59 protein-coding genes, 1 tRNA gene and 2 pseudogenes are annotated in these 49,175 nt (G+C 65.6%); 15 read left to right on the top strand and 47 right to left on the bottom strand.

The window, feature by feature from the left end:
- From ABEJ63_RS11595 to ABEJ63_RS11580, 4 genes and pseudogenes are all read left to right on the top strand, one after another.
- Positions 1 to 2,463, top strand: a 2,463-nt coding sequence (locus tag ABEJ63_RS11595) for a DNA topoisomerase I (RefSeq protein ID WP_375796533.1), incomplete at its 5' end; no start/stop codon positions are given.
- A gap of 46 nt (positions 2,464 to 2,509) precedes the next feature.
- Positions 2,510 to 3,286 (top strand): SDR family oxidoreductase, encoded by a 777-nt coding sequence (locus ABEJ63_RS11590; protein ID WP_375796532.1) that lies wholly within the window; start codon positions 2,510 to 2,512, stop codon positions 3,284 to 3,286.
- Positions 3,287 to 3,335: 49 nt separating this feature from the next.
- Positions 3,336 to 4,959, top strand: a pseudogene (locus ABEJ63_RS11585) (long-chain fatty acid--CoA ligase).
- Positions 4,956 to 6,131: pseudogene (locus tag ABEJ63_RS11580) on the top strand (acyl-CoA dehydrogenase family protein); the annotation flags it as partial. The pseudogenes ABEJ63_RS11585 and ABEJ63_RS11580, both read left to right, overlap by 4 nt.
- Before the next feature lie 10 nt (positions 6,132 to 6,141).
- On the opposite strand, the gene ABEJ63_RS11575 reads toward ABEJ63_RS11580, so the two are convergent.
- The 8 genes from ABEJ63_RS11575 to ABEJ63_RS11540 all read right to left on the bottom strand — a co-directional run bounded on the left by ABEJ63_RS11575 (position 6,142) and on the right by ABEJ63_RS11540 (position 11,798).
- Positions 6,142 to 7,308 carry a thiolase C-terminal domain-containing protein gene (locus ABEJ63_RS11575; RefSeq protein ID WP_375796531.1) on the bottom strand — a complete coding sequence of 389 codons (1,167 nt, stop codon included), beginning with the start codon at positions 7,306 to 7,308 and terminating at the stop codon, positions 6,142 to 6,144.
- The gene (locus ABEJ63_RS11570) at positions 7,305 to 7,718 is read right to left on the bottom strand and encodes a Zn-ribbon domain-containing OB-fold protein (protein WP_375796530.1); all 414 of its coding nucleotides are present in this window, start codon (positions 7,716 to 7,718) and stop codon (positions 7,305 to 7,307) included. Before ABEJ63_RS11570 ends, ABEJ63_RS11575 begins: the two co-directional genes overlap by 4 nt.
- Positions 7,718 to 8,683, bottom strand: coding sequence for a hypothetical protein (locus tag ABEJ63_RS11565; protein ID WP_375796529.1), 966 nt, complete (start codon positions 8,681 to 8,683; stop codon positions 7,718 to 7,720). The genes ABEJ63_RS11570 and ABEJ63_RS11565 overlap by 1 nt, the downstream gene beginning before the upstream one ends.
- A gap of 126 nt (positions 8,684 to 8,809) precedes the next feature.
- Positions 8,810 to 8,884, bottom strand: a tRNA-Ile gene (locus ABEJ63_RS11560).
- 55 nt (positions 8,885 to 8,939) lie between these two features.
- Complete coding sequence (locus ABEJ63_RS11555) at positions 8,940 to 9,479, bottom strand: FxsA family protein (RefSeq protein ID WP_375796528.1); 540 nt, start codon at positions 9,477 to 9,479, stop codon at positions 8,940 to 8,942.
- A gap of 44 nt (positions 9,480 to 9,523) precedes the next feature.
- Positions 9,524 to 10,093 carry a peptidylprolyl isomerase gene (locus tag ABEJ63_RS11550; protein ID WP_375796527.1) on the bottom strand — a complete coding sequence of 190 codons (570 nt, stop codon included), beginning with the start codon at positions 10,091 to 10,093 and terminating at the stop codon, positions 9,524 to 9,526.
- 37 nt (positions 10,094 to 10,130) lie between these two features.
- Positions 10,131 to 10,694: a dolichol kinase gene (locus ABEJ63_RS11545; protein ID WP_375796526.1), complete on the bottom strand. Its 564-nt coding sequence runs from the start codon at positions 10,692 to 10,694 to the stop codon at positions 10,131 to 10,133.
- Positions 10,695 to 10,733: 39 nt separating this feature from the next.
- Positions 10,734 to 11,798, bottom strand: coding sequence for an anthranilate phosphoribosyltransferase (locus ABEJ63_RS11540; RefSeq protein WP_375796525.1), 1,065 nt, complete (start codon positions 11,796 to 11,798; stop codon positions 10,734 to 10,736).
- 81 nt (positions 11,799 to 11,879) lie between these two features.
- Here ABEJ63_RS11540 and ABEJ63_RS11535 point away from each other — a divergent pair, with 81 nt between their 5' ends.
- Both ABEJ63_RS11535 and ABEJ63_RS11530 read left to right on the top strand, forming a co-directional pair.
- Positions 11,880 to 12,380, top strand: a complete 501-nt coding sequence (locus tag ABEJ63_RS11535) for a GNAT family N-acetyltransferase (protein ID WP_375796524.1) — start codon at positions 11,880 to 11,882, stop codon at positions 12,378 to 12,380.
- Positions 12,381 to 12,512: 132 nt separating this feature from the next.
- Entirely contained in the window at positions 12,513 to 13,544 is a 1,032-nt protein-coding gene (locus tag ABEJ63_RS11530) for an Lrp/AsnC family transcriptional regulator (protein ID WP_375796523.1), read from the top strand.
- On the opposite strand, the gene ABEJ63_RS11525 is transcribed toward ABEJ63_RS11530, so the two are convergent.
- Positions 13,541 to 14,494, bottom strand: coding sequence for a phosphotransferase family protein (locus ABEJ63_RS11525; RefSeq protein ID WP_375796522.1), 954 nt, complete (start codon positions 14,492 to 14,494; stop codon positions 13,541 to 13,543). The genes ABEJ63_RS11530 and ABEJ63_RS11525 overlap by 4 nt on opposite strands.
- Positions 14,495 to 14,572: 78 nt before the next feature.
- Between ABEJ63_RS11525 and ABEJ63_RS11520 the strand changes: the two genes are divergently transcribed.
- Both ABEJ63_RS11520 and ABEJ63_RS11515 read left to right on the top strand, forming a co-directional pair.
- Entirely contained in the window at positions 14,573 to 15,733 is a 1,161-nt protein-coding gene (locus ABEJ63_RS11520) for an acyl-CoA dehydrogenase family protein (protein WP_375796521.1), read from the top strand.
- A gap of 25 nt (positions 15,734 to 15,758) precedes the next feature.
- Entirely contained in the window at positions 15,759 to 16,037 is a 279-nt protein-coding gene (locus ABEJ63_RS11515) for a ubiquitin-like small modifier protein 1 (protein ID WP_375796520.1), read from the top strand.
- 8 nt (positions 16,038 to 16,045) lie between these two features.
- On the opposite strand, the gene ABEJ63_RS11510 is transcribed toward ABEJ63_RS11515, so the two are convergent.
- Both ABEJ63_RS11510 and gatD read right to left on the bottom strand, forming a co-directional pair.
- Entirely contained in the window at positions 16,046 to 16,930 is an 885-nt protein-coding gene (locus ABEJ63_RS11510) for a GNAT family N-acetyltransferase (protein WP_375796519.1), read from the bottom strand.
- Positions 16,927 to 18,186, bottom strand: a complete 1,260-nt coding sequence (gene gatD / locus ABEJ63_RS11505; protein WP_375796518.1) for a Glu-tRNA(Gln) amidotransferase subunit GatD — start codon at positions 18,184 to 18,186, stop codon at positions 16,927 to 16,929. The genes ABEJ63_RS11510 and gatD overlap by 4 nt, the downstream gene beginning before the upstream one ends.
- 98 nt (positions 18,187 to 18,284) lie before the next feature.
- On the opposite strand from gatD, the gene ABEJ63_RS11500 reads away from it, so the two are divergent.
- The gene (locus ABEJ63_RS11500) at positions 18,285 to 18,464 is read left to right on the top strand and encodes a hypothetical protein (RefSeq protein ID WP_375796517.1); all 180 of its coding nucleotides are present in this window, start codon (positions 18,285 to 18,287) and stop codon (positions 18,462 to 18,464) included.
- Between the two features lie 37 nt (positions 18,465 to 18,501).
- Positions 18,502 to 18,939, top strand: coding sequence for a hypothetical protein (locus ABEJ63_RS11495; RefSeq protein ID WP_375796516.1), 438 nt, complete (start codon positions 18,502 to 18,504; stop codon positions 18,937 to 18,939).
- Here the strand turns inward: ABEJ63_RS11495 and ABEJ63_RS11490 are convergent.
- The 5 genes from ABEJ63_RS11490 to ABEJ63_RS11470 all read right to left on the bottom strand — a co-directional run bounded on the left by ABEJ63_RS11490 (position 18,936) and on the right by ABEJ63_RS11470 (position 23,094).
- Complete coding sequence (locus tag ABEJ63_RS11490) at positions 18,936 to 19,646, bottom strand: metalloregulator ArsR/SmtB family transcription factor (RefSeq protein WP_375796515.1); 711 nt, start codon at positions 19,644 to 19,646, stop codon at positions 18,936 to 18,938. The genes ABEJ63_RS11495 and ABEJ63_RS11490 overlap by 4 nt on opposite strands.
- 50 nt (positions 19,647 to 19,696) lie before the next feature.
- Entirely contained in the window at positions 19,697 to 20,569 is an 873-nt protein-coding gene (locus ABEJ63_RS11485; RefSeq protein ID WP_375796514.1) for a hypothetical protein, read from the bottom strand.
- A gap of 107 nt (positions 20,570 to 20,676) precedes the next feature.
- Positions 20,677 to 21,324: a hypothetical protein gene (locus tag ABEJ63_RS11480; protein WP_375796513.1), complete on the bottom strand. Its 648-nt coding sequence runs from the start codon at positions 21,322 to 21,324 to the stop codon at positions 20,677 to 20,679.
- Entirely contained in the window at positions 21,321 to 21,905 is a 585-nt protein-coding gene (locus ABEJ63_RS11475) for a response regulator (protein WP_375796512.1), read from the bottom strand. The genes ABEJ63_RS11480 and ABEJ63_RS11475 overlap by 4 nt, the downstream gene beginning before the upstream one ends.
- Before the next feature lie 46 nt (positions 21,906 to 21,951).
- Positions 21,952 to 23,094, bottom strand: coding sequence for a sensor histidine kinase (locus ABEJ63_RS11470; RefSeq protein ID WP_375796511.1), 1,143 nt, complete (start codon positions 23,092 to 23,094; stop codon positions 21,952 to 21,954).
- A gap of 154 nt (positions 23,095 to 23,248) precedes the next feature.
- On the opposite strand from ABEJ63_RS11470, the gene ABEJ63_RS11465 reads away from it, so the two are divergent.
- Positions 23,249 to 23,593 carry a DUF5802 family protein gene (locus ABEJ63_RS11465; protein ID WP_375796510.1) on the top strand — a complete coding sequence of 115 codons (345 nt, stop codon included), beginning with the start codon at positions 23,249 to 23,251 and terminating at the stop codon, positions 23,591 to 23,593.
- 74 nt (positions 23,594 to 23,667) lie between these two features.
- Here ABEJ63_RS11465 and ABEJ63_RS11460 read toward each other — a convergent pair whose 3' ends face one another.
- On the bottom strand, positions 23,668 to 24,549 hold the full coding sequence (locus tag ABEJ63_RS11460) for a Vms1/Ankzf1 family peptidyl-tRNA hydrolase (RefSeq protein WP_375796509.1): 882 nt from the start codon (positions 24,547 to 24,549) through the stop codon (positions 23,668 to 23,670).
- Positions 24,550 to 24,631: 82 nt separating this feature from the next.
- Between ABEJ63_RS11460 and ABEJ63_RS11455 the strand changes: the two genes are divergently transcribed.
- Genes ABEJ63_RS11455 through thrS form a run of 3 tightly spaced genes read left to right on the top strand, consistent with a single transcriptional unit; the run spans position 24,632 to position 28,635 of the window.
- Positions 24,632 to 25,657 carry a DUF1611 domain-containing protein gene (locus tag ABEJ63_RS11455; RefSeq protein ID WP_375796508.1) on the top strand — a complete coding sequence of 342 codons (1,026 nt, stop codon included), beginning with the start codon at positions 24,632 to 24,634 and terminating at the stop codon, positions 25,655 to 25,657.
- Positions 25,651 to 26,661 carry a dipeptide epimerase gene (locus ABEJ63_RS11450; RefSeq protein WP_375796535.1) on the top strand — a complete coding sequence of 337 codons (1,011 nt, stop codon included), beginning with the start codon at positions 25,651 to 25,653 and terminating at the stop codon, positions 26,659 to 26,661. The genes ABEJ63_RS11455 and ABEJ63_RS11450 overlap by 7 nt, the downstream gene beginning before the upstream one ends.
- Before the next feature lie 48 nt (positions 26,662 to 26,709).
- Positions 26,710 to 28,635 (top strand): threonine--tRNA ligase, encoded by a 1,926-nt coding sequence (gene thrS / locus ABEJ63_RS11445; protein WP_375796507.1) that lies wholly within the window; start codon positions 26,710 to 26,712, stop codon positions 28,633 to 28,635.
- Positions 28,636 to 28,703: 68 nt separating this feature from the next.
- On the opposite strand, the gene ABEJ63_RS11440 is transcribed toward thrS, so the two are convergent.
- From ABEJ63_RS11440 to trkA, 5 genes are read right to left on the bottom strand one after another with little or no spacing between them, the layout of a single operon-like run.
- Positions 28,704 to 29,687, bottom strand: coding sequence for a sensor histidine kinase (locus ABEJ63_RS11440; protein ID WP_375796506.1), 984 nt, complete (start codon positions 29,685 to 29,687; stop codon positions 28,704 to 28,706).
- On the bottom strand, positions 29,603 to 30,142 hold the full coding sequence (locus tag ABEJ63_RS11435) for a hypothetical protein (RefSeq protein WP_375796505.1): 540 nt from the start codon (positions 30,140 to 30,142) through the stop codon (positions 29,603 to 29,605). Before ABEJ63_RS11435 ends, ABEJ63_RS11440 begins: the two co-directional genes overlap by 85 nt.
- A 38-nt stretch (positions 30,143 to 30,180) precedes the next feature.
- A complete protein-coding gene (locus tag ABEJ63_RS11430; protein ID WP_375796504.1) occupies positions 30,181 to 31,212 on the bottom strand; it encodes a hypothetical protein in 1,032 nt (343 codons plus the stop codon).
- Positions 31,213 to 31,252: 40 nt separating this feature from the next.
- Positions 31,253 to 32,053 carry a PspA/IM30 family protein gene (locus ABEJ63_RS11425; protein ID WP_375796503.1) on the bottom strand — a complete coding sequence of 267 codons (801 nt, stop codon included), beginning with the start codon at positions 32,051 to 32,053 and terminating at the stop codon, positions 31,253 to 31,255.
- 47 nt (positions 32,054 to 32,100) lie between these two features.
- A complete protein-coding gene (trkA, locus tag ABEJ63_RS11420) occupies positions 32,101 to 33,432 on the bottom strand; it encodes a Trk system potassium transporter TrkA (protein WP_375796502.1) in 1,332 nt (443 codons plus the stop codon).
- Between the two features lie 250 nt (positions 33,433 to 33,682).
- Between trkA and ABEJ63_RS11415 the strand changes: the two genes are divergently transcribed.
- The gene (locus ABEJ63_RS11415; RefSeq protein WP_375796501.1) at positions 33,683 to 34,624 is read left to right on the top strand and encodes a transcription initiation factor IIB family protein; all 942 of its coding nucleotides are present in this window, start codon (positions 33,683 to 33,685) and stop codon (positions 34,622 to 34,624) included.
- Positions 34,625 to 34,631: 7 nt separating this feature from the next.
- Here the strand turns inward: ABEJ63_RS11415 and secY are convergent, their stop codons facing one another.
- The 25 genes from secY to ABEJ63_RS11290 form a co-directional block, all read right to left on the bottom strand.
- Complete coding sequence (gene secY / locus ABEJ63_RS11410) at positions 34,632 to 36,101, bottom strand: preprotein translocase subunit SecY (RefSeq protein ID WP_375796500.1); 1,470 nt, start codon at positions 36,099 to 36,101, stop codon at positions 34,632 to 34,634.
- Position 36,102: 1 nt separating this feature from the next.
- Positions 36,103 to 36,603: an uL15m family ribosomal protein gene (locus tag ABEJ63_RS11405; RefSeq protein ID WP_375796499.1), complete on the bottom strand. Its 501-nt coding sequence runs from the start codon at positions 36,601 to 36,603 to the stop codon at positions 36,103 to 36,105.
- Positions 36,603 to 37,067, bottom strand: a complete 465-nt coding sequence (locus tag ABEJ63_RS11400; RefSeq protein ID WP_375796498.1) for a 50S ribosomal protein L30 — start codon at positions 37,065 to 37,067, stop codon at positions 36,603 to 36,605. The genes ABEJ63_RS11405 and ABEJ63_RS11400 overlap by 1 nt, the downstream gene beginning before the upstream one ends.
- Positions 37,067 to 37,699, bottom strand: a complete 633-nt coding sequence (locus ABEJ63_RS11395; RefSeq protein WP_375796497.1) for a 30S ribosomal protein S5 — start codon at positions 37,697 to 37,699, stop codon at positions 37,067 to 37,069. Before ABEJ63_RS11395 ends, ABEJ63_RS11400 begins: the two co-directional genes overlap by 1 nt.
- Positions 37,696 to 38,238, bottom strand: a complete 543-nt coding sequence (locus ABEJ63_RS11390; protein ID WP_375796496.1) for a 50S ribosomal protein L18 — start codon at positions 38,236 to 38,238, stop codon at positions 37,696 to 37,698. The genes ABEJ63_RS11395 and ABEJ63_RS11390 overlap by 4 nt, the downstream gene beginning before the upstream one ends.
- A gap of 2 nt (positions 38,239 to 38,240) precedes the next feature.
- Positions 38,241 to 38,681, bottom strand: coding sequence for a 50S ribosomal protein L19e (locus ABEJ63_RS11385; RefSeq protein ID WP_375796495.1), 441 nt, complete (start codon positions 38,679 to 38,681; stop codon positions 38,241 to 38,243).
- Positions 38,674 to 39,360: a 50S ribosomal protein L32e gene (locus ABEJ63_RS11380; protein ID WP_375796534.1), complete on the bottom strand. Its 687-nt coding sequence runs from the start codon at positions 39,358 to 39,360 to the stop codon at positions 38,674 to 38,676. The genes ABEJ63_RS11385 and ABEJ63_RS11380 overlap by 8 nt, the downstream gene beginning before the upstream one ends.
- Before the next feature lie 158 nt (positions 39,361 to 39,518).
- Positions 39,519 to 40,058, bottom strand: coding sequence for a 50S ribosomal protein L6 (locus ABEJ63_RS11375; protein WP_375796494.1), 540 nt, complete (start codon positions 40,056 to 40,058; stop codon positions 39,519 to 39,521).
- A complete protein-coding gene (locus ABEJ63_RS11370) occupies positions 40,048 to 40,440 on the bottom strand; it encodes a 30S ribosomal protein S8 (RefSeq protein ID WP_375796493.1) in 393 nt (130 codons plus the stop codon). Before ABEJ63_RS11370 ends, ABEJ63_RS11375 begins: the two co-directional genes overlap by 11 nt.
- Before the next feature lie 2 nt (positions 40,441 to 40,442).
- Complete coding sequence (locus ABEJ63_RS11365) at positions 40,443 to 40,613, bottom strand: 30S ribosomal protein S14 (protein WP_375796492.1); 171 nt, start codon at positions 40,611 to 40,613, stop codon at positions 40,443 to 40,445.
- The gene (locus ABEJ63_RS11360) at positions 40,610 to 41,143 is read right to left on the bottom strand and encodes a 50S ribosomal protein L5 (RefSeq protein WP_375796491.1); all 534 of its coding nucleotides are present in this window, start codon (positions 41,141 to 41,143) and stop codon (positions 40,610 to 40,612) included. Before ABEJ63_RS11360 ends, ABEJ63_RS11365 begins: the two co-directional genes overlap by 4 nt.
- Positions 41,140 to 41,853, bottom strand: coding sequence for a 30S ribosomal protein S4e (locus tag ABEJ63_RS11355; RefSeq protein WP_375796490.1), 714 nt, complete (start codon positions 41,851 to 41,853; stop codon positions 41,140 to 41,142). Before ABEJ63_RS11355 ends, ABEJ63_RS11360 begins: the two co-directional genes overlap by 4 nt.
- A complete protein-coding gene (rplX, locus tag ABEJ63_RS11350; protein ID WP_375796489.1) occupies positions 41,850 to 42,206 on the bottom strand; it encodes a 50S ribosomal protein L24 in 357 nt (118 codons plus the stop codon). The genes ABEJ63_RS11355 and rplX overlap by 4 nt, the downstream gene beginning before the upstream one ends.
- Positions 42,203 to 42,601 carry a 50S ribosomal protein L14 gene (locus ABEJ63_RS11345; RefSeq protein WP_375796488.1) on the bottom strand — a complete coding sequence of 133 codons (399 nt, stop codon included), beginning with the start codon at positions 42,599 to 42,601 and terminating at the stop codon, positions 42,203 to 42,205. The genes rplX and ABEJ63_RS11345 overlap by 4 nt, the downstream gene beginning before the upstream one ends.
- Positions 42,601 to 42,957 carry a 30S ribosomal protein S17 gene (locus ABEJ63_RS11340; protein ID WP_375796487.1) on the bottom strand — a complete coding sequence of 119 codons (357 nt, stop codon included), beginning with the start codon at positions 42,955 to 42,957 and terminating at the stop codon, positions 42,601 to 42,603. Before ABEJ63_RS11340 ends, ABEJ63_RS11345 begins: the two co-directional genes overlap by 1 nt.
- On the bottom strand, positions 42,948 to 43,229 hold the full coding sequence (locus ABEJ63_RS11335; protein WP_375796486.1) for a ribonuclease P protein component 1: 282 nt from the start codon (positions 43,227 to 43,229) through the stop codon (positions 42,948 to 42,950). The genes ABEJ63_RS11340 and ABEJ63_RS11335 overlap by 10 nt, the downstream gene beginning before the upstream one ends.
- A gap of 6 nt (positions 43,230 to 43,235) precedes the next feature.
- Positions 43,236 to 43,457: a 50S ribosomal protein L29 gene (gene rpmC, locus ABEJ63_RS11330; protein WP_375796485.1), complete on the bottom strand. Its 222-nt coding sequence runs from the start codon at positions 43,455 to 43,457 to the stop codon at positions 43,236 to 43,238.
- 1 nt (position 43,458) lies between these two features.
- On the bottom strand, positions 43,459 to 44,397 hold the full coding sequence (locus ABEJ63_RS11325; protein WP_375796484.1) for a 30S ribosomal protein S3: 939 nt from the start codon (positions 44,395 to 44,397) through the stop codon (positions 43,459 to 43,461).
- Positions 44,397 to 44,864, bottom strand: coding sequence for a 50S ribosomal protein L22 (locus tag ABEJ63_RS11320; protein ID WP_375796483.1), 468 nt, complete (start codon positions 44,862 to 44,864; stop codon positions 44,397 to 44,399). The genes ABEJ63_RS11325 and ABEJ63_RS11320 overlap by 1 nt, the downstream gene beginning before the upstream one ends.
- On the bottom strand, positions 44,864 to 45,286 hold the full coding sequence (locus tag ABEJ63_RS11315) for a 30S ribosomal protein S19 (protein ID WP_375796482.1): 423 nt from the start codon (positions 45,284 to 45,286) through the stop codon (positions 44,864 to 44,866). The genes ABEJ63_RS11320 and ABEJ63_RS11315 overlap by 1 nt, the downstream gene beginning before the upstream one ends.
- Positions 45,279 to 46,013: a 50S ribosomal protein L2 gene (locus ABEJ63_RS11310; protein WP_375796481.1), complete on the bottom strand. Its 735-nt coding sequence runs from the start codon at positions 46,011 to 46,013 to the stop codon at positions 45,279 to 45,281. Before ABEJ63_RS11310 ends, ABEJ63_RS11315 begins: the two co-directional genes overlap by 8 nt.
- 1 nt (position 46,014) lies before the next feature.
- Entirely contained in the window at positions 46,015 to 46,263 is a 249-nt protein-coding gene (locus ABEJ63_RS11305) for a 50S ribosomal protein L23 (protein WP_375796480.1), read from the bottom strand.
- Complete coding sequence (rpl4p, locus tag ABEJ63_RS11300; protein ID WP_375796479.1) at positions 46,260 to 47,006, bottom strand: 50S ribosomal protein L4; 747 nt, start codon at positions 47,004 to 47,006, stop codon at positions 46,260 to 46,262. Before rpl4p ends, ABEJ63_RS11305 begins: the two co-directional genes overlap by 4 nt.
- Positions 47,006 to 48,010: a 50S ribosomal protein L3 gene (locus ABEJ63_RS11295; RefSeq protein WP_375796478.1), complete on the bottom strand. Its 1,005-nt coding sequence runs from the start codon at positions 48,008 to 48,010 to the stop codon at positions 47,006 to 47,008. The genes rpl4p and ABEJ63_RS11295 overlap by 1 nt, the downstream gene beginning before the upstream one ends.
- A 7-nt stretch (positions 48,011 to 48,017) precedes the next feature.
- A complete protein-coding gene (locus ABEJ63_RS11290) occupies positions 48,018 to 48,896 on the bottom strand; it encodes a putative RNA uridine N3 methyltransferase (protein WP_375796477.1) in 879 nt (292 codons plus the stop codon).
- Positions 48,897 to 49,175: the final 279 nt, after the last annotated feature.

Genomic DNA, 49,175 nt, shown 5'->3' with positions numbered 1-49,175 from the left:
ACCGAGAAGGACAACGCGGCCCGCCGCATCGCGGACATCCTCTCGGAGGGCGGCGCGGGTGTCGACCGCCGCAACGGCGTCAACGTCTATCGGTGGGGCGACACCCGGTGTATCGGACTGTCGGGCCATGTTGTCGGAGTCGACTTTCCGCCGGAGTACAACGACTGGCGCGACGTCCAGCCCGTCGAACTGACTGACGCCGAGGTGGTTAAACAGCCCACCAAGAAGAACATCGTCGCGACGCTGCAAGCGCTCGCCCGTGAGGCCAACCGCGCAGTCATCGCCACCGACTACGACCGTGAGGGCGAACTCATCGGCAAAGAGGCGTACGAACTCATCGACGAGGTAGCCGATATCCCCGTTGACCGGGTGCGATTCTCCTCTATCACGGACCGCGAGGTGCGCGAGGCGTTTGCCGACCCGGACGAACTTGACTTCGAACTCGCAGCCGCCGGTGAGGCGCGTCAAATAATCGATTTGATGTGGGGGGCTGCGCTGACGCGGTTCCTCTCGCTGTCAGCCGGCCAGCTGGGGGACGATTTTATCTCCGTCGGCCGGGTGCAGTCGCCGACGCTGAAGCTCATTGTCGACCGTGAGCGGGAAATTCAGGCGTTCGAGCCCGACAACTACTGGGAGCTATTCGCCGACTTGCGCCACGATGGCGAGACGTTCGAGGCACAGTATTTCACCGACGACGACGGCAGCGAGCAGGAGCGCCTCTGGGACGAGACGGCCGCCACCCAGGCCCACGAGCGGCTCGCGGGGGCAGCGACGGCAACCGTCGAGTCCGTCCGCCGGCGCACTCGGACGGACGAACCGCCGGCGCCGTTCAATACGACGCAGTTTATCCGCGCGGCCGGCTCGCTGGGCCACTCTGCACAGCGGGCGATGTCTATCGCCGAGGAACTGTACACCGCTGGCTGGATAACATACCCACGGACAGACAACACCGTCTATCCAGAGGATCTCGACCCCGAGGCGCTGTTAGCGACGTTCGCCGACACCGGGGCATTTGGCGAAGACGCCGCAAGCCTGCTCGAGGGAGACGTGGAGCCGACGGCGGGCGACGAGGAGACGACCGACCACCCGCCAATCCATCCCACTGGCGAGATACCCGGCCGACAAGAGTTGGGCGAGGACGAGTGGGAGGTGTACGAACTCGTCGTGCGCCGGTTCCTCGCTACCTGCGCAGACCCGGCGACGTGGGCACACCTCCGGGTCGTCGCCGACGCCGATGGCGCCGCGCTGAAGGCGAATGGCAAGCGGCTCGTCGAACCGGGCTACCATGCCGTCTACCCGTACTCATCGGCCTCTGAGAGCCACGTCCCCGCGGTTGAGGAAGGTGACGAGTTGGCAGTGAGCGAGGTCCGGCTCGAGGCAAAACAGACCCAACCACCCCGGCGGCGAGGCCAGTCCCGGCTCATCGAGCAGATGGAGTCGATGGGCATAGGGACGAAGGCGACCCGCCACGAGACGCTCCAGAAGCTGTACGACCGCGGCTATATCGAGGGAGACCCGCCCCGACCGACAGGGCTGGCGATGGCCGTTGTTGAGGCCGCAGAGCAGTTCGCCGACCACGTCACCGATGAGGCGATGACCGCACAGCTCGAGCGAGATATGGACGCCATTGCTGCCGGCGAGAAGCACCTCGAGGAGGTGACCGACGAATCTCGCGAGATGCTCCGGCGCGTCTTCGACGAACTCCACGACCACCGCGAGGAGGTGGGAGAGTTCCTCCGTGAGTCACTAAAGGCCGACAAGACGCTTGGCCCCTGTCCAGAGTGTGGCGAGAATCTGCTCGTTCGCCGGTCGCGCCAGGGGTCGTACTTCGTCGGCTGTGACGGCTACCCGGACTGCGAGTACACGCTCCCGCTTCCGAGCCAAGGGGAGCCGACGGTCACCGACGACGTCTGCGAAGAGCACGGACTCGGCCACGTGAAGATGCTCGCTGGCCGGTCAACGTTCGTCCACGGGTGTCCGCGCTGTCGGGCCGCGGAGGCCGACGAGACGGACGACGAGATTATCGGCGCGTGCCCAGACTGTGGGGCCGATCAGGGCGGCGAACTCGCAGTCAAGCAGCTCCGGTCCGGCTCGCGGCTCGTCGGCTGCACGCGCTACCCGGACTGTGAGTACTCGCTGCCGCTCCCTCGGCGGGGCGACATCGAGGTGACCGACGACTACTGCGACGAGCACGACCTGCCGGCGCTCCGGGTCCAGGAGGACGGCGACGAACCGTGGGAGCTGGGTTGTCCCATCTGCAACTACACGGAGTACCAGCAGCGACAGGCCGCGAGCGAGGTAGAGGACCTCGACGGTGTGGGCGCCAAGACGGCCGAGAAGCTGGCGCGGGCTGGCATTGAGAGCCTCGAGGACCTGACGGACGCGGACGCCGAGGCTGTCGCCGGCGAACTGCAGGGCGTCTCGGCCGACCGGCTACGCGACTGGCAGGCACAGGTCGGCTGACGCTCCCCGGAACAAGCGTTAACCCGTCGGGCGTCGGGCGAGGGGTATGGACTTCGGACTCGACGATAAGACGGCACTCGTGACGGGCGGGGCCGGTCGCATTGGGAGCGAGGATTGTCGTGTGCTCGCGGCGGAGGGCGCCGAGGTGGTCGTCCTCGACGTGGACGGCGAGGCCGCAGAATCGGTCGCAGCCGACATCGAGGCGGACGGTGGCGACGCCGTCGCAGTTGAGTGTGATCTCACCGACCGCGAGGCCGTCGAGGAGACAGTGGCGGACCTGCGGGCGACAACCGGCGGCATCGACGTACTCGTCAACAACGCGGCGTTCGTGGACGCGACCGACCAGTTGGGCGAGTTCGACGACGACCTGTGGGATCGCGACGTCGCAGTGAACCTCACCGGCGCGTACAACGTCACCAAGTCGGTGTTCCCGGGAATGTGCGAGCGCGGCTGGGGCCGGGTCGTCAACATGTCGAGTATGGCCGGTCTCCAAGGCGGCTTCGGGCAAGCCTCCTACGCCGCAACGAAGGCAGCGCTCATCGAATTCGGCAAGACACTCGCCCTAGAGGGGGCCCAGCATGGCGTCACCGCGAACGTCGTCGTCCCCAACATCGTCGTTGGCGAGCTGGCGGACCTCTCGCCAGCGGAACTCAAGGAGGTTAACCCCATGTACGAGCGTATTCGGCAGGCGACACCAATGAAGCAGCTCGGCCGTGAGGAGGACGTCGCCTTCCTCGTTGCCTACCTCGCAAGCGAGCAAGCACGGTACGTCACCGGCCAAGCAGTGGGTGTTACCGGCGGCGTCGACCTATTCTCCTTCTGAGTAGATACCGGGTTTTATCCCCGACTGTGCCGTGCTACCGCTGCCCATGATGGCCGCGGAACTCACCCTTGACCGGCTGCTCGACCGCGCGGCGACGCTGTACCCCGACCGAGAGATTGTCACCGCCCGTCCAGACGGGAGCCGCCACCGCTACACTTACGCGGACGCGGCCGACCGGGTCGGGAGACTAGCGAACGCGCTCGATACGCTCGGGCTTGAGCAGGGGGATCGGGTCGCGACGGTTGCGCTCAACCACCATCGCCACCTCGAATTGTATTTCGCGCCTGCCTGCTCAGGCCGCAGTATCCACATGTGCAACATGCGTCTCCCCGAGGACCACTTCACATACATCATCAATGACGCCGAGGACCGCGTACTCTTCGTCAACCCAGCCTTCCTCGAGTTGGTCGAGCAGGTCGCCGACGACCTCGAGACCGTCGAGCAGTACGTCGTCCTTGCCGATGAGGTGCCGGAGACGAGCCTCGGACCCGTCATCGACTACGAGTCGCTGCTGGCCGGCCACGCGACCGAGTACGACGCCGCACTCAACGAGGAGATGGAGTGTGGGATGTGTTACCTCGGGGACGACAGGGAAGCCAAAGGGCGTGGAGTACACCCACCGCGGGGTCTACCTCCACAGCCTGATGAGCGGTCACGCCGACGCCAACGGGGTGAGCGAGCGGGACACTATCCTCCCCGTCGTGCCGATGTTCCACGCTAACGGCTGGGGGCTCCCGTACGCGGCGACGATGGTCGGGGCCAAGCAGGTGTTGCCGGGCCCCAACACCGATCCCAGGCCGGTTGCGGAGCTCATCGCCGAGGAAGGGGTGACGATGTCCGCAGCGGTTCCGACTGTCTGGCTGGAGATGGCCGAGTACCTCGACGAAAATCCCGGTGTCGACGTGTCGAACATCGACCGACTGGTGGTCGGCGGCTCCGCGCCTCCGGAGTCGCTCATTCGACGGTATGACGAGGAGTACGACGCCCCGATCATCCAGGGGTGGGGGATGACAGAGACAAGCCCGCTTGGGACCCTCTCAACACTCCGGCGAGAACTCGCGGACGCACCTCCCGAGATCCAGTATGAGAAGCGAGCGAAGGCGGGGATTCCGGTACCGGGCATCTCGGTGCGGATTCGCGACGAGTCAGGCGAGCCGGTGGCCCGGGACGGGGAGTCGATGGGCGAACTCCAGGTGCGGGGGCCCTGGGTTGTCGACGAGTACCACGGCCGGCCCGAGGCGACCGAGGCGTCGTTCACAACAGACGGCTGGCTCAAGACGGGCGACATCGCTACTTGGGACGCGGACGGCTACGTCGACATCGTCGACCGCATCAAGGACGTGATTAAGTCCGGCGGCGAGTGGATCTCCTCCGTCGAGTTGGAGAACGCGCTGATGGCCCACCCGGACGTCGCCGAGGCCGCGGTCGTCGCGGCAGCTCACGAGACGTGGCGGGAGCGGCCCGTCGCGGTGGTGGTCCCATCCAGCGACAGCGTCGACCCCGATACACTCGAGCAACATCTCGGTGAGTCGTTCCCGTCGTGGTGGCCCCCCGATGAATACGTCGTCCGCGAGGAAATCCCTCGCACGAGCACCGGTAAGTTCGACAAACGGTCACTCCGCGAGCGGCTTGACGACCGCGCGTTGCCGCGGGCGCCAGGTGATGACCGATGACTGACCCGGCCAGCGACGAGGAGACCCGGCTCGTAGTCGAGAGCTTCAAGGAGTTCATCGACCGCGAGGTCGTCCCAATCGCGGAGCGGCTGGATGACCGGTTCACGAACCCGCGGAAGGGCCGCGAGCCAGACGGCCGGCCGTCGCCGGCCGTAGTCGAGGCCGTCGAAGAGGTGCGCCGCACCGCCGCGGAGGCGGGCTTCTACGCGATGAACCTGCCCGAGTCAGCGGGTGGGGGCGGCGTTGCGACGCCGACGTGGTACGCGGCAAAGCGAGCGGCCGCGGCCCACGAGTGTCCGCTGGCGGAACGTGCACTCGCCGGCCCGGAGGGGCCAAAGCCGCTGCTGCTGGACGCCGATGAGCGCCAGCACGAGGAGTACGTGCGGCCGGTCGTAGAGGGGCGCAAGTCGACGGCGTTCGCACAGACGGAGCCGGGGGCCGGCTCGGACTCGCCGGCGATGCAGACGACCGCAGAACGCGAGGGGGACGGCTGGCGCATCGACGGCCGCAAGCAGTGGATTACCAATGCTCCATTTGCGGATTTCGTGCAGGTGTTTGCTCGCACCAGCCCGGCGGAAGAGGGCCGCTACGACGGCATCACCTGCTTCATAATCGAGCGGGACGAGTACGAACTGACCGGCATCAACAGCGCGATCGGCGTCGGCGGCTGGCAGGGGGAACTCGCCTTCGACGGTGTCTGGGTTCCCGACGACCGGGTGCTCGGCGAGGTTGGCGGTGCGTTCCGCTCGGCTATGTCGTTTCTCTCTCTCGGTCGGTTAGAGCTGGGCGCAGAGGCCGTGGGCACGGCTGACCGGCTACTGGAAGCGGGGTTCGACCGTGCCCGCGAGCGCAAGGCGTTCGGCCGGCCCATCGGGGAGTTCCAGCAGGTGTCGGCGTCGCTCGCACGCGGCCGAGCGCGCGCCTACGCTGCCGATGCCGCGGGTCGCCGCTGTGCCCGAAAGCTGGAGGCCGGCGAGCGGGCTGTTGAAGACACGTCCATCTTCAAGTGGTTCGCCACGAACGCGCTGTGGGAAATCGCCGACGACGTGCTGCAGGTTCACGGCGCGACCGGCTTGGTTGAGGGCGGCGAGTTCGCTAACGCACTCGCCCGGGCGCGGGTGTTGCGGGTCGTGGAAGGAACCGACGAGATACAGCTCAACACCGTCGCGCGGGAAAAGGCTTTTAGGGCCGCTCGGTGGAGAGCACGTTCACACAGGAGACGCTGCCGGTCGCGTTGCGGCCGATGCCAATGTTGTGCTGGAGGCCGTACTCTGGGTCGTTCTTTGCCTGCACGGCCCCGGCCTCTCCTCGGAGCTGCTCGTATATCTCGTTCACCTGCGCGACGCCCGTCGCGCCGATGGGATGGCCCTTCGCGAGCAGGCCACCAGAGGGGTTGACCGGCGTCTCGCCGTCAAGCAGCGGCTCGCCTGATTCGATGAACGCGCCGCCTTCGCCCTTCTCGCAGAAACCGAGGTCCTCGTAGGTGACCAGCTCCGTGATCGTGAAGCAGTCGTGGACCTCGGCAACGTCGACGTCCACAGGGCGGATACCCGCCTGCTCGTAGGCCTGCCCGGCGGCCTGCTCGGTTGCGGGGAAGCCGACGAGCGAGGCGTCCTTCCCGCGCTCGAAGGAGTCGACGGAGAGGCCGCTCCCTGCCACCCACACCGGGTCGTCCGTGTAGCGGTCGACGACGTCCGCGCTCGCGACAAGCGTGGCGGCCGCTCCGTCGGTGACCGGACAGCAGTCGTAGAGGTTGAGCGGGTACGTCACCTGCGGACTCTCCACGACATCGTCCACGTCACACGTGAACCGGTAGTGGGCATGAGGGTACTTCGCGCCGTTCTCGTGGTTTTTTACCGACACCTGCGCAATCTGCTCGCGAGTCGTGCCGTACTCCGCCATGTGGCGGGTGGCACGAAGGCCGAAGAAGGCGGGCATCGTCACGCCACGACCACGCCACACCTGCTCCAACGCTGCCCCTTCGATAAGACCGGCCGCAGAGTCGCGCATCTTCTCCGCGCCAGCGACCAACGCTACGTCCGCTGATCCGGCCCGGACCGCCTCAACGGCCGACCGGAACGCCGAACTCCCCGTCGCGCAGGCGTTTTCGACGCGGGTGACGGGCACCTCGAACTGTCCGGTCGGGTGGCTCAGCCCCAGCCCCGAAGAGGCGTTGTCCGCAATGTCGATAGTGCCGAACCACGCCGCATCAATGTCCGCTGGTGACATCCCCCGATCAACATCGTCGAGACAGTTGAGATAGGCCCGCTCAAGCATGTCGTCCAACGACTGGTCGAACAGTTCGCCGAAGTCTATCATCCCCGCGCCCACAACAGCAACGTCTCTCATTCTGTCTCACCCCGCGGGAGCCGGAACTTGAACGAGTGGACGGGCAACCCCTCCACGTCGAAGATGCGCCGGAACACCGCCTCCGCCTCCGTTCCCACCTCGATGTCGGCGGGGTCTGTCTCGGTGAACAGCCCGTAGACGCGGGCGGGCTCTCCGCCTGAGATTTGTGGGACATCCATTATCGCGAGCGGGAGTGGCGTCTCAAACCCCTCGGGGAGCCGCTGCTGGACAACGTATGACTGGACGGTGCCCTGCTGTTCGAGGCGGGTGTCGCGCCACTCGCCGCGCTCGCCACACCGCTTGCAGACCTCACGAGCCTCCGGGAAGCTCACCCAGCCACAGGCCTCGCAGGCCTGGGCTGCCAGCCGCTCGTTGGCCGCGCGGTCTCGAGTGAACGGCGGCTCGAACATCAGGCGACACCCCCCTCACGGAACCGCCGGTGTTTCCCGTACGGAACGTGCTCACTGTGCTCGAGCAGCGTCTCGGTCGTGGTCGGCGGCGTCGAGTCGCTCGTGCGGTCGAGACAGACGGCGTCACAGCCGCCCGGCCCGTGGCCGACGAGCAGGAGGCGGTCGCCCGCGACCGCGGCGTCAAGCGACGCCGCGAGCTCGAGGAGGACGCCGCCGGCTGCCGCATACCCTACGGCGTCAAACGTTGAGTCGCGGTCGGCTGCCAGTCCAAGCGCGTCGACCGCCTTCCCACCCCAGTCAGCGTGGGAGGGGAACGCCGCGCGGTCGAACCCTTCGGCGTCGAGCCGCTCGACCGCCCCGGCGACGGCCGCGAGATACTGCTCTCGGTTGAACCGGCCATCACCCTCTCGGACGGCGCCCGCGGCGGGGCTAAACCGGCCGACGAACCCCGTAGTCGCGGGGGCAGCTGCGACGAAATCGGCGATTGACCAATCCGGAGCGAGGACGACCGCGCCAGCGCCGGCACCGGCTGTTCGCTCGGCGCTGGAGCCCGGCTCCGCCGTCAACGCGTCGCTCGCGACCACCAGCGCCGGCCGCCCGTCAACCGCGACCGCGTCACGACCTGCCAGTAGCGCGTTCGTTGCCGCACGGGCGCTCGCTTGGAAGTCACCAACGCGGGCGTCGGTAGACGCACCCATCGCGTGGGCGACGTGGGCTGCGACCCCACGCTCGTCAAAACGGTCGCTCGTCGTCGCCGCGTAGACGACGCCGAGTTCGTCGGCCGAGACCCCGCCGTGTTCCAAGGCCGTCGAGGCCGCCTCCACGGCCATCGTCGTCACGTCCTCGTCGTGGGCTGGCACGGCCGTCTCGCCGCCGCGGGCGTGGTCACCATACTGTTCGGCGATACGTGACCGCTCGATGCGGTAGCGGGGGACGTACGAGCCGTACCCTGTTATCCCCGTCATGGACGCTCCCGCACGGCGAACGGTAATAATACCTGTCGTGGTCGTGGCTGATGGAGCAGAACGGAATTAGGTGGCTGGGGAGGCGTAGTCCCGCGCGGCCGGCCGAAGAGCCGTTCGCGGCGGGAGTGGGCCAAATCGGATTTGAACCGATGACCTCCCGGTTATCAGCCGAGCGCTCATACCTGGCTGAGCTATTGGCCCAGGTAGGCGCATTTTGACGTACCGCGGTGTGTCGTTTAACCGTTTCGTTCGCCCGTCAGGAGTCTCCGGGCCGCGACCGGTCGTCCCCTTCGTCGTCGACGCGATATTCGTCCTCACCGATATCGACCGTAGTCCCTTCGCCCGCGCTGTCGGCCTCGGCTGTCGGGCCACCGTCGTTCGGGAAGCCGCCGACGTAGATGTTGCCAGAACCGAAGCCACCGGTCTTGGCATCAACGTACGGTCTGATGACGTACCGCTTCACCAGCGCGCGAACCGGGTAGCGGGTCGGGGGCAACGCGAGCAGTAGCGCGGCCGCGTCCGTTACCAATCCGGGCGTGAGAAACAACGCGCCCGCCACGAGCAGGAGGCCGCCGTCCACGAGATCGTCGGTAGGAACCTCGCCGCTGGCGGCCTTCTGTTGTATTTTCCGAAGTGTGCGGCGCCCCTCTGCGCGCACGAGCAGGAGCCCCACCAGCGCCGTCAGGACGACGAGCGCAATGATAAGCGTCAACGGGAACGTCGTCGCTAACACGGCGAGCAGCATGGCGTCCAACAGTGGGACGAGCAGCAACACGCCGATGACCCGCAAGTCCATACGGACGGTTCTGGGCGTGGCCAAATAACCCTTTTCGAGCCGACTCAGTCCTCGACGGTAACCGCCTCGATGACGGCCTCCTCACGGGGTTGGTCTTGGCGGTCGGTCGGCAGCGAGCCGATGGTCTCGACGACGTCTATCCCGTCGATTACCTGCCCGAAAACGGCATGCTTGCCGTCAAGATGCGGTTGCGCGTCCAGCGTGATGAAGAACTGCGAGCCGTTCGTATCAGGGCCAGAGTTAGCCATGCTCAGAATCCCGGGGCCGTCGTGGCTCAGGTCCTCGTGGAATTCATCGGCGAACTCGTAGCCAGGGCCGCCGCGGCCGGTGCCAGTTGGGTCTCCGCCCTGAATCATGAACCCGCCAATGACGCGGTGGAACGGAACGCCCGCGTATAGCGAGTCGCCCCGCACCTCGCCGCTTTCCGGGTCCTCCCACGTCTTCGTGTCAGGGGCCGGCTCAGCGTCGGCGGCCGGTGCCGACGCCGCGAGGTTACGGAAGTTCTCGACGGTGCGGGGAGCCCGGTCGGCAAACAGTTCGACCACGACATCGCCGTGGTTAGTGTGGATAGTCGCGGTTGGATTGTCGGGGTTTGAGCGCTCACGGTTGTCCATACGGGAAGGTTGGTCGACCGGCGGAAAAGCGTGCTGTTCACGCCGCGAAGGCGAGGCCGACGAGGAGCCCAGCGGCCGCCAGTGGCGGAATGGTGAGATTGTCATCGACGACAAAGCCGCCTACGCGCGGTTTCACGCCGTCAGCGATTGTGGCGCCGAGTGCACCCGCTGCGGCCGCGATAGGTGGGACAAACGGCGCCGCGAGCGCGGTACAGGCGAGGAACATCCCCACGAGCACGCGCGGCCGCTTGACTGTCCGGAGCTCTCCCGAGGAGAGCAGCCCGGAGACGGGATCACCCAGCGCGAGCATCAGGATAGTGGCTGTACCGACGGCCGGGCCGACGAGCCAGAGCACGACCCCACCTGATACCATGTATAGTGCGTAACCAGCGACGCTGTTCTGCTCGTACTCGCGGGTGAGTCGGTCGTACAGCGCGAGGTCGAGGCCGGCGTACAGTCGAAGGAACTCGAGTGCGAGCGCAATCACGCCCACGGTGGTCCACGTCCACCTGACCTGTGGCCAAGTGAGGATGCCAGCGGCATGGGACAGCGGCGCGAGCGCGCCAGAGGCATGGACCGCCCGTCGCCCGAGTTCACCCATACACCGGCTTCACCGGGCGGGGTCTTGGGCCTGCCGACACTAGTAGTCACGGAGCGCCGCCAACCGCTCGTGAGCCGCCCCCGATTCGATGGTCTCCCGGGCGGCGTCCAGTCCTGCCTCGATTGACGATGCGCCCTCCCCAGCGTAGATTCGGAGCGCGGCGTTGAGCGCGACAGCGTCCGCGAACGCATCCGTCCGCTCACCCGCGAGCACGGCCTCGGTAATCGCAGCAGAGTCCTCAGCCACGTCCTCGACGCCGAGTGTCTCCTCTTCGAAATCCATCCCGTAAGCGTCTGTCTCGACCGTGAAGTCCTCGATATCGGCGCCGGCGTCCCACTCGGCGACAGTAGTCGACCCGGGCCGAACATCATCATACCCCTCGAGTCCTTGGAACATGAGCACACGGTCGACGTCGGCCGTCTCGGCCTGCTGGAATGTCTCGATGATACGAACGGCATATGGAAGATGATAGAAGGAACCAAGATGTGTCGACGCGCCAGCAGGGTTCGCGAGCGTCTCGACCGTGTTGACGAACGTACGTACGCCCATCATCTCGCGACGGTTCGCAAGCGCGTCGACGGTGGGCGCGAAGTTAGGTTGATAGTAGAAACCAAAGCCCACCTCGTCGGTCATCGCGGCTGACTCCGCGGGTGCGAGGTCCGTCCGCACGCCGAGCGCGTCAAGGACGTGCTTGTAGGCGTCCTGTTTCTGGGTCGGAACGCGGTCGCCTGAGTGGACCACGACCGGCGTCCCTGCGGCAGCGGCGACAAGCCCCGCCGCGACCCCGAGAATGGCAGTGCGACCCTTCCCGTCGTAGTTGGCGCCGCAGTCGACTGGATCACAGTCCGGGGCGGCCTGTTCGACATCAGCGGCCATCGTGTCCACGTATGCACCCAGTTCCTCGGGCGTGTTGCGCTTCCAACGGTTGGCGAGCCAGAATGCTCCCAGCGTTGTGTCATCCGGTTCACCATCGAGGATGCGCCGGAATGCCTCGCGTGCTTGCGCGCGGGTCATATCGTCGGCCGACTTGTGCCCCGAGCCGACCACCTCCGTCATCAGCCGCACGAGGGGCCATTCGCCGTACCGTTCCGTCGTCTGTGCCATACCCAATGTGGGGGCGCGTCGGACAAAACCCCTCGGCTTCCATCGCCGGCTTTCATCCGTCAGGCCAGCATAGTCATATACATGGAGTTGGCGCCGCTGCTGGCGGACCCCGGTTACCTGCAGACGGCGTTACAGCTCTACGAGACAATCCATGGAGAGGAGCCGGCGACGGCTGAACCCCGATTCCGGCGGCATGGCCGGACAAGCGGCTATCGGGGCCGCGTCGCGCTCGTCGACGGTGAGGTCGTCGGCTTCGCCTATGGCCACGACTCTAATCCCGGCAACCCCTACCACCGCCGGCTCCAGCAGGCGCTCCCACCAGCGGCCGTTGACGAGTGGCTCGACAACGCCTACGAGGTGGTTGAGCTGGCGGTTGCGCCCGAATCACGCAGGCAGGGCATCGGGAGCAGACTTGTCGAGGCCGTCCTGGCAGGTACCGACCGAACAACGGCGGTACTCACGGCCGAGCGGAATGCCGTCGGTGCCCGCGGTTTCTACGAGGCGACCGGCTGGCAGCGGGTGTACGAGCCGTTCGTCGTCAACGGCGTCGAGATGACCGTCTTCGGGCGACGGATCGCTTGATCACCGCCCGGCTGCGGGCCGACGTTCACGTCATCGCCACTCGCCAGCGGTCGCGATGGCGCGGCCTCATCTGTGGCCGTTGGGGTGCCAGAACCGAAAGCGGGGTATACTACTCGCTCCAACAGACGGGTGATGAGCCAGCAGGCCGACTGGCAGGCGGGACTCGACGAGATTGACGCTCACCTTATCGACGAGTATCAGAGCGGCTTTCCTGTCGAGAAACGCCCGTTCCGAGCTGTCGGCGCTGATCTCGGCGTTACCGAGACAGCGGCACTCGAGCGGGTCCGCCAGCTGCGCGAGCAGGGAGTCTTCCGGCGATTTGGCGCCGTCCTTAATCCGCCGGTCATCGGCTCGTCGACGCTCGCGGCCGTCCGCGCGCCGACCGGCCGGTTCGACGAGGTAGCCGAGGTTGTGAACAGCTATCGGCAGGTGAACCACAACTACCGACGCGACCACGAGTGGAATATGTGGTTTGTCGTCACGGCCGGCGACCGAGCAACCCGCGACCGCATTCTGACTGAGATAGAGGACCGGACTGGTTGCGCCGTCCTGAACCTGCCGATGCTGACGGACTACTATATCGATCTTGAATTTCCCGTCGTCAATGACGATCGGTTCGCCCGTGAGTCTGTCTCAGAGACAGCCGTGTCGGCGACTCGGATTTCTGAGTCAGCGACTGCCGATCTCTCAGCGCTCGACTGCCGTCTGCTTGTGGAGATACAGGACGGCTTCCCGCTGACGGCGACGCCGTACACTGACATCGCTGAGGCCGTCGATGCCTCCGTCGAGGAGGTGCTGGCAGCCGTCGAGCGGTTGCTAACGGACGGGTGTATCAAGCGGGTCGGCTGCGTCGTCAATCACGTCACTGCTGGCTTTGACGCCAACTGCATGGTCGTCTGGGACATCCCCGACGAGAAACTCGATGAACGGGGGACATCAGTTGGCTCGCTGCCGTACGTCACCCTTTGTTACCACAGGCCGCGTCGCCCCGAGCACAACTGGCCATACAACCTGTTCACGATGGTTCACGGCCGCGATCCGGCGGCCGTCGACTCCGTCATCGACGAGCTTGCGAGCGACCACCTCCCGTTCGACCACGAACGGCTCTACTCAACGGAGACGCTGAAGCAGACCGGCGCGCAGTATAGACGGTTGGTCGATTAGAGTCGGGCGAGCCGTCGCTCCATCTTAGCGGCGAGCCAGTCGGCGAACTCCGACTCCTCGATATCGCCGAGCGCGAGGTAGTTCTCGAAGAACCCCACCGGTCCTGTGAGGCGAATGGCCTCGTACACCGGGCGGCGCCGCTCGTAGCCGTCTGGGAGCCCGCCAGCAACCGAGCGGTAGCCGTCGCGGTAGGCGTCAACCAGCGTCGGGTCGGCCTCTTCTCGGAGTGGCTTGAGCCACTGGTCGCGGGCGCGGTAGAGCTCGCGGGCTGGGTCGCCGGCGTGTGAGCGCTCCCAGTCAAGAAGACCGAGCCTTCTGTCGACGAAAACGGCGTTCGGACGCGCGGGGTCGCCATGACACAGGGCCGCGGGAGCTCCCGAAAGCTGGTCGCGGTTCGTGTCGATGGCCGCCAGCAAATCGTCGTAGTAGCCCGGGAACCGTGGGTCAGATGCGGCCTCGCGCATGTACCGAACGTCGTCGGCGAGCACGTTTGGCCACGGCCGCCTCTCGAAGGCGAGGCTATCGGCGCCGCCGCCAGTAAATCGGCCGTGGCCGTCGAAGCGTCGCTTGTGGAGACGGGCAAGCGACCGGCCGAGAGCGGCCACGAGCCGGTGGCGAGCTGCGTCGTCAGCCTGATTCCACCGGGTCAATGCCGAAGTGCCGTCAATCGGCGCCGTGACAAGATACGGTGGGTCACCGTCGGGCGCACTCGCGAGGATCTCTGGCGCCGGAACTGCCGTGTTGGCACGTACGTACGCGGCGACGGCACGCTCCCGGGAGAATCGCGTCCCATCGCCATCGCGGGCCACTTTCAGGTATGCTGCACCGTCGGCGAACGTCACCCGGACCGTCTCGTTCGCCTCGTTCCACGACGGGCCCGTGCCCTCGACGTCAACGACCCGACGATCGGGAAAGGCCGCCCTCAACGCCCGCTCGACATCCTGGTCCACGCCAGAACGAGTCCCCGCTCAGAGTTGAGCCTTCGGCACGACCCGCGGTTTGATAGCCCGCGGGCCCGCCCGTCGGATATGGACGCACTACTCACAGAGGAAGGCCGGAGGCTACGTGCGGAGGCTCGCGCGTTCGCCCGTGAGCGAATTCGGCCGGTTGCAGACGAGCTTGACCAAACAGCGACGTACCCACAAGACGCGCTTGAGGCCTGTGGCGAACGCCGCTGGACCGGGCTGACGCTTCCCGAGCCGCACGGACTTGGTAAGGGTTACGTCGACCTCGCGGTCCTCACAGAGGAGCTGGCGGCAGCGTCGATGCCCGTCGCGTCGGCCCTAAACCTCCATCTTGGTGCGGCACAACTGCTCGCAACACACGGAACTGACGCCCAGCGCGAGCGGTGGCTCCCCGGGTTGGCCCGATTCGAGACGGTTGCTGCGCTCGGGCTCAGTGAGGACGAGGCCGGCAGCGACAAGTCCGGCATGACGACGACAGCCGAACGCGACGCCGATAGGTGGGTGCTCGATGGCCACAAGCGCTGGGTGACGAATTACCACCAGGCTGACCTCGTCCTGACGTACGCCCGTACCGGCGACCGAGCCGACTGGCCCGGCGGCGTTACTGCTTTTCTCGTTGATGCCGACGCGTTCACGCTCGATCGCGAGTGGGACACGCTCGGCGCGCGGCCTGTCCCAGCCTGTCGGGTGGTGCTCGACGGCGTCCAGGTTGGCGACGACCGGCGCGTTGGCCCGATTGGTGAGGGGTACCGCGGCCGGAGCGCAGTTGCCAACGGTATCAATGTCCCCGCCCGCGGCGTCGGCATTGCGCGGGCAGCGCTCGCAGACACAGCCGCACACACGAGCGAGCGCGAGCAGGGCGGCGCGCCGCTCGCAGACCGGCAAGGGCTCCGATGGGAGTTGGCAGCGATGGCCCGCCGTCTTGACCGGGCACGGCTGGCGACGCTGTCGGCCGCAGACCAAGCGGACCGCGGTCGCGACGCCGCACGAGCGATGGCTGTCGCGAAGCTAGAGGCGACAGAGGCGGCCGTCGATAACGCGAACGACGCCGTCCAACTGCACGGCGGGATCGGCTACACTCGCGAGCGGTCGGTCGAGCGGTATCTCCGGGATGCGAAGCTGCTTACCATCGCGGGCGGGCCAAACGCCGGCCACCGCGACGCGCTCGCCGAGCAGGTGCTCGCGGAGCCGGTGCGGCCTGTCGACGACGGACGGAACCCCTAAGCGGGCCGCCCCGTTCCGTCCGAACATGAAGTGGAAGCTGTTCGCTAACCTCGCCGAGACGGCGGGCCGCAAGGAGATAGAGGTGGACGTCGAGTCAGGGGCGACGTTCGGGGACGCGCTCGATGCGCTCTTGGAGCGGCACCCGGAGCTTCGTGAGGAGGTACTCACCGACGAGGGAGAGATACGCGAGCACATCCGTGTGCTCCGCAACGAATCGAACCCATTCGTGACAGACGAGGGGTTCGACACCGTGCTGGAGGAGGGGGACACGCTTGCGCTGTTCCCGCCCGTCTCGGGCGGCTGAGCCGACGGCTACCGGCCGGTCAAGTCCGCCTCCATCAGGAAGTCTGGCTCATCGGCGATGCCGGCGCGCGCGAGCGCGGCGTCGCTGACGTGGTGGACAGTCTCAGGGATAAGGACGCGCGTTGCATCGGCTCCTTGGTCGGCGGCGTCCCGCGCGACGGCCGCAATCAGCGAGCGGAGCGCCTCAGTGTCTGCCCACGCCGCGACCCCATACTCGGCGTAGACATCGCCGTCCCCGTATTCGGTCGTTCGGGCGCGGAAGGACATCGCCCGGGTGCCAGCACCGTCACCGACGGCGAACACGCGCTCCTCGGCGGCGACGCGGTGGAGTCGCTCGCGGGTGAGTTCGGCGACGGCGTATGACTCGTCTAAGTCGAGCGCGAGTCCCCGCAGGGCCGTGCACGCGTCGCTACGGGCGAAACAGCTCCATGCGGCGTCGGGGGCGTTACGCACCGCTAACTCTGATTCTGCGGTCGGGTCAGGGGCAGGCGTCATCCACCGGAATTCCCCGGCTGGCTCGAAGCCGACTGCCCGCGACTGACCCAGACCAGCCTGGTTCCACGAGAATACCATGTTCCGGCAGACGGTCGCACCCTGCTCGCGGAGCCAGCCGAGTACCCGGTCGACGATGCGCGAACCGATGCCCTCTCCGCGGTAGTCAGGGTTGACGCGCATCCCCTGTGACCAGCCCTCGTGAGGCGAGAGCAATACCCCCTGACAGATGCCCGCGAGCTCGTCGCCCGTGTCGTAGACGAACGTCTCGCGGTCGTCGCCATCAATCCAATCGTGGTAGACTCGGGGAATATAATCGCCGCCCTCACGGTCCGGCCACGTGTTCTCGGTGAACGCCGCGACGGCGTCATAGTCGTCGTGGGTTGCGGGCCGGACGCTCATGGCTGCCAAGGCGTGGAGCGGGCCGTCGCCTCGCCCGCCAGTGACTCTCCCATCGCCGCCGCCGGGTCCTCGCGGTTCGCCAGCGCCCACATCAGCTTCACGTAGGCTGTCTCCGGCAGGGTATCCTCTGCCTCAACGACGCCGGCCGCCAGCAGGTCACGCCCGGTATCGTAGACGCGGTCGCACACCCGCCCCTCGATGCAGGCAGAGGTCATCGCAATCACTGTGCCCCCGTCAACCATCTCGGAAAGCGTCGAAACAAGATCGGTATGGACGTGGCCCAGCCCAGTTCCTTCGATGATGAGGCCGTCAACGCCTGCCAACCGCTCGAGACGCGTGGGGTCCATCCCGGGCGTGAATTTCAGCAGTTCGACGTCCCCGTTGAGGTCAGACACCAGTGTCAGCTCCTGTTCGCCCCGCTCAGCGTGGTCGCCGTAGAATTCGACGGCCGGCTCCCCGCGGCTCGCGGCCCCATAGTCCACGCTCCCTAGCGGCTCGGCGCCAACCGTCTCAAAGGCATCTCGCCGAGAGGTATGGTTCTTGCGGACACGGGTACCGCGGTGGAGCGAACACCGGTCGTCGGAGCTGCCGGCGTGCATACAGACGAGTACCTCTGCGCAGTTGGCCGTAGCTGCCTCTACCGCACAGACGGCGTTCATCACGTTGTCCGAAGAGGGGCGGTCGGCCGACCGCTGGCTCCCCGTGAACACAACCGGGACGGGTGTGTCAAGCATGAACGCGAGTGCGCTTGCGGTGTACTGCATCGTGTCGGTGCCATGCATCACAACAACCCCATCGACGCCGGCCGCGATTTCCTCACGGACGGCGTTGGCGAGTTCCTGCCATACACCCGGATCCATGTTCTCTGAGAGGATGTTGGCGACGACTCTGCCCCGGTAATTGGCACGGCCAGCGAGATCGGGAACGGCACGGAGCACGTCCTCAGCGTCGAACTGCGCAGTGACTGCGCCGGTACGATAGTCAACCGTCGACGCGATAGTGCCGCCCGTCGAGATGAGCGCCACCGTCGGGAGGTCCTCGTCGAACTCGACGGTCGAGCCGCCCGGCTCCTCACCCGTCTTAACCGCGTACGCATCCGACTCGAGCACCTCCACGTCAGCGGCTTCCCGGTCAACACCGACGTTGTAGCCACCCGCGAGCTTCACGACGAGTTCCTCGGCCGTCGTTGAGGGCATCAATACGCCCTCGTGGACCACGCTGCCCCGTTCGACGCGGACCCGGTCGCCTGCATTCATGTCTCTCGCTACCCCGGCGGCGCCCTTGAATCCATCCGTCCAGTAGCAGCTGCGCAGCTGACGGGTGGTTTTATTCTCCATAAGAGATACTGTCAGCCATGCAGGATGGGGAGGATGTGGTCGTGCTCGCCGCACGACGACTGCTCGCAGAGACGCTCGACTTTACAGAGAACGAGCGTGCCGAGCGGAATGTTGAGGCGGCGCTGGGCCTGCTCGATGCTCGCGAGGCCAGCAGCCAGCACGAGGGGATCCGCACGGAACGGGGCGAGAGCGACTGAGCGAAAGGCCGTTAGCCGCGGCGTGCGAACCGATAGTATGACCGGTGACGGCGAGCCAACGGTGACCGATGCGGGGAGCGACCGTGACGGTGGCCAGCTCGCGAGCTTGCGCGCACGGCTGTCTGTACCTCTCTCCGCTTGGGCATTCTTGCTGGCGCTGACATCCGCAGCCGGCGGAAGTCTGCTTGCGGGGCTGGTGCCGTTCATCCCGGCGACCGTCGCAACGCTCGTTGGTATCTTCGCTGCCGGAATCTTTGTCGGACTCCTGCGGGCGACCCGCTCATATCTGGAGGTAGCCGCAGCCGGAAGTGGAATAGCTGCCCTCGCCGTCGGCTCGCGATACCTGCTCGTGTCAGTCCTCGGTGACATCGGCGTCCCCATCGCGCTGATTGGCGCAGGCGCTGGCCTGCTCGCCGGCGTCCTCGGGCACTACCTTGGCCGGGACTTGCGATACGGGCTGACCCGCGAGCTTTAGCTAAGCCGCCAGCGACCGTCCTCGCGGGCAACGACGCCTAATTCTTCAAGCCGCCGGAGCGCATCACGGGCAACCTCGGGGCTCGCGTCAACCCGGCGGGCGGCCGCCTCGGTCGTGTCCGCGCCCGCGGCGAGCGCCGACAGCAACTCGGCATAAAAACGGCCGTCCCGCTCGCCGAACCGCTCGGAGATACGGTCCATTACGTCCGTCAACTGACCCTGTACCCACCGCTGGGCCATCGACAGTTCATTCTCCAACGTCTGCAGCCGCTCAAGCTCGTCCGCCAGCGCGGCGAGATCGCCGTCGTCACCGTCCGAGTCGGCGTCAGCGGCCGGTGCATCCTCATTGTCTGCGTCGGAGTCGCCAGGTGCGTCACCGTCCACATGCAAGGAGAGGTAACGACACCGCGTCATGTCGAGCGAGCGCGAGGCCGGGTACGCCGATTTTGTTCCGAACTGGTACGGCGAGACATTCACCTCAAGACGAAGATTCCGCGCGATAGAGAAGTACTTACGCCGCTGCTCATCGACCCGTGAGTCAACCAGGCCTGCCTCCTCCAGTTTCCGGAGGTGGTCGATGACCGCCTTCGGACTCACCCCGAGGTACTCGGAAATCTCCGTGACATAACAGGGCTTGCGGGCGAGCAGTCGGAGGATGCGCCGCCGGTTCTCGTTCCCCAGCAGATCGAGCAGCGCGGCGGATTCCATTCACCTGACGTTAGCGCCGGGCATATAAGAGGGCTCCGGCGCGCATCGGCTCAGTTGGCGCCGTCAGCTCGCTCGTCGGTAGCAGTCCGCTCGGGCGTCTCTCCGTTGTCGTCGCGTTTGTCAGGCGTCCCTCCGTTGTCATCACGCTCATCGGGCGTTTCGCCCCCGGGCGTGTCGTCCCCGTCGGACGACTCGTCCGGGGCGTTCTCATTTCTCGAGTCCGACCGATCGGTGTCCGTCGTCGTGTCGCCAGGCGTCGTTCTCACCCCATCGGGTGTCTCGGTTTCCGTTTCGCTCTCTGATTCTGTCTCTGTCTCGTTTTCTTGTTCCGTCTCCGATTCGGTCTCGCGCTCGCCAGGTGGGCCTCGCTCGCTGTCACTAGGGGAATCGGCGACTTCGCCGGCTAGCTCGGCGACCTCGCCACCGTCCAGTTCAGAGGCATTCTTGCGAAGCCTGTCGAGCGCCTCGCGGTTGACCCCGGCAGCGGTCGCCACCTCGTCGGTCGTCTCAACGGCCTCGCGAAGCGACCGTATTTCAGCGGCCAGCCGTGCGGCTCGCGCCCGCTCAGCGACCGTCAGGTTCCCGTTACCGTCGAGCAGCGCCTGTCGCTCCGCCCGAAGCCGCTCAAGTCGGTCGGCGAGTGTTTCGGTCCGCTGAGTCACCATGACGCGGCGGGTTTCGTTAGAGGCGTTCGCCGCTCGGGCTCGGAAGACGCCATCCTCAACCTCGCCCTCTGCGTCAGCCGCACTGGCCTGCATGAAACTGGATATCGACGCCCCCAGCGACGCGTTGCCCGTCTCATTGGGCTGGGTCGCGGTGGACTCTGCGGCCGGCACCGTCGCCACGGCCGCGACAGCAGCCGGGCCAACGGCCGCGAGCAGTACCGCGACGGCGACGACAACTGCCGGCGTTCGGTTACTCATCTCACTCCGCTTTACCCCTCCTACAAGTATAAACACCGACAGCCGTTCCGTCACTTCAGACCGTTCAAATTGGTTTAATTCGGGCAATAGCGGCCGTCTAAGTCGGGTTAGGTTGCCAACGTCGTCCACGAGCGCGGCGCGTCGAGCCCTGAGGTCCGCATCTCCGTTGCGCCGTCGCGCGGGCGGAGTTCTACCAGCGCGCTGAACGCGTCAGCCAGCATGGCGACCGTCTGCTCGTTGCAGGCGGCGGTGTCGATGGTGGAGACGCCTAGATAGCCCGCGCGGTCAACCCGGTCCATCAGCGTGCGGAGAAACTTGTAGACACGCCCGCGGTCCATCCGCTCAAGCAGTGCCGTGGCCGACAGATGACCGACGCGGAGGCCGCGGGTGTTCATCGTCACGTACTGCTCGAGGTGACGACCCAGTGCCGAACCCACTCCCGAGAGGTTTGTTGGTGAGTCGACGGCCGCCACGCGATCGGCGTCCGACCCGAAGCCCGTGGCATCGATAACGCGGAGCCGCTCGTCGTCGGCGCCACCGGTGCTCCGATATGCCGCCACTAACGGCTGCGCGCCGAGCTCCACGCTGATAGTAACAACCCCATCTGCCCGCCGCTGGCCTGCCGCAAGGAACTCCAGCGCGACCGCGCGCTTATCGACATCGGGCGGACCCGCGAGCAGAAGGCTCGTCCCCGGAGAGACGTAGCGGAGTTCCTCGGCAGACACCGAGGGCCCGAGGTCGCACGCGTCGCTCATCCCTCTTCTTCGATACCACGGAGCGTCGCGACAAATCCCTCCTCGTCGTCGGCGCCCGTCTCGTCGAGCTGGTCATCCAGTTCGGCAAGCCGCTGCTCCAGCCGCTGGTACTCCTCGCTGTCGACGAGTTCCTCGTCGCTCTGGTGAGCCCGTAGGGTCTGTTTCTTCTCCAGCAGAGCGGTATACTCATCGAGGGCGTCGGCGTACTCCTCGCGTTCTTGAAGCCGCTCAATCACCTCACGAACGGCCGCCTCCGTGGCGGGTTTCGTCAGGTATGCGTCGAATCCCATCTCGATAATGTCGATATCAGGCTCGACGGCCGTCACCATCGCATAACGCGTGTCGAGCTCACGCTCGCGGAGGCGCTGGAGCGTTTCCTTGCCTGAGAGGCCAGGCATCATCCGGTCGAGCAGCGCGACGTCGGGCGCCGTCTCCATCTCATCAACGGCCGAGAGCGCCGCCTCACCGTCGGCGGCCGTTACGACCTCATAGTCGCCATGGAGCCACAGTTCGTATGTCTGCCGGAGATCGTCGTCGTCCTCAACGACGAGTACCGTCGGCGACCCTCCCTCCGCGGTCATACTACTGCTTGAGCGTGCGGCTACAAATAACGGGTGGCCGGTCTGGTTACGGCTCGGCTAGACCTGGCCGGCGGAACCGGAGCACGAACACGGAGCCGCCCGGCTCGTCGGTCTCGTGGAGTCGCCAGGATGCGCGGTCTTCGACCCACACATCGCCGCCGAAGTCCGACAGCATCGCGTCGACAAAGAAGAGCCCGAATCCGGAGCCAGTGCCGTCTTCGTGGAGTCCAGTTTCGTCGCGACGGAAGATAGCGTCCTTCACCTCGTCGGGGACACCGGGGCCGTTGTCGGCCACCCGCAGGTCGACGTACGAGTCGGTCTCGTCGGCTGTCACCTCAATGCGAGGTGTCTGCTCGTCGTTGTGATCGACGGCGTTCGACAGCACATTGCCGACTACGTCGACCAGCGTCTCGTCGGCCAGCACGTCCACCTCCGGGACATCGGTGCGGAGTTCGAGCGACTCATGGGTCGCCCGCAGCGACGTGACATTCTCTGCGACAGCCGCCGACAGCGGCGTGGCCGACAGCTCGCGATCCTCGCCGCTAAGCGCATCCAACAACGCCCGCGTCCGCTCCACCTGGTCTGCCACATCATCGCTCTGTGTGACGATGGTGTCGGCGAATTCCGCGGTTCGACCTTCCGTCTCATCGGCGATGAAATTCGCGCGCGAGCGGATGACCATCGTCCGGTTGAGGATGTCGTGTCTGAGGATGCTGTTCATCAGCTCGAACTGGTCGCGCGTTTCGGCAGCTATCTCGGCGGTCCGCACCGACCGAGCGTACAGCACCCCGACAAGCAGGCCAGCCACCCCGCCGGCGCCGGCCGTCGCGAACAGCGCGTACTGCGGCTCGCCAACGGGCCGCCCCTCAGCGGCCCGGACGAGGATGGTGATGGCAGTAGTACCACCGAACAACAACAGTCCGCCGTAGCCCGCGATCACGACCTGCCACCGGCCGATCGGATTGAAGTCGCTCCGGTGGAGCCAAGCGCTTGCATACGCGAAGGCTGCCGCGGGGAGATATCCCTGGAGTGCCGCCACGAACGGTGGCAGCGTCGTTGGAACGCTCGACAGTTCTGTCAGGAAATTCAGCGTGACGGCCGCGCCGAGCCCCAGGGCGCCGAGCGCGAGCACGCCCGGCGGCAACCGGGTTGCTGGCCGCCACCCGAGACGCCGGCGACGCCGACGCATCGGCACCCTTAACCGGCGGCATATCGGTCTCGGTCGCTATTGGGTGAGACTCGGCCGGCGCCGACTTGGTTCCACCGGCTTGCCTGCGGATTGCACGCCGATAAAACCGTTCCGGACAACGCTTATCTGTGGCAGTCGTCCACACACGGCCGAGATGTTCGAACCGTTCTCGAGCGGCTATTACCTCGGGCGGCTCTACGTCGAGCCGACCGACGGCGAGCGCGCCGTGATGTGCCGGGACCACCACGAGACGGTCAACGAGCAACTGTACGCCAGCGGCGAGGGAGTCGAGCGGCTGGATCGTCCACTCGTCATGAAAGTGGGCCGCACCCACCTCCCTGTCCACGGTGCAGCCGGCGTCCCAGAACGAACGTTGGCAGTGCCGGAGTCAATCCTTGAGGCGGCGGGCATCACCAATCCACCGACGCTCTCGGAGGTGTTGCTCGCCAAAGAGGAGGTGGCCGCGCAGCTCGTGTCGCTTGAGGGAACGCCAGTTTAGCTGAACTGAGGTACCAAGCCCCCTTCCTCAAGGAGCAACACAGGGGGCGAGGCGACCGAATCAGAGAAGGGAGTTCACAGCGCGAACAGCCGCGCGCTCCAGAAGTCGCGGAAGGCGGCGTCGATGGCCTCTTCAGGCGCGCCCGTCGCGTCAACGCTGGCTGTCGCGTCGGCGTCGAACTCGCCCAGCAGCGTCGACTCGCCAGCAGCGTAGAGCCGATCTGGCTCTGCGTCAGCGACGGCTTCACGACACCGGTCGAGGTGGTCGCGTATCTGTCCGTCGCGGATACGCTCGAACCGTGCCTGGGAAAACCCACCCTTCGAGTGGTCACTCATCACCTCGGTTGTGAACCCCGACAGTGATAGCCGCTCGTCGCCCTCGTAAACACCGAGCGCGAACGTATCCGATCGGATGAACGCAAACGCGAACCGACCGGTCGGCCGGAACCACGACCGATCGACGGCGAACGAATCAGCCCACTCCACCCGCTCACCGAGTAGCGCCGGTCGCAACGCCACGGTCACAAAGCCGGCGTCGTCGGCGTAGACGACACAGGGGGCCGCCCGGGCGGCCAATGGTGCCTGGTCGCCCAGTGCCGACCGCACCGGCTCAGGAAGGTCTCGGCCATCCGCGACGACGGCGGTGAGCGCCCCTTCTGGTCCGGTTTCGACGCTCGCCAGTCGGTCACACACCTCGTCACGGCGACGACCGTACAGCGTTTCCTCGCGGCGAAACTCGACAGACGTCGTTTCCGACTCGGTCTCGAGTCGCCCCTCTAAATCGGCAATCCGGTCCTCCAGCCGGTTGACCCGCTCCTCGGCAGCCTGTCGCTTTGCAACGGCCTCGCGGCGCCGCTCGCTCTCGGCGTCACGCTCCCGTTCGAGGTGGTGGATCTGCTCCTTGAGATCCGCTATCTGCTCTTTCAGCTCGGTCCGCCCGAGCAGGTCGTCCAACATCGCCCGTAGGTCGGTGCCGGCAGACAAAAACCCGGCGGGCCGTGACGCGACTGTTTAAGCCTTCGCGGCCGCAGGCCCCGGTGTGACTCGACGTGTCGCGCTGCTCGCCCACGAGGGGTTTCCCGACCGCGCGAAGACGGCCGTCGGCGTGCTGCGGTACGCCGATAGCGAGGTAGTCGCCGTCGTCGACCGCGAGATAGCCGAAGCCGATCCGGACGCCCGCGTCGCCGACTACGTCTCGGACGTGCCGGACGCGCCGATTGTCGGTCGGGTTGCGGACGCACCAACCTTCGACGCCCTCGTCATCGGCGTCGCGCCTATCGGCGGCGGCTTCGATGAGTCTTGGCGGCCAGACGTCCGGACTGCACTTGAGACCGGCGCAGACGTGGTGAGTGGCCTTCACTACTTTCTCGCGAACGATGAGGAGTTCGTCCGGTTGGCCGACGAGCATGGCGGGACACTCCGTGACGTCCGCCAACCGCCAGACGACCTCACCGTTGCCGAGGGAATCGCTCACGATCTCGAGGCCGAAATCGTGCTCACGGTCGGCACGGACTGCTCGACAGGAAAGATGACGACGACCCGTGAACTGTACGAGGCGGCCCGTGACCGAGGGATTGACGCCGCGTTCGTCCCGACTGGCCAGACAGGTATCATCATTGAGAACTGGGGCATCCCAATCGACCGGACGGTGAGCGACTTCACGGCTGGCGCCGTCGAGCGGATGTGTCGTGAGCGGGCCGACCACGACTACCTGTTCGTGGAGGGGCAGGGGAGCATCGTCCACCCGGCCTACTCAGCAGTGACGACGGGCATCCTCCATGGTGCGATGCCGGATAGCCTCGTGCTGTGTCACGAGGCGGGTCGCGAGGCGGTCCACGGCTACGAGGAGTTCGAAATACCGAACCCGGGGTATGTCGCGGAACTGTACGAATCGCTGGCCGAACCGGTGGCGCCGACATCGGTAGCGGCGGGCGCGCTCAACACGGCCAACCTCGCCACGGCAGAGGCAGAGGCTGCGCTCGACCGCTACCGCTCGCAGTTGGGCGCGCCTGTCGCCGACCCGATTCGCGACGGTCCCGAGCAGCTGCTGGAGGCGGTATTATGAACACGAGTCTTGAGCGCGTCGAGATGGGTTTAGCCGAGCCATTCGAGATTGCCCGGGGTGTCCAGACGACGACCGAAAACATCGTTATCGAGCTTGACCACGAGGGAAAGACTGGCGTGGGCGCGGCCGCCCCCTCCCGTCACTACGGCGAGACGGCCGACACCGTCGCGGTCGTCCTCCCTGACCTAGTCGATGCACTCCCCGAGGATCCCCACGACCTTGATGCGGCTCATGCCGCGATGGACGCTGTCGTCCGCCAGAACCCCGCCGCGAAGGCTGCGGTTGATGTCGCGCTCCACGACCTCGTCGCGCGCATGCACGACCTTCCGTTGTACCGGTATCTCGGACTCGACGCCGAAGAGACGCCAATCTCCTCATTTACAGTCGGGCTGGCAGACGTGGCAGAGATGCGCCGGAAGGCCCGCGCGGCAGCCGACCGCGATATCCTGAAAGTGAAGGTAGGAACGGACAGGCCGGTCGAGCGGGTTGAGGCCGTTGCCGAGGCAGCCCCGGATGCGCGCATCCGGGTCGATGCCAACGAGGCGTGGACGCCCAAACGAGCCGTCACCATCTGCCGGCGGCTGGAGGGGCTCGTCGAATTCGTCGAACAGCCGGTCCCGGCTGAACACCCCGGTGGGATGATGTTTGTTCACGAGCGATCGCCGGTGCCGGTCGCTGCTGACGAATCACTCGTCGGACCGGCCGACGTGCCGCGCGTCGCCGAGGCAGCGGACATCGCCGTCGTGAAGTTGATGAAGTGTGGCGGCGTCCGGCCCGCCATCGAGACGCTACGTGCCGCTCGCGTCCATGGGATGGAGACAATGCTCGGCTGCATGGTCGAGTCGAACGCCGCCATCGCGGCGGGCGTCCATCTCGCGCCGCTGTGTGACTACGCTGATCTCGATGGATCGCTGCTGCTTGCCGACGGCGAGGATCCCTTCTCTGGGCCACCAGTGCCCGCTCTCGACCCGACGGGCGTCGTCGGCACAGGCGCGCGCCGGTAGCGCCGGCGTCTCTAAACGCTTATACGGCGCCTCCGACTTCTCACGCCCATGAGCGACGTGACGGTCACGCTGCCCGACGGCTCCGAGTTATCGGTGCCAGAGGGATCGAGCGTCGAGGACGTGGCCTACGAGATTGGGCCGGGACTCGGGGCGGACACGGTAGCGGGGGTCGTCAACGGCGACCTCGTGGACAAACACGACGAGGTGACCGATGGCGACCGGTTAGTCATCGTCACCGACGACTCCGAGGAGTATCTTCGCGTGTTGCGCCACTCAGCGGCACACGTCTTCGCGCAGGCGCTCCAGCGGCTCCATCCAGAGGCGAAACTCACTATCGGGCCCCCCACCGACGACGGCTTCTACTACGATGTGACGGGGGTTGACCTAGACGAGGACGACCTCGCGGCCATTGAGGCGGAGATGGAGGAGATAATCGAGGCTGATTACGACATCGAGCGGGTTGAGCGACCACGCGAGGAGGCACTCGCCCTCTACGAAGACAATGAGTACAAACGCGAGATACTGGAGACAGAGGCTGCCGGCGAGGAGACGGTTTCCTTCTATGTCCAGGATGACTGGCAGGACCTCTGTCAGGGGCCGCACATCGAATCGACCGGCGAAATCGGCGCCGTAAAGCTACTGAACGTCTCCTCATCCTACTGGCGGGGCGACGAAGACAACGATACGCTCACCCGCGTCCACGGGACTGCCTTCGAGTCGGAAGCAGACCTCGAGTCATTCCTTGAGCGCCGTGAGGAGGCCAAGGAGCGGGACCACCGCAAAATCGGCCAGGAAATGAATCTCTTCTCGGTACCCGACCACTCGCCCGGCTGTGTTCATTTCCACCCCAACGGGATGACGATTCGACGGGAGCTCGAGGAGTATATCCGTGGGAAGAACGACGAACTCGGCTACGAAGAGGTATGGACGCCGGAACTCAACAAGGCGGAGCTGTGGAAGCCGACGGGCCACTACGAGACGTTCACCGAACACGGGGAGATGTTCAACTGGGAGCAGGATGACACAGAGTACGGTCTGAAGCCGATGAACTGTGCCAACCACTCGCACGTCTACGACGAAGCTCCCCGGTCCTACCGCGATCTGCCAGTGCGACTCTCGGAGTTCGGCACCTGCTACCGCAACGAGCAATCCGGCGAACTGTCGGGTCTGCTCCGCGTGCGTGGGTTTACGCAAGACGACGGCCACGCGTTCCTCCGGCGCGACCAGCTCGCCGACGAGCTGCTTGAGCACATCCGCGTCGTCGAGGATATCTACGACACGTTCGGGCTGGAGGTGCTGTACAAGCTGGAGACGAAGGGTGAAGACGCCATTGGCAGCGATGAACTGTGGGCAGACGCGACGGACGCGCTGCGCAACGCCCTCGAGACGGAGGGGCTCGACTACGAGGTCGAAGACGGCGAGGCAGCCTTCTATGGGCCAAAGATTGGGCTGGATGCCCGCGACGCTCTGGGCCGCGAGTGGACGGTCGGCACCATCCAAGTCGATTTCAATATCCCCGATCGGCTTGAGCTATCGTACGTTGGTGAAGACAATGCTGACCACCAGCCGGTGATGATACACCGCGCACTCTTGGGGTCGATGGAACGGTTCATGGGCGTGCTCATTGAGCACTTCAAGGGGAATTTCCCGACGTGGCTCGCGCCCGAGCAGGTCCGGGTGCTCCCCATCTCGGACGACCAGTTGGGCTACGCCCACCGCGTGCGGAACGAACTTGACGAGTTCCGCGTCGAGGTGGACGACCGCGACTGGACCATCGGTCGGAAGATACGCGCCGGCCACGACGACCGGGTGCCGTACATGCTCGTCGTCGGCGGCACTGAGGCCGAGGCCGGCACCGTCTCTGTGCGTGACCGCTTCGAGAACGAAGCCGACGAAGTCCCTGTCGAGACGTTCCGCGAACACCTCGCGAGCGAGGTGCAAGAGCGAACTCTCGAGCCTAATTTCGTCAAGTGAACTACCCCACCCTACTCGCTCACCTATGGCTCGCTCCTTGAGGACGGGGGCTTAGCGCCTACAAACTGCTAAGCCCGCTCGACGCCCGTCACCACTAGACAGGCACCGCCCGTCGGCCCCTCGCCAATCGACACCTGCCAGCCATGGGCTTCGGCAATCTCCTCAACGATAGCCAGCCCGAAACCAGTACCGCGGTCAGCGGTCGTGAACCCGTACTCGAAGGCCTGCTCGCGCTCCTCGGACGACAATCCTGGCCCATCGTCATAGACGCGGAAGCCGTCCTCGGTCGCTTCTACGGTGACCACGACGCGTGACGCGCCGTTCATACTGGTAGTGCCGTGCTCGATACTGTTGCGGTAGAGGTTCTCGAACAGTTCTCGGAATCGGTCGGCATCAGCGAGCAGCTGGACCCGCTCGGGCGGGTGGAACGTCCCGTTGGACGCGTCGACGCTCTCCCAGGCGTCGATAGCGACACGCCGCAGATCGACCGGCACCGGCTCGTCGACCACCTTCCCCTGTCTGGCCAGCGCGAGCAGGTCCTCGACGAGTGCGTCCATCTGGCCGAGTGCGGCCGCAACCCGCCCGAGATTCTCCGAGTCGTGCGTCTCCCGCTCGATACCGAGGAACCCCTCCGCGACCGAAAGCGGGTTACGCAGGTCATGGCTCACGATGGAGGCGAATCGCTCGAGCCGCTCGTTCTGTGCGGCCAGCTGGCGGCGCCGGCGCCGGTTCGTAACGTCCCGACCGATGCCGATGGCCCCGCCGACCTCCCCATCGGGCGTCCGCAGCGGGGCGATGGACAGCTCGTACGGCGTCGGATCATCCGGGGAGACGAGTCCCACCTCAACGCTGCGCGTCTCGCCATCGACCAGCACCCGTCGGACAGCCGCGCTGACCCGCTCGCGGGCTGGCGGGTCAATTAGCTCCAGCGTGCCTGACTCGACGATTGCCATCGTATCACGGCCCGTCACCGGCTCAAGCCGATCGTTCCACCGGACGAACTCGCCGTGGTCGTCAAGAATGAAGAACACATCAGGGACGGCGTCAAGCATTCCCTCTGCGAGCGCGCGCTGCTCGCGCAGTTCTGTCTCCTTGCGCTCGCAAGCGCGAGCGACCCTCGACGACGGTCAAGCAGGTTCGACAGCCGCGCGTCAAGGATGCTCCGCTTGACTGGGACCGGCAATACCTCGTCGACGAGCCCGTCTTCAAGAGCACTGGTGTCGCCGCCGACGAACACGATAGGCAGGAACCCAGTCGCCGCCTCGCGCCGGTCGGCGAGTGGCTCTGCCCATCGGTCGAGGCCGGCGGCGTCAACCAGACAGGAGTCGAACTCTGGGAGTGACCCGTCGGTGGGTGTTACCACCGCGTGGTCGGTATCGAGATGTGCAGCAAGGAGTTCACGATTTCGCGAGCGGGCGACGGCGAGCAGCACCGTCGGCGACGACCCAGTGGTCTCGCCGGTCGGCTGCGACCAAGCCGACCCGGGCGTCGACTGCTCGTCGCTCATTCCTGTGTCTACTCTGGGTAGAGGAATAAACGCCGTGGTCAACGGTCCCATTCCACTTCGTCCACCCAGTCAGTCTCCCGGAGGATGAACGGGCCGACCGAGAGCGTGCGCTTCGTCACCGTGGCGATTCGCACGACGTACACAAGCAGGATAGCGAACGGTGCGAGCACGACCGTTACTGCCGCGGCGTACGCGAGTACCACTCCGTTGAGGCCGGCAACTGTCGTGTCGACCACCGCCGTCTCGAAGAAGCCTAGCATACACGCGGAAACGACTAGTGCGGGCAGCGCCGTCGCAAGGACGGCTCGCGAGAGGTCCACAAGTTCCCACTGGAAGTAGAGCGTTTTGAAATGCTCGCGGGCAGGGCCGAACAGTTCGAGCACATCACGCAACTCCGTCAGCGCCTCGGCAGCCGCCGGATTGAGCTCGTCACCATGGTGGGCCTCGATGCGGCGGGCCGCGAACACCTTCCACGAGTAATTGAAATCAAGCGCCGCCGCGACAACATCGAACTCGCCAAACTTCGCCCCATCGAGCGACGCCGAGACACGGTCGGCGTTCGTCGCGAGACCATCAACCAGCGGATCAACGGCTGTCGCCAGCGCCCCCTCCTCCGGGACGGCCGCCTGCAGGTTGCGGGCCCGCTCGGCGGCCACTTCCACGAACGCGCGGAGAAACTGGGCAGGCCGGGCGGGCGCGACGGGCGCGTCAATGGCGGCGGCGGCATCCTCCCGGAACGCCAGCGCCGCCTCCATCCGCTCGCGCTGGTCACCGACCGCCCCCAGCTCCTGTGACAGGACCAGCTGATTGAGCGTCAACACGACGGTGACACCAGTGATAGTCGCGGCTAACAGCGCCTGAAATGTAGTTTCGATTGGGTCACCCGTGCGTATCGCTCGCCCCGCACCAGGGAGGAGCGTGCCGACCGCGAGCAGGGCAAGAAATACGCCGACGAGCAGTCCTCCGGCAACGAGCCGACGGTCCGCCTGCAACAGTAGCCACAGCTTCCAGCGGGACTCGTCGGCCCGCTCGCCGAGTCGGTCAGCGGGTCGCTCGCTCGCCTCGGTCACAGTCGGCGTTGACTAGCCCGGGACAAAAAGCCCGCTCGTGTCACCCTGACTCCTCGTCGCGGAGTTCCTCGAGGTCTGCCTCGATATCCTCAGCCGCCTCGTTGTCAGTCGTGCTCTCGTCCTCAGTCTCACTGTCGGCTGCTGGTTCACTGGTCCGCTCCTGCTCGCGGAGCGTCTCCAGTTCCGCTTCAATCTCGGCATCGGTTCGTTCGGCCGCGAGTTCACGGTCAATTGGGTCTGTGTCGTCGAGCTTGTCCTCAAGTGCGCCCGTCGACGCCAGTTCGTCCATCGCTTCGGCGCGTGCCTCCATCTCCTCTGTCTGCTCACGAGCCTGCTCAATCGCGCGAGCGGTCTCGTCCTCGCCAGCGCCGGTTAGCGCCTCTGAGACCCGAGTGCTCGCCTCCGCAGCCTCGTAGCGAGCTTTCATTGTCTCTTTTTCTGTGCGGAACTCCTCGATGCGCCGCTGGAGCTCGTCTTTCTTCTCGACGAGGTCATCCTGCGTTGTCTGCAGGTCTGTGATTTGTGCCTCGAGTTCCTCGATCTGGCTCATCTTCTCTTTCTTTTTCTCGAGGGCCTGCCGCGCGAGGTCTTCGCGGTCCTGCCGGACCGCCTCACGGGCCTGTTCGTTGTGCTTCTCCACGTTCTCCTCTAACCGGCTCTTCTGGACCTCCAGGCGTTTCTTCTGTGTCGTCAGATCCGCGATACCCTGCTTGACGCTCTGGAGTTCATCACGCAACTGCTCGTAGGAGTAGTCGAGCTGCTCGCCCGGGTCCTCTGCATCCGAGATGAGCGCGTTGAGCTTCGAGCGCACGACATAGGTGGCCCGCGAGAGCAGTCCCATACAGCTTGATACGTGTCGCCTCCTTTAAAATCTGGCCGACGCTCGCCTCAGAGCGCCGCGGCGACGGCCTCGGCAGCCTCGGCGTCGGCGAAGACAACAACGTGATCGCCAGCCTCAATGACCGTGTCTCCGCGAGGGGTGATGAGCGCCCCCGCACGCGTGATAGCGCCGAAGACGACGCCCGCAGGGAGCGACTCTGCAAGCTCGCGGACGCTTCGGCTGACGGCGTCGCTTTCCGCATCCACCTCGAACTCCAGTACCTCCGCGCGGTCTCCCTCAATGAGCGCGACGTTCTCGGCGCGCCGCCCACGGGTGAACCGGGTTATCTCTTCAGCCGTCGCCTGTCGGGGGGAGACGGCCACGTCGATACCGACTGCTTCGAAGATGGTCGCGAATTCGACAGTGTCGACAACTGCTACGGTTCGGCCGACGCCCAACTGTTCAGCGAGCAGACACGCGAGCAGATTCTGCTGGTCGTTCTCTAGCGTCGCGATAAGTACATCCGCCGCCCCGACGTTCTCGCGCTCGAGGAATTCCCGGTCGGTCGCGTCGTTCTCCATCACCGTGGTGGCAGGCAGTTGCTCGGCGAGCCACCGAGCCCGCTCGGTATCCTGCTCGACGAGCCGCGGCGAGAAGTCGCGCGCCTCCAGCAGGCGAGCCGTCTGGTAGCCTACCTCACTGCCGCCCACGATGACGACATCGCGGGCGTCGGACTGGTCAGGCGCGACGGCGGTAGCAAACTGTTGCGTCGAGTCCGGGCTTCCGATAACGACGAGATCGTCACCGGCCTCCAGCGTCGTGTTCCCCCGCGGGATGACGATGTCATCTTCCCGGATGATGGCGGCGAAGGTGAGTGAATCGAACCGGTCGGCCTCGGCGACTGTCTGACCGACGACCGGACTTTCGGCGGGAAGTTCGAACTCCGCCATCTGGACGAGCCCGTCTGCGAATGTGTCGACGTCGCGGGCGGTGGGTAGACCAATAACCTCGGTGATGGTCTCGGCAGCCAGCAGATCCGTACACACCATAAAATCGACACCGAACGGTCGTTCACCCCGCTCCCAGGTCTGGAGGTACTGCGGCCGCTTCACCCGCGCAATGGTGAATACGTCCGGAAAGACGCCCGCTGTCCCGCAGGTGACAATATTGGTCAGGTCGTCGTCGGTGGAGGCGATAAGCATGTCTGCGTCGTCGATACCCGCCGCCTCAAGCGTCTCGACATCGCTGCCGTCGCCGGCAACCGCGAGCACGTCCTCCTCGTAGCTCAGCCGGTCGACCCGGTCGGCGTTGATGTCCACGACGGTTACGTCGTGGTCGGCAGACAGGTCCGCTGCGATGCTCGAGCCAACTTCGCCGGCGCCAACCACAATTACGCGCATCTGTCCCGGCCTCGCATGTGCCGGTCGGTCGGTGCCCGCCCCTAAGTCGGTTACTATCAGGCGGGCCCCGGCTGGTACCGGCGAACTCACCTCCTTGCGATAAAAATATAAATGCATAGAAACGTTAGCGCCGCGAGCGAACCGAACCAGCGCCGGTTGCCGGCGCAGCGTCTCCCGGACGAACGGGGCTCGCTACCCCTGGGCCCCGGACGACACCAAACTGATCCCCCCCAGCAACCACCCGGATGCAATGACCCGCATCTCACGGCAGCGAGACGAACAGCACGCAGAGACCGCCGATATCGAGGAAATCGACCCCGAGAACGTCGTGCGGACCGCCGACGGCGAACTGATAGACGAGGAAACCGGTCTCATCATCGAAGAGGACAATTTGGACCGCGGGCCGGAGTGGCGCGCCTTCACCCACCGCGAACAGCAGCAGAAGTCACGTGTAGGGGCGCCTACCACCCGCACGATGCACGACAAGGGGCTGACGACTGATATCGACTGGCAGGATAAAGACGCCGCTGGCCGCGCCATCTCACAGGAGAAGCGAAGCCGGATGAAGCGGCTCCGAACTTGGCAGGAGCGCATCCGGACCCAAGAGAGCGGTGAACGGAACCTCCAGTTCGCGTTGAGCGAGATTGACCGCATGGCCTCGGCGCTCGGTGTCCCGCGGTCGGTGCGGGAGGTAGCGTCGGTCATCTACCGGCGCGCGCTGGAACGTGACCTCATTCGCGGTCGCTCCATCGAAGGGGTTGCGACCGCCGCTCTGCACGCGGCCTGTCGTCGGGAGTCGATACCCCGCTCGCTCGACGACGTGACGGCCGTTTCGCGGGTCGACCGCCGTGAAATCGGTCGCACCTACCGATACCTCTCACAGGAGCTGGAGTTGGAACTCGAACCGGTCGATCCGAAGCGGTACATCCCCCAGATTGCGAGCGAACTGGACGTCCGCGACGAGATTCAACAGAAGGCTGTCGATATTGTCGACCGAACGACCGCGCTCGGGCTCCACTCGGGAAAGTCGCCGTCTGGCTACGCAGCTGCTGCGCTGTACGCCGCCTCGAGGGTTGTCGGTCCGAAGCTCACCCAACAGGCGGTCGCTGACACCGCGGACGTGACCGTCGTCACTATCCGCAACCGGTATCAAGAGCAGGTAGAAGCGATCGACGTGGAGATCGCGTACTGACCGAGCGTCAGTCGCCGAACATCTGGCGCATCATCGGGTGCATCTCCATCATCTGCTCTTCGGCAATCTCCTCGTAGAGCTTGTAGGTGATGGAGACGGTCAGCAGCAGGCCGGTACCTGATACTTGACCGATAGTGCCGAGCATGTTTGCCATCACGGCGAGTGCCCCGACCAGAGCTCCGCCGATAACGGTCACTTGTGGGATGTACCGCTCGAGCACCTTTTCGATGACACCAGGCGACTGCCGGAAGCCGGGAATCTGCATCCCGGAGTTCTGGATCTGCTTTGCGGTCGACTCCGGACCCATCCCGGTTGTCTCCACCCAGAAGATGGCGAAGACGGCGCCGCCCAACACCATGAATGTGAGGTCGACGCTGATGCGAATCAGTATCTGCCACGGCTCGCCGGCGGGGTTCGCCGCGAACCACATCCAGTCCTGGAAGTTGTATATGGGCGCCAGATAGTAGAACAGTCCACCGACAGGCTGGCCGCTGGAGTAGATGCCGAGCCACTCGGGCATCCCTGCCCACTGGGCGTTGAGAATGCGTCCGAGGAACTGGATGTTCGTCTGGAGAGCGCGCACCAGAATCATCGGGAGGACCGACGCGTAGATGAGTTTCACTGGGAACCGTCCCCGTGCGCCTTTCACTCGGGCGTGACTCAGCGGAATCTCCACGCGGACCGACTCCGCATAGACAACCACAACGAAGATGAACACCGTCGTGAACAGGAACAGCAGCTGACCAGGACCGATAAGCAGCGCCTGCAGCCCCTGGCCGCTGAGCACCGGTCCCAGCGACGCCTCACCGACGATGATGCTGTACCAGCTGTAAAAGAAGCCGGGCTGGTTCGTCAGCCCAGGCGTGCCGAACAGCCCACCGATGAGCCGCTGGCTGATGCCGGCAATAATGAACAGGCCAATACCACTTCCGACGCCCCACTTCGAGATGACCTCGTCCATGAAGAGGATGAGGATACCGCCGACGAATATCTGGGCGAACATCAACCACTTGACGCCCGCGAGCCCGATACCCAGACTCTGTGCGACCTGAGGACTAGCCGGAAGGAAATCGCCAGCGAACACCATCGGCAGCCCGGTCAGACACACCATCACGACGACCAGTAGTTTCTGAAGTCCCTGGTAGAGCACTTGGTCGCGGGGGTCGTTCTCCGTGTCAAGTCCGAGCAGGTCGGCGCCGCCAAGCAGCTGGAGGATGATCGAGGCGGTGACAATGGGGCCGATCCCCAGCTGCAGGATGGTACCCTGTCCACCCGCGAGGATGGACCGGAACTGACCGAATGCGTCGCTCCCGCCGCCCGTCTGGAGGCCGTAGAGGAACACATTCGTCAGGAAGAAGTACAACACGAGGACGCCGCCCGTCCAAGTGAGCTTCCGACGGAACGGGACGTGCCCCTCCGGCCGGGTCACGCCGGGCATCCGCGAGAGGACCGGTTCGGCGGTCTCCTTCCAGCTCATCTTACTCGTCGTTATCCTCTGTGTCCGTATCTTCTTCGGCTCGTTCGGCCGCCAGCTCCTCGCCCCGCTCTGTCAACACCGTCTCACCGCCTGCAGCCTCGATGGCGTCGGCCGCCTCGGCGGAGAAGTCGTCGGCGGTCACAGTCAGGCTGGCGTGACACTGCCCGCCACCAAGCACTTTCACCGCGTCGACCTCGTGGCCGTCCTCGACGACATCCCGTGCGTCGACGACGTAGCCATCGTCGGTCTCCTCGGCGATCCCGTCGGCTGCGAGCAAGACAATATCCTCGTCCAGTTCGCGGACGTTCACTGTCTCGACATCCCGCTGGGTCTTCTGAGGCCGCTTGAAGCCGTGCTTCTTTCGAGGCGGGTAGAGATTCTTTTCGTGCTTCTTCCGGCCGGCCCGGCCACGACCGCCGCGGTGGCCGGCGCCGCGCCGCTTCTTGTGCGAGCCGCCACCGTGCGTGCGCGAGCCGCGCTGTCTGCGTTTCTTGGAAGTCATTATCGCATCCGCTCCAGGAGGTCGTCCATGTTCTCAGTCGGCTGCTTGCCGATAGACCCGCCCTCCTTGGCGGGGTGTTTCACGCCGTCGTGACCGCCACGCGGCGGGTGGAGCCGCAGCGTCGGCGAGAGTCCCTGCTCCTGCAGAGTGGTCTCCTCGGCAACGACCGCTGCCGCCAGCGCCTCGACATCCGCGTAGTCGGTGTGCTCGTCGACCCAGTCGTCGTCGATATCCGCTTCACCCTCCGCAGGCTCGCCCCGCCGGGCAATAAGCATCGCGACCGTCTCCTCGCTAGGCGTCCCGTGGGCCACCCAGTCGTTCACCTTCGTGATCATTCCACGGTACGAGTCCGTCTCGGGGACGAACGTCGCGTGGTTGACACGGTGGAGGTTGAGCATCGAGAGCGTGTCACGGACGCTCTGGCTCTGGTTTACCTCGCCGCGCAGCTGGACAACGGCCTCCATCACTCGATCACCTCTCGCTTCTCGAAGGCGCGCTGTGGGACGCGTGCCTCGCTGGTCGCCCGCAGCGCGTTGAATGTAGCCTTCGCGAAGTTGACCGTCGTACGGGTGTTGCCCGACGAGCGGGTCCAGATGTCTTCGATGCCTGCCAGCTCGAGCACGTGCCGGACGGTCTCGCCGCCCGCCAGCCCGAGCCCACGGGGAGCCGGCCGGAGCTCCACCTCGACAGAGCCAGCCTTCCCCGTGGTGCGTAGCGCGACCGTGTGCGAACGGCCACAGCCACACTCCCACGACCCGCAGCCACGCGAAACGTCAATGACGTTGAGCTTGGCGATGTCGATGGCTTTCTCGATGGCGCCGCCGACCTGGTCGTCGCGGCCTTCGGCGTAGCCGACGAAGCCGTCGCGGTTGCCGACGACGACGACACACCGGAACTTCACCCGGCGGCCGGAGTCGGTCATCCGCTGGACCATGTTGATGTCGAGCACCTCGTCGTCCATCCCCGGCAGGAGTTGGTCGACGATCTCGGGCTCTTTCAGCGGCAGCCCGCTGTTGAGTGCCGCCCGCATGTCGGTTATCTCGCCCTCTACGACCTTGCGTCCGAGCCGCGTGCGCGGCTCCCATCCATTGCTCATAGTAGCTCCTCCCGTATCTCGTCGAAGTGGTCGGGCAGCTCAACGGCGTCGAACTCGCCGCTGTAGAGGCCACCTTCCTGTTCGGCGTACTCGGCGATGTGGACGCCGCGGGTGCGGTCCCACTCAGCAAACACGTCATCGCTGTGGGGAATATCGAGTCCGGCGTCGATAGCTCCCTCCTGGACGGCGAACACCTTGTTGCCAGGCGTCGCCGTATTGAGGCCGATATCGAGCACGGCCTTCTCGAAGCCCGCCTCGATGGCGCGCTGTCCACAGAGCAGACCGGTGAGGTACGCTGCCGGCAGGTTGCCGGTCGGCGCCTCCCAGCCGTACTCCGCGAGGTCGTTCGATGTGGCGCTCGCTGCCGTCTCGTCGCCGTTCGGTCCCGTAATCACCAGCTGCGCCCTCGTGTGCTGGTTGCTCTTGCGAGCGACCAGCCGGGGTTTCCCGGATTTCAACAGGCGCAACCGCTGATGGTAGTTCGTGCGTGCCTCGCGGCGGCGCCGCATCGGCACTTTGTAGCGTGGTCCGGTTGCCATTGTCAGTAGTTGTTCTCGATGTAGCGTTCAAGATCCGCGACGGAGTCGAACTCACCGCCCGAGGCCTGGTCGTACAATGACCGGTACTCGGAGGCGTCCAGTTCGCCCTCGTCGCGGAGTTGTTTGAGCGTGGCCCGCTGTGCGCGGATCTTCGACTGCCACTCTTCCTTTTCATCCTGCCGGCCACCGGCCTTGCCCTTCCGGGAGCCGGCGCCCGTCCCGTGGCCGTAGGCGCGCTTCTTGGCGCGTTCACGGGCACGGCCCCGCGAGTTGCCATCGGCATCCTTCGCGCGGATGGCACCTTCGTCGATGAGTTCGCGCACGTCCTCACGCGTAATGGCGTCTGCGAGGTCCTCGTGACGGTCGGGATCGAGCCAGACGCGCGACTTCCCAACATCGAGGATATCCGCGGCGAGCCGTCGCTGTGCGGTCAGGTCACTCATCTTTGGTCACCTCCACCTCCACGTACGTGGGGTTGAGGACGCGGATGCCCCGCTCCTCGGCGACCTCTTCGATGGCCTCGCGCTTGCGCGCACCGACCGTCGACCCGATACGGACTGCCTGCCGATCTCCGTCGACGCCCTCGAGATCGTCGGTGTTGTGCACGTGCACCTCCTCGAAGCCCGAGGGGTGAAGCCCGCGAACCGGTTCTGGCGTCCGGAAGCCGGCCTCAACCTTGTCGCCTTTCCCCTTGACGCCCTTTCGCTGCTTGGAGAGGCCACCGCGGGGACGGCGCCATGAGCTCGGCGTCCGCTTCTTTTTGTGGTAGTCTTGACGGTTGAACTGCGGCGTGTCAACCCGTGAGCGCACGGCGAGGAGTCGTTCGGTCTCGTCGTCCAGCGTCGGGGTCTTGTCCGCGTGGCCGCGGGGCCGCAGCTCTGTCTCGACGTCCTCGGTCTCCTCGGCTGGCTCCTCTTCCTCGACGGCTGCCTCGGTCTCCTCTTCAACCTCGAGACCACCGACATCGGCCTTGATACGGGCTGCCAGCGCGTTACCGATACCGTCGACCTCCGAGAGATCAGACTGGTCGGCCCGCCGGACATCATCGACAGACTCGAAGCCAGCGCCCTCGAGAGCCGCCGCCTTCGCGTTGCCGACACCGGAGATATCCGTCAGAGACATCTCCTCGTCAGCCTCGGACTCTTCGTCGGCCTCTTCGGCCGGTTCGGGCTCGGCGTCCGGATCCGCGGCCATCTCGGCCTCCCGATCCATCTCCTCTTGGGCGTCCTGTTCGGCTTGTTTCTCGCCTTTCTGTTCTCGTCCGTCCTTGTCGTCGGCCATCAGACGTCACCTCGGTTCGGCTTGTTCGTGATGTAGACGCCGTCCTGGAAAACGCGGGTATCCTTCCCGGAGACGCGGGTCAACTGTTCGATGTCGGCGGCGGTCTGTCCGACGTCCTCGATGCTCGGTCCGGACAGTGTCACTTCCTCGCCGTCGACCTGCACCTCGGTGTCGCCGTGGATGGGTGTCCGTCGGGGTGCCTTCTCTCCGAGGAAGTTCTCGATGACAACCTCCTCGTCCTCGACGTTCACCTGCATTGGGAAGTGGGAGTAGAACACCTCCATCGTGTACTCCCAGCCCTCTGTTACCCCGTGGAGCATGTTCTCCACGTGGCTCTCGAAGGTGCCGACGGTCGCGTTCGTCTTCGCGTCCGTCTCGGTCGCCCGGATGTGGACCGCACCGTCCTCCACGGCGACGGTCACGTTCGGGTACCAGAGCCGGCGCGTCACACTTCCTTCTGGCCCCTCGACCGTGAGGTCGAGGTGGTCGATGCTCGCCGTGACCTCCTCAGGCACGTCGACTGTCGTCTCAGTAGACATACGCAATCACCTGTCCGCCGACGCCCGCCTCGCGGGCCTCGTAGTGGCTCATCACGCCGCGGCTGGTGGTGACGACGAGCGTCCCGTAGTCACGGGCGGGGAGGAACCGTTTCTCCCACTTCTCGTACTCGTCAGCCGCCGCCGAGTAGCGGGGCTTCACCGCGCCGCAGGCGTTGATAGAGCCGCTCAGTTCGACCTCGAACTCGCCGGCCCGTCCGTCTTCGACGAACTGGAACGTGTCGATGTACCCGCGTTCTGCGAGCACTTCGAGCACGGAGCCGATCTCGTTCGAGGCGGGTCGTACTGTATGTGTCAGATGGCCCACACCCTCCGCGTTATCGAGCCCGGAGAGCGCGCTGGCCAGTGGGTCGTTGTCCGCCATTGTTAGCTATACTTCTGGAAGCCCATGTCTCGGGCGATTTCGCGGAAGCACTGCCGGCACAGCCAGATATCGTACTTGCCGACGAGCCCCTGCTTGCGGCTGCACCGCTGGCACTCGTGGGCCTGGCCGGTCCGGGTCTGCTCCTCGCTCGTCTCCGTATCGCTCTCGCTCATTCGTTCACCTCGATATCGAACTCGCTCTCGAGGAACGCGGCCGCGTCCTCGGGCGTGAGTCGGTGGCTGCCGGGAATCTGCCGGCTTGCCTTGTCGCGCTTGTGCACCCGATACCCTGGCCGGACGAGGTTCACCGTCACATCCAACCCGTAGATGCCAATCTCGGGGTCGTACTCCTGGCTCGGGAACGCCGTGTGCTCCTCAACGCCGAACGAGAAATTCCCCGTCTCGTCGAACTGGCCGACATCGATGTCGGCGAGCGGCAGCGACTTCGCGAGGAACTCGCGGGCGCGCTCGCCACGCAGCGTCACCTTCGCACCGATTGGGTCGCCCTCGCGGATGTTGAACTCTTGAATAGTCCGCTTCGCGGTCGTCCGCACGGGCGTCTGACCGGCAATCTCTGCGAGGATCTCCTCGGCATCCGCCAGCTCACGGCCACCGCGGCCGACGCCCATGTGGACGACGACCTTCTCGACACGAGGGCGACGCATCTCGTGGAACTCCGAGCCTGCGTCGGATTCGGAGCTCATTCGTCGTCACCTCCGGCGCTGCCGTCAGTGAAGTTCTCGTCGATGACGACGACATACTCCTCGACCGTTTCGAGGCGGTCACCGTCGGCGTCAACGAGGACGTTGTTGGCCGACGAGCCGGCGGTCACCTGTATCTCGGTGACGGTGCCGATCTCGCCGGCATGCTCACCAGCGACGGCCGTGACGAGCGCCCCCTCTTCGTAGGGGAAGTGGGCGACAATGGACTTGTCGTCGTTCGAGACGACGACGGAGTCATTGCGGGTGATGGTCTCGTCGTCGACCAGCAGCGTCGCCCCGTCGTGGAGCGTTAGCTGCGTGTCGCCGCCGGCCACCTGCCGCTTCCCGACAACCTTGCCGAGCCGCGAGCCGGCGGCGTCGGCATCGATGGGGGTCAGTGATAGCCGACCACCCTCGTCGGGGAAGACCCGGTAGTACTCCTCGCGCTCGGTGAACGCCAGGATATCGAACATTCCGATAGGCCGCTCCTCGTCGCCAACGGCTGTCCCGTTGACGAGGACAGAGTCCTGCCCGAGCGCGTAGCGGGCTTCTTTCTTCGAATCCACATAGCCGAGCACGTCGCGGAGCAGGATGAGCAGGGGAACCCCTGCCTCGCCGTGTGGACCGGCGTCGGCCTTCACGGTGAACGTCTGCTCTTTGCGCTCGACCGGCCATGAGTTCGGTACCGATAGTCGCTTTTGATGTCGCGTCATTCGTTATCTTCCTCCAGGCGTGCCTCGCGCTTCTCGTCGTCGAGAGCGAGGTCCGTGACCACGAGATTCGACGCGTCGAGCGGCCGTGGCACTTCCTCGCCGTCGGCCTTCTCGAGGGTGACGTCCTCGACGTGGACGACAGCATCTCGAAGGTCGACGTTCACCACGTCGGCTTTCTCGCCGGCAAAGTCGCCACGCTGCACCTCGACGGTATCGCCCTCGTTGACGCGGACGGATCGCTGGCCGTACTCCTCGCGGAGCGACTCCGAAAGGTGGGCACGGACCTGCCGTTGCTTCTCGTGAAGCGGGGCACGGCGCTTCCTCGCTCGCTGTTTGTCCGGTTGTCGTGTCATACTATCATCGTCGCGGTGCTTGCGATTGAGCCGAACCGCTCGGCGACCTCCCGCGCAATGGGACCCTTAAGTTCGGTCCCGCGGGGGTCCTCATTCTCGTCGATGACCACGGCGGCGTTGTCTTCGAACTTCAGGCGCGTCCCGTCCGGCCGGCGGATGGGTTTCCGCTGGCGGATAATGACGGCCTCAAGCACCTGCCGCCGCATCTCGGGGGTCCCCTTCGTCACCGAGACGGTGATCTTGTCACCGAGCCCGGCCTTGGGGTGTCGGTTCTTCGCCCCTGAGTAGCCCGAGACAGAGGTGACTTTCAGCTGGCGAGCGCCCGTGTTGTCCGCACACGTGAGCAGCGAGCCCTTCTCAAGCCCCTGGGTCACGTCGGCGTTGAGCGCCTCCATCAGTCGTCACCTCCGGTCGTCGCGGCCTCCGTGGCCTCCGTGGCCACGCGTTCCACGACGACGTGGGATTTGGTCTTCGAGAGCGGTCGTGTCTCTGCGATACGAACCGTGTCGCCGACCGAGAGTTCGAGACAGTCAGGATGGTGTGCCGAGATGCGCGACCGTCGTTTCATGTAACGGTCGTACTTCGGCACTCTAACGTCATACTCTCGCTCGACGACGACGGTCTTCTCCATGTCAGTGGAGGCGACCTCACCCTCGACCGTCTGTCCGCGCACGCTCAGCGTGCCGTGGAACGGACAGTTGGGGTCCGAGCAGGTCTCCTCCGGTTCCGGTACGTTCAGTCCTATCGCCATTGGTTTGGTGTCGTCGTCTCAGTCCGTCGGGCCGGGCGGGCGACGAGCCGCTCGCCGTCGACGTCGACACGCGTGCCGTCGTCGAGTTGGAAGCGGAGCGTCGCCGCCGCCTTCGGGACCTGTTTGGTCCCCGATGCGCCCGCCACGAGCAGTGTCGCAGTCGTCTCGTCGACGACCCGACCACCGACGCCGACGAGGTCGGCATTCGGCGAGTCGACCACCGTCGCGTGGAGGCCGACCAGTTCGTGTCGTGGCAGGGTTGTGGGGTTCATCTGTGCTTACGCCTCGTCGGTGTCTGCGAAGTCGCCTTCCTCACGCTGGATCGTCTTGATCCGCGCGATGGTGCGGCGCAGCTCCTTCGTGCGCCCCGGATTCTCCGGCGCGCCGCCGGCCGCCTGGACGGCCTTCGCGTTCAGCAACTCTGTCTCTAACTCTTCGAGCTCCGCCTCCCGCTCGGCGGGCGTCATGTCGCGAATCTCCTCAACGTGCAGGATCGCCATCTCAGGCACCCTCCTCGCTGTCGGCCTCGTCGTCCATCTCGTCGAGCAACTCCTCGGCTTCCGCCTCGGTCTCCTCGTCGAGTGACTCGACCTCTGCCTCTATCTCGTCGAGTTCTGCGTCGACATCCGGCTCACCCTCGGCAGGCTCGTCGGCCTCCTCGGCAGTCTCGATGTCTTCCGCGAGTTCCTCCTCGGGGAGGTCGATATCGACATCTGGCTCCTCGTCGAACTCGACGCCCTCGACATCCTCGTCGGTCTCGACATCGCCCTCGATGGCCTCCTCGGCCTCCGCGAGCAGTTCGTCGACACCTTCGTCGGTCTCCTCGATGAACGCCTCGACATCGGCGTCCTCACGGATGCGGAAGTCGTCGGGCAGTTGGGCGTTCGGCGGGATGATCTTCACCTGTACCCCGATGGTACCGAGCTTCATCACGGCCGTGCCGACGCCGTGGTCGACAATCTCCTCAGCGGGCTCACCGTTGTGCTTCACATAGCCGCGGTTGAACTTCTCGACGCGGCTTCGAGCTCCAGTGACCTTCCCCGAGAGGATGATTTCGGCACCGAGCGCGCCTGCATCCATAATGCGGTCGATGGTTGTGTGACCCGCCTTCCGGAAGTACCAGCCGCGCTCGAGCGCGTTGGCCAACCTGTCGGCAACAATTTGGGCGTTCAGGTCCGGCTCATCGACCTCTTGGACGTCGATCTGCGGGTCGTCCAGATCGAACTTCTCTTCGATGGCCGTCGTGAGCTTGCGGATGTTCTTCCCACCCTTGCCGATGACCATCCCAGGCTTCTCGGCCTTGAGGACAATCTGGGTCCCCATGGGTGTCTGGGCCAGCTCCATACCGCCGTAGCCGGCCCGCGCCAGTTCGTCGGCGAAGAACTCGTCGATCTGAGTCCGACGGAGCCCGTCGTCGATGAACTGCTGTTCGTCAGCCATCAGTCGGCCACCTCCGGCTCGGAGACGACAATCTCGACATCGACCTCCGGCGTGTTCCACGCGGAGGCGCGGCCCATCGCGCGGGGCTTGCGTCCCTCGGACTCGCCGACTTTGTGGGCGGCGACGTGGGCAATCTCCATCGTCTCGCCGTCGAAGCCTTGATGATCAGCGTTTGCCTCGACGTTCTCGAGGAGGTCGAGGAATGCCTCGCTGGCCTTCTCTGGGTAGCGGCCGGCGTCCCAGCCGTCGATGTCTGAGCGGTGGCCGACGCCCGAGTTGTGGGACTTAAACGGTACCGACCGCTCGCCATCGATGACCGCGTTGAGATACGCGCGGGCGTCGCCGACTGTCCGGCCTTTCAGCTCTCGCGCGATGGCCTTGCTGTGCTTGTGGCTCATGTGACGCTCCCGAAGCATGGCTTTCGCCGTCTCGTCCGGGTCGGCGTCGATACTGTAGCTGATTCCCATTATTTGAGAGGGACGAACTTCGAGGACCGGGTCGCCCCGATGCCGGCCTGCCCGTGTTCGACAGATGTCCGCGTGAGCACGAATTCGCCCAGGTAGTGGCCGAGCATCTCCGGCTCGACGCGGACCCGCTCGAACTCGTGGCCGTCGTAGACGGCGAAGGTGAGTCCGATGAACGCCGGCACCACCGGCATGTCCCGCAGGTGGGTTCGGATGGGGTCGTTGGCGGTCTCCTCTTCGCCGCGTTCTCTGGCCGTCTCGAGCAGCTTCTCCTGTTCGTCGGTCAGGCCGCGCATGATACTTCGCCGCTGGCGTGCGGGGAGCAGTTCGGCTACCTCCTCGAGCTCCATCTCGTGGAGCTCCTCAAGCGTGTGGCCGCGGTAGGTAAACTCGCCCTCGCGGCCGGTCTGGTATTCGCTACTCATTGTTGCCTCCTTTGCCCCCGCGCCCGGTCGAGCGCGAGGCGATGTCGCCGACCTTCCGTCCCGGCGGGGCGTCCCGCGAGATGGACTTCGGCTTGCCGGGGTGCTGTCGGCCACCGCCACCGAACGGGTGGTCGACAGCGTTCATCGCGACCCCGCGCACGTTTGGCCACTTGGTGCCGCGCGCGCGCATCTTGTGGTGTTTGTTGCCGGCCTTGACGAACGGCTTCTCCGTCCGACCGCCGCCGGCAACTGTACCGATGGTCGCCCGGGCTTCTGGGCTAAGTCGTCGTACCTCCCCAGAGGGAAGTTGGACGACCGCCGCGTTCCGGTCGTGGGTCATCAGCGTCGCGTTGACACCCGACGCGCGGGCAAACTTCCCGCCGTCGCCGGGCTGACGTTCCACATTACAGACGGGCACGCCCTCCGGAATCTCCGCGAGTGGGAGCGTGTTCCCGACCGCAATCTCAGCGGAGACGCCCACCTGGATGGTGTCGCCGACGCCGACGCCTTCTGGCGCGAGGACGAGCCGCTGGTCCCCGTCGTCAAACTCGATGGCGGCGACCGGTGCGCTCCGTGCCGGGTCGTGTTCGATGTCCACGACCGTCCCGGAGACGACATCGCCCTCTTCGACCTTCCGGTGCGACAGATCGGCCTTATAACGGTGCGACGGCGCCCGGAATGTGGGCGTGCCGCGGCCGCGTCGTTGTCCCTGGATTCGTCGTCCCATCTTAGAACACCCCGATGCGTGACGCGACGTCTTGGGCGTCGTCCTCCTCCGAGAGGGTGACGACGGCCTTCTTCGTCCCGTCAGTCGTAACTTGTGTGTTCACGTTCGTCACCGTCACCTCGAACCGCTCTTCGATGGCCGCGGTGACCTCTGGCTTCGACGCACTGGAGTCGACGATGAACTGGAGCTTGTTGTCGAAGTCCATGTCGTTCATCGCCTTCTCAGTCACCAGCGGGTGGTGCAGCGTCATCGGTCGGCCACCTCCGCGAGTGCCGACTCCGTCCACACTGTCAGCCGACCAGGGTGAGTCCCAGGTGCGAGATCTTCCGCCGAGACGTTCGCCGCGGTGGCGACGTCCGCGCCCGCTAGATTGCGGGCGGCCTTGGACGGCTCTTCGCTGGTCACGAACAGAATCGAGGCGGGTTCGGTGTGCTTGCGACCGCGGCTCGTGCCACGGCCCGCACGCACCGTCTTCCCCTCGTCTGCCCGCTCGATGTCGGCGTGGATGCCGACGGCCTCGAGGAACGAGACGACTTCCTTGGTCTTCACCAGGTCCTCGAACTCGTCGCTCACCACGAGCGGCAACTCGAGGGCGTCGTCGAACGCGTGGCCACGCTCGCGGACAATCTCAGCATCCGCGGTGGCAGCGATGGCCGAGCGGACGGCCAACTTCCGCTCCTTCGTGTTGATGTCGAGCGAGCGGTCCTTCTCCGCCTTCGGCGGGTGGGCCGCGCGGCCTTTGACAGCCTGCGGCACCCGGCGGGCTTGTCCCTCTTGACGGGGGACGTGGGCCATACCGCGGCCCGAGCCCGGCGACTCGGCGGGTGTGCGGAGACCGGCGAACTCGTCGGTCCCGTAGTCCTGTCGTCGGTTGGCTCGCGCGGCGCGGACGGCACGCTCGATGAGGTCAGGCCGGTGGACCGTGTCGAACACGGCCGGCAGCTCAACCTCGTCGGCCTCCGAACCGTCGAGCTCTCGTACTGTAGCGTTCATCATCCTTGGTTGGACGCTGTGGAGACGAACCGCACCTCGGGGTCGAGACGCGGCTGGTCACCCGGACGGACCGCTGGCCGCAGCCGGAGCAGGCGTTGCTCCGGGCCTGGGAGCGATCCTTTGACGAGCGCGTACTCGCCGTCGACCTCGCCGTAGTTGACGAAGCCGCCGTCGGGTGTCACCGCCTCGTCACCCAGAGCCATGACTCGCTTGTTCAGCTCTGTACGCTGATGGTAGCCAGTCTGGCCCTGCTGGGGCACGGTCGATCGGACGCGAGAGGGATTCCACGGCCCGAGGTTGCCGATGCGTCGGCGCCACCCCTGGCGGGCGTGTTTCCCCTTCCGCTTCTGGACGCCCCACCGCTTGACAGGCCCTTGGGTACCCTTCCCCTTCGTGATGCCCGCGACGTCAGCATACTCACCGGCACGGAACACATCTTGGACGCGGTGTTCCGCCTCGTCGATGAGGTCGAGACCGAATTCGACGCGGTCGGCTACGGAGCCGCCGCCGATGCGGGTTTCCATCACATCGGGCTTTGTCTTCGGGACGCTCGACAGTTCACCCGGCACTGTGTGGGTGACCACGCGCACGTCCGCGACTCGACCCTCGTCGAGCGCGTCGTGCACAGCGTCGGCGTCCGTGCTATTCGTTTCGGGCGTGTCGACCGCGCGACCCAGGTCGTCGTGGAGGTCGTCGCTCCACGTCTCGGTCAGCGGGCGAAGCCCGTAGGCTGTCTCCTCGTAGACTCGAAGGGCCGCGGCGCGCATTGGCGGCGTCTCGACCACCGTGACGGGCACCGTCTCCTCCATTCCCTCGCGGGGGGAGTCGGGTTCGTCGTTGATGGCGACGACGTGGGTCATCCCGGCCTTGTAGCCGGCAAAGCCCTGAAGCCCTGGCTGGCCATCGTCAGACGGCCAACTGTTGAACCGCGGGACCTCGCTGGCCGCGCGGACGCGGGGGCCGAAGCCCATCGAGCCTTTTCGTGGTCTGCTTGGTTGTGGCATTCTGGTCTCACTCCAGTGTGAGTGCAGCGAGCGTGGCGAACATCGCCTCCTCCGTTCGCACCACCTCGCTGCCTTGATTCGGAACCGTGTTGAGCCAGAGGTCGAACCGCGCGTGCGGTTCGGTTCCGTCGTCGTTCTCATCGCCAGCGCCAGCCTCGGTGGCTGACGCGTCGATTGCTTTGCCCGGCGAAACACCGAACACCGTCGGCAATCCCCGCTCGGGGGCGCCGAAGGCGATGGTGGCGCTCTCGCGAACGGACTCGACGAGTGAGTCAAGTCGGCTCGCGGCGAGCGGCTCTCCGTGGCGCGACGCGGCAATCCGGATGCCAGCATCGGGCCGGGAGAGTGCCGTCTGAACGTCCTCGCGGACCACCTGATACCCCGGGACGGGGTCGTCGGTGAGCCGTGCGCGGACCGGTTCTCGCGAAGCAACCCTGACTGAGACGCGCTCTCCCTCCGACGGCACCGCCAGTTCAGGCGGCACCGGGAGCGAGACCGGGTGTTGCAGTCCGCAATTGACCCGAACGCGGTCGTCAGCTCCGACCTCGGTCACGATTCCCTGTCTTAACGACCCCGAATCGTCCGATCCGGAGCCGGTCCGTGAGGCGACGCGGAGCGGCGGCAGGACGCCGGCGAACTCCAGTTCGTCACGCCTCCCCCAGACCTCTTTTCGGAGGTATGGGGGCGTGGCCGCGTACCGTAGTACGGTATCGACGAACCCGCCGTCGAACCGGCCCGTCTCGCCTTCCCCGTCGGGGAAGACGACGAGCCGGTCCACCCGGAACACAACCGCCGCGCGTGCGACGTAACCGAGCTTGCGAGTCGCCTCGCGTTTGTCCTCGGCTTCCCGGGTCAGGGACGACGGCACGAGTACGCTGCGTGTCATGCCGTGTCGCTTCCGTGTCCGCTCACTAGACTGTAACGTGGCTAACCGAACCCGCACATAAAAGTGGCGCGATTCCAACGCCGGTCTGCGGCGGTTTCACAGGGGTCTCACCCCTGTTTCCGGTTACCATGGGCGGCCGGTTCGTATCCCGTGGACGGCACCGAGATTCGACGATTCGGAAGCCTTTTACTTGCCAGCACACTCTCGATTGATGCAGGCGCACCGGTAGTGTAGTGGTATCACGTGACCTTGCCATGGTCACAACCCGAGTTCAAATCT

The organism is Halosegnis sp. (assembly GCF_042216475.1).
Lineage (GTDB): Archaea > Halobacteriota > Halobacteria > Halobacteriales > Haloarculaceae > Halosegnis.
The sequence above is the reverse complement of the archived record's forward strand: the minus strand, read 5'-3'. Positions and strand labels throughout refer to the sequence as shown.

Excerpts from the sequence above, each read along its gene's own strand:
- ABEJ63_RS11590 (WP_375796532.1), top strand. The coding sequence starts at position 2,510 with ATGGACTTCGGACTCGACGATAAGACGGCACTCGTGACGGGCGGGGCC.
- ABEJ63_RS11575 (WP_375796531.1), bottom strand. The coding sequence starts at position 7,308 with ATGAGAGACGTTGCTGTTGTGGGCGCGGGGATGATAGACTTCGGCGAA.
- ABEJ63_RS11570 (WP_375796530.1), bottom strand. The coding sequence starts at position 7,718 with ATGTTCGAGCCGCCGTTCACTCGAGACCGCGCGGCCAACGAGCGGCTG.
- ABEJ63_RS11565 (WP_375796529.1), bottom strand. The coding sequence starts at position 8,683 with ATGACGGGGATAACAGGGTACGGCTCGTACGTCCCCCGCTACCGCATC.
- ABEJ63_RS11555 (WP_375796528.1), bottom strand. The coding sequence starts at position 9,479 with ATGGACTTGCGGGTCATCGGCGTGTTGCTGCTCGTCCCACTGTTGGAC.
- ABEJ63_RS11550 (WP_375796527.1), bottom strand. The coding sequence starts at position 10,093 with ATGGACAACCGTGAGCGCTCAAACCCCGACAATCCAACCGCGACTATC.
- ABEJ63_RS11545 (WP_375796526.1), bottom strand. The coding sequence starts at position 10,694 with ATGGGTGAACTCGGGCGACGGGCGGTCCATGCCTCTGGCGCGCTCGCG.
- ABEJ63_RS11540 (WP_375796525.1), bottom strand. The coding sequence starts at position 11,798 with ATGGCACAGACGACGGAACGGTACGGCGAATGGCCCCTCGTGCGGCTG.
- ABEJ63_RS11535 (WP_375796524.1), top strand. The coding sequence starts at position 11,880 with ATGGAGTTGGCGCCGCTGCTGGCGGACCCCGGTTACCTGCAGACGGCG.
- ABEJ63_RS11530 (WP_375796523.1), top strand. The coding sequence starts at position 12,513 with ATGAGCCAGCAGGCCGACTGGCAGGCGGGACTCGACGAGATTGACGCT.
- ABEJ63_RS11520 (WP_375796521.1), top strand. The coding sequence starts at position 14,573 with ATGGACGCACTACTCACAGAGGAAGGCCGGAGGCTACGTGCGGAGGCT.
- ABEJ63_RS11515 (WP_375796520.1), top strand. The coding sequence starts at position 15,759 with ATGAAGTGGAAGCTGTTCGCTAACCTCGCCGAGACGGCGGGCCGCAAG.
- ABEJ63_RS11510 (WP_375796519.1), bottom strand. The coding sequence starts at position 16,930 with ATGAGCGTCCGGCCCGCAACCCACGACGACTATGACGCCGTCGCGGCG.
- gatD (WP_375796518.1), bottom strand. The coding sequence starts at position 18,186 with ATGAATGCAGGCGACCGGGTCCGCGTCGAACGGGGCAGCGTGGTCCAC.
- ABEJ63_RS11500 (WP_375796517.1), top strand. The coding sequence starts at position 18,285 with ATGCAGGATGGGGAGGATGTGGTCGTGCTCGCCGCACGACGACTGCTC.
- ABEJ63_RS11495 (WP_375796516.1), top strand. The coding sequence starts at position 18,502 with ATGACCGGTGACGGCGAGCCAACGGTGACCGATGCGGGGAGCGACCGT.
- ABEJ63_RS11490 (WP_375796515.1), bottom strand. The coding sequence starts at position 19,646 with ATGGAATCCGCCGCGCTGCTCGATCTGCTGGGGAACGAGAACCGGCGG.
- ABEJ63_RS11485 (WP_375796514.1), bottom strand. The coding sequence starts at position 20,569 with ATGAGTAACCGAACGCCGGCAGTTGTCGTCGCCGTCGCGGTACTGCTC.
- ABEJ63_RS11480 (WP_375796513.1), bottom strand. The coding sequence starts at position 21,324 with ATGAGCGACGCGTGCGACCTCGGGCCCTCGGTGTCTGCCGAGGAACTC.
- ABEJ63_RS11475 (WP_375796512.1), bottom strand. The coding sequence starts at position 21,905 with ATGACCGCGGAGGGAGGGTCGCCGACGGTACTCGTCGTTGAGGACGAC.
- ABEJ63_RS11470 (WP_375796511.1), bottom strand. The coding sequence starts at position 23,094 with ATGCGTCGGCGTCGCCGGCGTCTCGGGTGGCGGCCAGCAACCCGGTTG.
- ABEJ63_RS11465 (WP_375796510.1), top strand. The coding sequence starts at position 23,249 with ATGTTCGAACCGTTCTCGAGCGGCTATTACCTCGGGCGGCTCTACGTC.
- ABEJ63_RS11460 (WP_375796509.1), bottom strand. The coding sequence starts at position 24,549 with ATGTTGGACGACCTGCTCGGGCGGACCGAGCTGAAAGAGCAGATAGCG.
- thrS (WP_375796507.1), top strand. The coding sequence starts at position 26,710 with ATGAGCGACGTGACGGTCACGCTGCCCGACGGCTCCGAGTTATCGGTG.
- ABEJ63_RS11440 (WP_375796506.1), bottom strand. The coding sequence starts at position 29,687 with ATGCTTGACGCCGTCCCTGATGTGTTCTTCATTCTTGACGACCACGGC.
- ABEJ63_RS11435 (WP_375796505.1), bottom strand. The coding sequence starts at position 30,142 with ATGAGCGACGAGCAGTCGACGCCCGGGTCGGCTTGGTCGCAGCCGACC.
- ABEJ63_RS11425 (WP_375796503.1), bottom strand. The coding sequence starts at position 32,053 with ATGGGACTGCTCTCGCGGGCCACCTATGTCGTGCGCTCGAAGCTCAAC.
- trkA (WP_375796502.1), bottom strand. The coding sequence starts at position 33,432 with ATGCGCGTAATTGTGGTTGGCGCCGGCGAAGTTGGCTCGAGCATCGCA.
- ABEJ63_RS11415 (WP_375796501.1), top strand. The coding sequence starts at position 33,683 with ATGACCCGCATCTCACGGCAGCGAGACGAACAGCACGCAGAGACCGCC.
- secY (WP_375796500.1), bottom strand. The coding sequence starts at position 36,101 with ATGAGCTGGAAGGAGACCGCCGAACCGGTCCTCTCGCGGATGCCCGGC.
- ABEJ63_RS11405 (WP_375796499.1), bottom strand. The coding sequence starts at position 36,603 with ATGACTTCCAAGAAACGCAGACAGCGCGGCTCGCGCACGCACGGTGGC.
- ABEJ63_RS11400 (WP_375796498.1), bottom strand. The coding sequence starts at position 37,067 with ATGGAGGCCGTTGTCCAGCTGCGCGGCGAGGTAAACCAGAGCCAGAGC.
- ABEJ63_RS11395 (WP_375796497.1), bottom strand. The coding sequence starts at position 37,699 with ATGAGCAATGGATGGGAGCCGCGCACGCGGCTCGGACGCAAGGTCGTA.
- ABEJ63_RS11390 (WP_375796496.1), bottom strand. The coding sequence starts at position 38,238 with ATGGCAACCGGACCACGCTACAAAGTGCCGATGCGGCGCCGCCGCGAG.
- ABEJ63_RS11385 (WP_375796495.1), bottom strand. The coding sequence starts at position 38,681 with ATGAGTGACCTGACCGCACAGCGACGGCTCGCCGCGGATATCCTCGAT.
- ABEJ63_RS11380 (WP_375796534.1), bottom strand. The coding sequence starts at position 39,360 with ATGTCTCTGACGGATATCTCCGGTGTCGGCAACGCGAAGGCGGCGGCT.
- ABEJ63_RS11375 (WP_375796494.1), bottom strand. The coding sequence starts at position 40,058 with ATGTCTACTGAGACGACAGTCGACGTGCCTGAGGAGGTCACGGCGAGC.
- ABEJ63_RS11370 (WP_375796493.1), bottom strand. The coding sequence starts at position 40,440 with ATGGCGGACAACGACCCACTGGCCAGCGCGCTCTCCGGGCTCGATAAC.
- ABEJ63_RS11365 (WP_375796492.1), bottom strand. The coding sequence starts at position 40,613 with ATGAGCGAGAGCGATACGGAGACGAGCGAGGAGCAGACCCGGACCGGC.
- ABEJ63_RS11360 (WP_375796491.1), bottom strand. The coding sequence starts at position 41,143 with ATGAGCTCCGAATCCGACGCAGGCTCGGAGTTCCACGAGATGCGTCGC.
- ABEJ63_RS11355 (WP_375796490.1), bottom strand. The coding sequence starts at position 41,853 with ATGACGCGACATCAAAAGCGACTATCGGTACCGAACTCATGGCCGGTC.
- rplX (WP_375796489.1), bottom strand. The coding sequence starts at position 42,206 with ATGACACGACAACCGGACAAACAGCGAGCGAGGAAGCGCCGTGCCCCG.
- ABEJ63_RS11345 (WP_375796488.1), bottom strand. The coding sequence starts at position 42,601 with ATGGAGGCGCTCAACGCCGACGTGACCCAGGGGCTTGAGAAGGGCTCG.
- ABEJ63_RS11340 (WP_375796487.1), bottom strand. The coding sequence starts at position 42,957 with ATGGCGATAGGACTGAACGTACCGGAACCGGAGGAGACCTGCTCGGAC.
- ABEJ63_RS11335 (WP_375796486.1), bottom strand. The coding sequence starts at position 43,229 with ATGAACCCCACAACCCTGCCACGACACGAACTGGTCGGCCTCCACGCG.
- rpmC (WP_375796485.1), bottom strand. The coding sequence starts at position 43,457 with ATGGCGATCCTGCACGTTGAGGAGATTCGCGACATGACGCCCGCCGAG.
- ABEJ63_RS11325 (WP_375796484.1), bottom strand. The coding sequence starts at position 44,397 with ATGGCTGACGAACAGCAGTTCATCGACGACGGGCTCCGTCGGACTCAG.
- ABEJ63_RS11320 (WP_375796483.1), bottom strand. The coding sequence starts at position 44,864 with ATGGGAATCAGCTACAGTATCGACGCCGACCCGGACGAGACGGCGAAA.
- ABEJ63_RS11315 (WP_375796482.1), bottom strand. The coding sequence starts at position 45,286 with ATGAGTAGCGAATACCAGACCGGCCGCGAGGGCGAGTTTACCTACCGC.
- ABEJ63_RS11310 (WP_375796481.1), bottom strand. The coding sequence starts at position 46,013 with ATGGGACGACGAATCCAGGGACAACGACGCGGCCGCGGCACGCCCACA.
- ABEJ63_RS11305 (WP_375796480.1), bottom strand. The coding sequence starts at position 46,263 with ATGACGCTGCACCACCCGCTGGTGACTGAGAAGGCGATGAACGACATG.
- rpl4p (WP_375796479.1), bottom strand. The coding sequence starts at position 47,006 with ATGAACGCTACAGTACGAGAGCTCGACGGTTCGGAGGCCGACGAGGTT.
- ABEJ63_RS11295 (WP_375796478.1), bottom strand. The coding sequence starts at position 48,010 with ATGCCACAACCAAGCAGACCACGAAAAGGCTCGATGGGCTTCGGCCCC.
- ABEJ63_RS11290 (WP_375796477.1), bottom strand. The coding sequence starts at position 48,896 with ATGACACGCAGCGTACTCGTGCCGTCGTCCCTGACCCGGGAAGCCGAG.